Here is a 56,630-nt window from a genome sequence, read left to right on the forward strand (position 1 = left end):
CGAGTGGTGCGAGCAGGGCCCATTCCGCGCGGCGCAGGACCGTATCGGCGCGCTCGCGGGCGGCCAGCCGGGCATAAGCGGATAACAGCGCCGGGAGGGCCTCCGGGATCGGTGCGTCGTGTGGGTACAGGCGCAGGATCAGCTCGTTCAGGTACAGCCCGCAGACCAGGGCCCGCCCGGTCAGCGGGAAGACCCGCTGCTGCTCGGCCACATTCAGCGTCGGCAGCTCGCCGCGCCCACGCCAGGCGAGATCCAGCAGTACGAAGGGCTGCACCGATCCGGCCTTGCCGCGCACCACTGCCGACAGGCGCCCGGCCTCGGCGGTGAGCAGGTCGAGCACCCGGCTGTTCTCGCGTAGCGGGCGGGCGTGCAGGACCACCCCCTGGGTGAGCCCGGCGGTCGCGCTCACCGCGATTCTTCGATCCCGAGGTCACGCAGGGCGCGCGGGTTGCGGGTCCAGTCGGCCTCGACACGCACGGTCAGGCGCAGCATCACCTTGCGCTCCAGCAGCGCCTCCAACTGGACGCGCGCGGCCTGGCCGATACGCTTGAGTCGCTGCCCGCCCTTGCCGATCACGATGCCCTTCTGGCTGTCGCGCTCGACCAGGATCACGGCATCGATGTGAGTGGTGCGCGGCTCGTCCGACCATTCCTCCACGCGCACCGCCACCGAGTACGGGACTTCCTGCCCCAGATGCTCCAGCATGGACTCGCGGATCATCTCTTCGGCACGGAAGCGCTGCGGGCGATCCGAGAGCTGATCCGGGTCGTACAGGAACGGCCCCTCCGGGATATGCGCCCGAATCTCCGCAATCAGACCGTCCAGGTTGGATCCGGTCTTCGCCGAAAGCGGTACCACGCCGACATAGCCGAAGGCCGCGGCGCGGGCCTCGATGAACGGCAGCAGTTCTTCCTTCTCCCGACATTGATCCACCTTGTTGATCACCAGGAGTGCCGGACGCCCGGAATGACGGATGGTCTCCTCGATGCGCTCGTCGCCGGGGCCGAACTCTCCAGCCTCGACGATGAAGCAGACCAGATCGGCATCCGCCAGCGCCTGACTGGCCGTGCGATTGAGGACCCGGTTCACCAGCTGGGTACGCTCGGTATCGATCCCCGGGGTATCCATCAGTACGACCTGGTCCTGCCCCTCGGTCACGATGCCGAGGATGCGATTGCGCGTGGTATGCGGCCGGCGGGTCGTCGCCGCCAGCTTCTCCCCAACCAGGCGGTTCATCAGCGTGGTCTTGCCCACGTTGGGCCGGCCAATCAGTGCGACCAGCCCGCAGTGCGTGGTGGCGGGTTCGGGGACTACGGTTTCACTCATTGTTCCTGTACCTGTTGCAGGCGTTTCAGGGCCGCCTCGGCCGCGGCCTGTTCGGCGCGACGGCGCGAGGAGCCCTGGCCACGTTGGCCCCAGCCCTGGGTGGGCAGGTGGACCGCCACGGTGAACTGGCGCTTGTGATCGGGGCCGACCACCTCCAGCACCTCGTAGACCGGCAGATCCGCATTGCGGCCCTGCAGTTGTTCCTGCAGCCGGGTCTTGGGGTCCTTCAGCGATTCGGCCGACGGGAGATCGTTCAGGCGCTCGACATACAGCGCCAGGGTGAAGTCGCGCGCGGCCTCCATCCCGGCCTCGCGGTAGGTCACCCCGATCAGGGCCTCCACCGCATCGGCCAGGATGGAGTCGCGGCGCTGGCCGCCACTCTTGCGCTCGCCCTGCCCCAGGTTCAGCGTGCCCTCGAGGCCGGTCTCCCGAGCCAGATCCGCCAACGACTCGCGATTGACCAGCGCCGCACGCAGGCGGGTGAGATCCCCTTCCGGGGCATCCGGGAGCTTCTCGTACAGGGCGTCGGCGATCACCAGCCCAAGGACGGCGTCACCCAGGAACTCCAAGCGCTCATTATTGCGCCCGCCGGCGCTGCGGTGGGTCAACGCCTGGTCGATCCCGTCGCCGTCGCGCACGGCCGCGGGCAGCAGACTGCGAAAATCCCGGCTCACGAACCCACCCGACAAAGCATGCAAGGGACCGACGCCGACCCCATCAGGGGGCCAGCGTCTCGCTGTTCGAGAAGCGCGCCACCACGTCCACATTGCCGAGGAATTCGCGGCGCACCTCGTACTGCAGGTGCAGCTGGCGGCTGGCGCCATTCTCGGTCACGCTGAAGTCCTCCTCGCCGATCCCGTCGTATACGGAATTGATCTGGAAGCGGCGGTTGATCTCGCGCCACAGTTCGCGTTCGCTCTTCTCTGCCGCGCCGGCCTGGGTGGCGACGTCCTGCATGATCGAGCGCACGGTGAGGAACTGGGTGTACTGCGTGCCCATCTTGATCACGAAGGTACCGACCAGCAGCGCCAGGAAGATCAGCGCGAGAATGGTGATCGCGCCCGCGCCCTGCATCGAGTGTCTGGAATGTTGCATGAAAACCCCGTCCCTGTTTGCCCGCCCCCGCGGGGCTACTAGCGAATCGCCTGGCCGATCCGGGAAAAGTCCCGATGGCCCTCATTGTAATCCCAATGCAGCCAGATGAAGAGCGCACGTCCAACCAGATGCTCCTCGGCGACAAAACCCCAGGATCGGCTGTCGTTGGAATTATCGCGGTTGTCACCGACCATGAAATAGTGCCCGTCGGGCACGGTGACCGATCCATCCAGGCTGGCCTGCTGCTCGCGCATCAGGGTGTTATAGGTGCGCCCGTCCAGGGTCTCCTCGAAGATCGAGGCACCCGACATCACCTGCCCCGAGCCCTCGCCCTCGAAGGTACCGACGCGCTCGGCCGACTGCGGCTCCCCATTCACGTACAGGACGCGGTCGCGGAACGCGATGGTGTCGCCCGGCAGGCCGATCACACGCTTGATGTAGTCCTCGGCCGGGTTGCGCGGATACTTGAACACCACCACCTCGCCCCGCTCCGGTTCCCCGGTGTCGAGAATCTTGGTGCGCGTCACCGGCAGACGAATGCCGTAGGAAAACTTGCTGACCATGATGAAGTCGCCCACCAGCAGGGTGGGCATCATCGAACCCGAGGGAATGCGAAAGGGCTCGGCCACGAACGAACGCAGGATCAGCACGATCAGCAGGACCGGGAAGAACGAGCGCGAGTAGTCGACGAACCAGGGCATTTCGCGCTGGCGCTCGGGGCTCCGACGCCGCCGCAGGATCACCCAGCCCAGCCAGATCAGGCCGGTCACGGCGGTTGCCAGCACCAGGATCAGTTCGAGATTTGCCATGCCGTGTCCTCTGTTCCCGGTCCGCCGGGGATCGCCCTGCGACCCGTCCGGGCCGCAGGCCTGGTTGTTACTTCTTGTCGTCGTCTACCGACAGCACCGCGAGGAAGGCTTCCTGCGGGACATCCACCCGGCCGATCGACTTCATGCGTTTCTTGCCGGCCTTCTGCTTTTCCAGCAGCTTGCGCTTGCGCGAGACATCCCCGCCGTAGCACTTGGCCAGCACGTTCTTGCGCATCGCCTTGACCGTGGAGCGCGCGATGATCTTCGACCCGATCGCTGCCTGGATCGCCACCTCGTACATCTGACGCGGGATGATCTTCGCCATGCGTTCGATGATCTGGCGCCCGCGCGACTCGGCGTGGTCGCGATGCACGATTGCCGACAGCGCATCCACCCGGTCGCCGTTGATCAGGATATCCACGCGTACCAGCGGCGCCGCCTCGAACCGCAGCGGCTGATAGTCGAACGACGCATAGCCACGGGTCGCGGACTTCAACCGATCGAAGAAGTCCAGCATCACCTCGGACATCGGCAACTCGTAGGCCAGCTGCACCTGGCGCCCCAGGTACTGCATCTTGGTCTGCGACCCGCGCTTTTCCACGCACAGCGTGATCACCGCGCCGACATACTCCTGCGGGACCAAGATATTGGCCTCGATGATCGGCTCGCGGATCTCGCCGATCTCGTTGTTCGGGGGCAGCTCCGAGGGGTTGTGCACCATGACCACCTCGCCGTCGCTTCTTTCCACCTCGTAGACCACGGTGGGCGCGGTGGTGATCAGGTCGAGGTCGTATTCACGCTCCAGGCGCTCCTGCACGATCTCCATGTGCAGCATGCCGAGGAAGCCGCAGCGAAAGCCGAAGCCCAGCGCCTGCGAGGTCTCCGGCTCGAAGGACAGCGCGGCGTCGTTCAGGCGCAACTTGTCCAGGGCATCGCGCAGGTCGTTGAAGTCCTCTGCACTGACCGGGAACAGCCCGGCAAACACCCGCGGCTGAACCTCCTGGAAGCCCGGCACGGGTTCGGAGGCCGGGTTGTTGAAGTCCGTGAAGGTATCCCCGACCTTGGCCCCGGAGATGTCCTTGATGGTCGCGATCAGATAGCCGACATCGCCGACCTCCAGGGTCGCGCGATCCACCGGCTTGGGCGTGAACACCCCCACCCGGCTGACCTCGTGGGCACGCCCGACCGACATCGCCTTGATCTTCTGCCCGGCGCGGAAGCGCCCGGCCTTCACCCGCACCAGCGCGACCACGCCCAGGTAATTGTCGTACCAGGAGTCGATCACCAGCGCCTTGGGTGCAGCCTCGGAATCACCCTCCGGCGGCGGGATACGACGCACGATCTCTTCCAGCAGTTCGGCCATCCCCTCGCCGGTCTTCGCGGAGACTCGCAGGGCGTCGGTGGCCTCGATACCGATCACATCCTCGATCTCGGCCGCCACCCGATCCGGCTCGGCGGCCGGCAGGTCGATCTTGTTCAGGACCGGCACGACCTCCAGACCCTGGTCGAGCGCCGTGTAGCAGTTCGCGACGCTTTGCGCCTCCACCCCCTGCGACGCATCGACCACCAGCAGTGCGCCTTCGCAGGCGAACAGCGAGCGCGACACCTCGTAGGAGAAATCCACGTGCCCCGGGGTGTCGATGAGGTTCAGCTGGTAGCGCTGACCATCCTGGGCGTCATAGAACAGCGACACGCTCTGCGCCTTGATGGTGATTCCGCGCTCGCGCTCCAGATCCATCGAGTCCAGCACCTGCTCCGACATCTCGCGCTCGGTCAGGCCGTTGCAACCCTGGATCAGGCGGTCCGCCAGCGTGGACTTGCCATGGTCGATGTGCGCGATGATGGAGAAATTGCGGGTAAGGCGGGTTTCGGTCATGCAGGGGCCAGTAGGTCCAGCAGTGCCTTTCGGTCGAGGAAATGGCAGCAGAGAATGTCGTCGTCGACCGCGAGCACCGGGACCTTGACGTTGAAACGCGCCTGCAGGTCCGGGTCCTCGTCGATGTCGACGACCGTAAGCGCGAAAGTATAACGGCTTTTGAGGGCCATGATCTCGGCCAGCATGTCATGGCAGAGACCGCAGCTCTCGCGATGATAAAGGGTCAGTTCGGTCATCCAGAAACGATTGGGGAAACACTGATCAATGTACGCACTCGCGCTCGAGTCGCTTTTGCGTGCGAACAAGGCGCGGTGACTGCCGCGCAGCCACTCTGCGCAAGGGAGCCGCAACGCCGTGCGCGCGCAAAAGCGGCCGAGCCCCTGCATTCAATGGCTTGTGGGGTTGGCGCCCCCTGTTCCCCGATCCTGCGTTGCGCCGCTTGCGGGTAGAACCACTACCCGCTGCCCGACGCGCCTGGTCTCGGAAAACAGGGGGCACCAACGCGAGTGTGTACATTGATCAGTGTTTCCCCAAGAGGGCTGCCGAACCCGCCGGCAGCCCTCCCGTTCTCCATGGCTGCCCCGCAGCACCCGCGCCGCTGGACCCGCGCGAGCGCAGCACGAGGCGGTTTCAGTCCCGCGGAACGCGCAGGGCGATATAGGTCGGATTGCCGCCACGGTACACCAGTACCGGCACCGTGCGCCGCTCACCCACCTCTTCGATCCGCTTCTCCAGGGTCTCCACCGAGTCGACCGCATGGCCGCCGAACTGGACGATCACGTCGCCGGAGCGCACCCCGGCCGAACGCGCCGGATTGTCGGTGACGTCCCGGACCACCAGGCCGCCATCGACGTCCAGCTCAGCGGCACGCTCGGCATCCAGCGGCTCCAGGACCATCCCCAACAGGCTTTGCGGCTCGGTCCGCTCCGGGGCCTCACGCTGCGGCCCGCCGCGCTGGGCGGAGATATCCTCCGGCAGACGCTCGATCTCGACGATGATGGTGCGAGTCTCGTCACCACGGCGCACCTCGACCTCGGCCTCGGCGCCCACCGGCGTGCGCCCGACAATCGGCGGCAGCGCGGACGAGTTCGGCACCTCGATGCCGTTGAACGACAGGATCACGTCCCCGGTTTCAAAGCCGGCCTTCTGCGCCGGACTGTCCGGCTGCACGCGCGAGACCAGCGCCCCGGCCGGCTTGTCCATGCCGAAGGAGTCGGCCAGCTCGCGGGTCACTTCCTGGATCAGCACACCCAGCCAGCCACGCGTCACCTCGCCGTGCTCGCGCAACTGCTGTACCACGTCGCCCACCATCTCGATCGGCACGGCAAAGGACAGCCCCATGAAACCGCCGGTCCGGCTGTAGATCTGCGCGTTGACGCCAATCACCTCGCCATCCAGGTTCAGCAGCGGCCCCCCGGAGTTGCCCGGGTTGATAGCCACATCGGTCTGAATGAACGGCACGTAATTCTCGCTCGGGAGGCTGCGCCCCTTGGCACTGACGATGCCGGCGGTCACCGAGTGGTCGAAGCCGAACGGCGAACCGATCGCCAGCACCCATTCGCCAACCTTCAGATCGGACGAGGAGCCCAGTTTCAGAGTGGGCAGGTTCTCGGCGTCAATCTTGAGCAGGGCCACATCACTCTGCGGGTCCTTGCCAACGATCTCGGCGTCGAACACACGCCGGTCGGACAGGTGCACGACAACCTCCGAGGCGCCCTCCACCACATGGTTGGCGGTGATGATGTAGCCATCTTCGGTATAGATGAACCCGGAACCCAGCGAGTTGCGCTCGAAGCGCTCCGGTCCGCGCGGGCCTTCGCCCCCGGGGCCCCCAAAGAAACGTTCGAACAGGTCCTCGAAGGGCGAGCCCTCGAAGTCCGGCATCTGACTGCGATGCGGGTTCTCGCGCTCGCGGGTGGTCGCGATATTCACCACCGCCGGGCTGTGCTCCTCCGCCAGCGGCACGAAGTCCGGCAGCATGCGCGCCGAGGCCGGCAGCGACAGGGCGAGAAAGGTCAGGGCCACCAGTGCCCATTGCATCGGTTTCATCATCATCCAGCCCGCATTGGGAAGTCGTAGGTTCATGGCTCTAGAAAGCCGGCCCGGCCACAAGTTCCCGGCGACCGGCGCGAAGATTCAGGGCCGGGGCGCAGCCATGGGTGCCGCAGCGCGGTGGGTTCCCGTGGCCGGATGGCGCTCCAGCAGCACCGGCGCCAGATCCGGGGCGCGCCGGCGCAGCCAGGCGCGCACGCCGAGCAGCCCGCCCGCGAACCCCAGGGCCCCGGCCAGCAAATGAAAGCCCTCCCCGAGTCCGGGCACGACCAGCATCAGCAGTGCCGGCGCCGCCACCAGACCGGCGAGCGGCAACAGGTACATCGCCAGGGCCCCCGAAACCAGCGCCTGATCGCGAATACCCAGGGTCACGGTATCTCCCGGCTGCAGCGAGCCGGGATGGCCGATGGACACCTCCACTGCCTTGCGGCCCAGCACCTCGGACAGGACGCCGCTGCCGCAGCCCGTCCGGGCCGAACAACTGCCGCAGGTCGAACGGCGTTCGATACGCACACGCGCCGCGTAGCCCTCCACCGAGAGCACGGTTCCCTGTTCGCGGATCCATTCACTCATGCTTGCGGGCCCATGTGGCGATTCAATTGCCGGGGTGATGCACCACGGCGTCCAGCACGCCCCGCACCGTCGCCTGCGGGACATCGCCCACCGCAGTGACCTGGTGCCCCGCGATCGAACGCGCGGCCCCGTGCGTGGCCCCGGCACGTGTCGTGCCCTCGAACATCTGCTCACCGCTGGCCTTCTCGATATAGACCGAGACCGAGGCCAGGCCGTCGCTCAACACGAAATGACGCAGGCTGGCCTGGTCGTCTCCGACACGGCGTTCGGACGCGGCAATCGCGGAAAAGCCATCCGGCAGGTTGGCAAAGCTCCAGCCGTCCATGCCGGTCTGCTCGTCCCAGTCGGGCTTCTTGTGCCCATGGTCGGCTCGCACCTCGACATGCTCGGCGTCCTCGCGGGTCGCCTCGAGGGCGGTTTCCGCGACCTCGTCAAGATGCTCAAGATCGGTAAAGGCCAGGCGCTCGAGCAGCGCCCCGTGACCGTCGTACAGTTCGCTGAGCAAGGGGAGCGCGGTCGCGGTGTGCAGGCAGTAGCGATGGCTGTAACGCAGCATATCGCGGGCACGCGCAAGGATCATGCGGCACTCGAGACCGGCGACACGATCGACACCCATGTCTTCCAGGGCGTAGTGATCGTGGTGTTCGAGCAGGAAGACCGGCGCGCCGGCCGGCCAGTGCGGGGCCCCTCCACCACCCTCGCCGGCCGCCGCCCGGGCCCCCTTCAACGCGCTCAGACGGTCGACCGACCGCAGGATCTCGCGGTGGCTTCCGGTCAGGGTTTCCAGGCGCTCGCGGTAGCCACCGTTCTCGGCGGCGTGCACCACACGAATGGCGTCCAGTCGGTCATCCCGCTGGAGCACGAAAGTTCCCTGGTAACTCTCCGAATGCAGGCTGCTGGTCATCCGCTGCAGCCAGTCTGCCGGGGATTGATCCCCGGCCAGCACCGGCAACGGAACGCAGCAAAGTGCAGTGGCGGCAACCAGGACGAACGGCAGGCCGCGGCGCATCACGCGTTACTCGTCACTCACCGAGTAACGAACCCGGCCCAGGGCGGTAGAACCCGGCCCGGTCAGTTCCGCGTGATTTTCGAGATAGCGGGCAAAGCGTGGGTCCAGCGACTCACGTCCGGCGGCCGGGGCCTCGACGTCGGAGGTACTGGCCCGCTGCACGCCATCGGCGACCTGTGCCGGGGTACGGGTCTCGCTGGCGACCGGAGCGGCCTCCTGCGTGCCCGTGTCGGGCCCCAGCATCTGCATCCCGACGAGGGTCACCATCGCGACCGCGGCGGCCACGCCAGTGCCCGCAACCGGCTTCAGCCAGCGCGGCTGCGCCGGCTTGTGGGCAGCCGACAGCGGCGCCTCGTCGGCCAGGGCCGCATGGACACCGTCCATGAAGTTCGCGGGGGCCGTGCGGCGCATCCCGCCGCGCAGACTATCGCCGATCAGGTGATAGCGTTCCCACTGGCCGCGGTCCTCTTCGGACTTGACCAGTTCATCCATCAAGCGACGCGTCTCGAAGTCATCCGTTTCTCCGTCCACCAGGGCCGAAAGACGTTCATTCTTTGAGACTTGCTCTGTCATGGCGCTACTCGTTCAGTTGTTGTCTAACAAAGGACGCAAGGTCCGGTCGATGGCCTCGCGGGCCCGGAAGATACGTGACCGGACCGTGCCGATCGGGCATCCCATCGTCTGCGCGATTTCCTCGTAACTCAGTCCTTCGATCTCGCGCAGTGTGATGGCCATCCGAAGGTCGTCGGGCAATTCCTCGATGGTGCGACGCACCGCCCCTTCAATCTCTTCGGACAACAGCTCCCCCTCCGGGGTTGCACTGTCCTTCAGGGCGGAGTCACCGCCCATCTGTTCCGCGTCCTGCGCATCGATTTCGGCCTCGGGCCGCCGCCGTCCCTGGGAGACAAGGTGATTCTTGGCCGTGTTGATGGCGATGCGGTAGAGCCACGTATAGAACGCGCTTTCGCCACGAAAGTTCGCCAGTCCCCTGTAGGCCTTGATGAAGGCCTCCTGGGACACGTCCAGGGCCGCTGCATGGTCATGGACATAACGCCCAACCAGGTTGACGATCTTGTGCTGGTACTTCAGCACCAGGACGTCGAAGGCCGCCTTGTCGCCCTTCTGAACTCGCTTGACCAGGGCCTCGTCGGAAGCCTTCTCGCTCATGCGGGGACTCCCGCCAACACGCCAGTCTCCGGTATTCTATGTTGCATGGACCGCCTGACTCGCATTAAGTTCGCTTTGCGCACAACACTGTTGCGCAAGGGCCACAATTCGCTCTGGCAACAAGCGCAGCACGTTACCTGACCCATGGGGACAGTACAACAACCGCGCCTGGCGGACGTCCTCGTGATTGGAAGCGGCGCGGCGGGGCTCTCCGCAGCCCTGCATCTGGCCCCGCACCGTCGCGTCACCGTGATCAGCAAGGGTCCGGTGGACGAGGGTTCTACCCGCTATGCCCAGGGCGGGATCTCGGCAGTCCTCGACCGCACCGACTCCTTCGATGCCCACATTCAGGACACCCTGGACGCAGGCGCGGGCCTGTGTGACCCGGACGCCGTGCGCCGCACCGTGGCGGCGGGCCCCGAGGCGATCCACTGGCTACTCAACCTCGGCGTGCCGTTCACCCGCGAGCCGCTCGAGGGCCGCAGCCGGCTGCACCTGACCCGCGAGGGCGGGCACAGCGCCCGGCGCGTCGCGCACGCCGCCGATGCCACGGGCCGCGCGATCGAGGAGGCCCTGGTACGCAGCGCCTCGGGCCAGGGCAGCATCGAGGTGTTCGAACGCCACGTCGCCGTGGACCTGATCACTCACCCGGTGGATGGCAGCCGGCGCGTAATCGGCGCCTACGTGCAGGACGCCAAGACCCGTGAGGTGGAGACCATCCTCGCCCCGACCGTGATCCTCGCCACCGGCGGCGCCAGCAAGGTCTACCTCTATAGCTCCAATCCGGACGGCTCCACCGGCGACGGCATCGCGATGGCCTGGCGCGCCGGCTGCCGCATCGCCAACATGGAATTCATGCAATTCCACCCGACCTGCCTGTTCCATCCGCGGGCCAAGTCGTTCCTGATCTCCGAGGCGGTCCGCGGCGAGGGTGGTGTCCTGCTCCTGCCGAACGGCGAACGCTTCATGCCGCGCTTCGACGAGCGCGCCGAACTGGCCCCGCGCGACATCGTCGCCCGCGCCGTCGACCACGAGATGAAGCGCCTCGGCATCGACCACGTGAACCTCGACATCAGCCACAAGCCGGCCGAGTTCATCCGCGAACACTTCCCCACCATTCACGAGCGCTGCCTGGAATTCGGCTTCGACATGACCCGCGAGCCGCTGCCGGTGGTGCCGGCCGCGCACTACACCTGCGGCGGCGTCATGGTGAACCACTTCGGCCAGACCGACCTGCCGGGGCTGTACGCCGCCGGCGAGGCCTCCTACACAGGTCTTCACGGCGCGAACCGTATGGCCAGCAACTCGCTCCTGGAGTGCCTGGTGTATGCCCGTGCCGCGGCCGACCACATCCTGTCGCAGACCGATTTGCCCGCCCCCGAGAATCTCCCCGTGCCGCCGGCCTGGGACGAGTCCCGAGTGACCGAGTCACAGGAGGAGGTGGTGGTCGCCCACGACTGGGACGAGCTGCGCCGGCTGATGTGGGACTACGTCGGGATCGTGCGCGCACGCGAACGCCTGCACCGCGCCGAGCGGCGCATCCGCATCCTGCAGGAAGAGATTCACGAGTATTACAGCCACTTCCGCATCTCCCCGGACCTGCTGGAACTGCGCAACCTGGCCATGGTCGCCGAGATCATCGTGAAGAGTGCCCTGTCGCGCAAGGAAAGCCGCGGGCTGCACTTCATCCGCGACTACCCGGACACCGACCCGGCCCTGGACGGCCAGCCGACCATCCTCGCCCCCGAAAACGCCCTGCGCCCGGGCGACACCCGCCGGCCGTAATCCTTCTGGGTTCGAGCACCGCGCCTGCCTTTCCCCCGTCATTGCGAGGAGCTGCAGGCGACGAAGCAACCTCCGTGCGGAACCACTGGATCGCGACAGGCTGACCACCACTCTGCAAGCTTCAGGAGGTTGCTTCGTCGCCTGCGGCTCCTCGCAATGACGCGGGCTGCGAAAAGCACCGAGCGACCGCCATTACCACCACTTCTCGTATTTCAGCTGCGCCTCGGGGATGCCCCATTCCGCCAGCAGGGTGGCCATGTCCTCGATGAACTCGCGCGAGCCACAGAAGTAAAACAGCGCATCGCGCGGCAGATCGAGCGACTCCAGCAGCCGATGGCTGATACGTCCGGTGTGGCCCAGCCAGTCCTCGGCCTCGCGGGTCACGGTCAGGCTGACGTCGATATTCGGCGCCTTGGCCATCGCCTCCAGCTCCTGCGGGAACAGCACCTCGTCCTGGTGCGCCACGCTGTACACCAGATGCGCATAGACCTCGGGCATGTCGGCATGAATCGCGCGCAGGATGCCGAACAGCGGCGTCACGCCGATGCCGGCCCCCAGCAGCACGACATTCCTTGCCATGCCGGGCTCGAAGAAGAAACTGCCCTGTCCCGGCGTGATGTACACGGTGTCGCCTTCCTGCGCGACCGCGTGCAGGTGATGCGTCGCGTGGTGGTGGTCGGCGTACTTGATGGCCAGTTGCAAACGGCCATCCGCGCGCGGCGCGGACACGACCGAATAACCACCGACGAAGGGCTTGCCCTCGGGTTGCGGGATCACCAGATCCAGCCACTGGCCGGCCTTGCTGGTAAAGCGCTGCGGGTCCGCGGCCAGGGTGAACACCTTGATCAACGGGGTAACCTGCTCGATCGACTCGATCCGGGCCGGCAGGAAATGGTCGGGCAGTTCGACGGCGTCGCTCATCTCGGGTCCTTGGTCTCGGATTCGTCGTAAGGCTGGCGCTCGCGGCGCCGCGCCTCCTGATAAAGGGTCTCCTGGGCCGCGAAGTCCAGCGCCCCCAGGGTCTCACCGCGCGCGGCGGCCAGGGCCTCCATATGCCGGAAGCGGGCCTCGAACTTGCGCGTACTTCCGCGCAGCGCCCCCTCCGGATCCACACCCAGGTGGCGCGCCCAATTACTGACGGCAAACAGCACGTCGCCGACCTCCTCGGCGATGCGCGCCTCGGCCTCGCCCTGCTCCACGGCCTCCTTCACCTCGGCCAGCTCCTCGTGGATCTTGGCGACCACCGGCGCCGGATCGTCCCAGTCAAAGCCGAGCCGGGCGGCGCGGCGCTGGCTCTTTACCGCCCGCGACAGTGCCGGCAGGGCCAGCGGGATGTCGTCCATGGCGCTGGTCTGGGCGCGATCCGCGCGTTCCTTCGCCTTTTCTGCCTCCCAGGCCGCCTCGCGCTCCGCATCCGAGGCATGCTCGACATCGGCAAACACGTGCGGATGCCGGCGCACCAGCTTGTCGCCGATCGCGCGCGCTACATCATCCAGATCGAAACGCCCGGCCTCCTCGGCGATGCGCGCCTGGAATACCACCTGGAACAGCAGGTCCCCCAGCTCGTCGCGCAGCTCGCGGGCATCCGCCGCCTCGCCCTGGTCACGCGCGATCACGTCGGCCAGCTCATAGGCCTCTTCCAGGGTGAACGGCACAATGGTGCCGGCGGTCTGCGCCCGGTCCCAGGCACAGCCGGATTCGGGATCGCGCAGCCGCGCCATGATCGCCCGCAGGCGGTCCAGCGGACCCGGCACGTCAACGGGTGTGTGTTCGTTCATCGCGGGAGTGTACGGGGTCCGGCAGGCGGTAAAAACCGCCCACCGGATGAACATTCGGAACCGGTGGCTCCTGGCGGGGCCACCGGAAGGGATCGGACTAACCCTGCTGATCGGTCTCGCAGAGGCGCTTCTTCTCGTCCGGCAGGTTGTCGGGGCAGATCCCGCAACCCTCGTTGCCCGGCAGGGCCCAGTCGATCTTCTTCGGGTACGGCAGGTCCATCTCGTCCATGATCTTCACGAACTCCGCCTCTGGCTTGCCCTTGCCCAGGCGCGGGTTGCGCATCTTCTCCTGGCCGATGGTGGTGATCTGGCGCTCTTCGTAATCGTGCGCGGGATACACCAGGGTCTCGTCCGGCAGGGTGAAGAACTTGTCCTGAATCGAGTGATAGAGCGTCTTGGCATCCCCCGACTGGAAGTCGGTGCGGCCACAGGCCTCGATCAGCAGGGCGTCGCCGGAGAACAGCATTTTCAGGCCCACGTGATCCATCAGGTAGGCGTGGTGCGCATCCGTGTGTCCCGGGGTATAGAGCGGGTTGACCACCAGGTTGCCCACCTGGAAGGGCTCGCCCTCGCGCAGGCCGAAATCGCGACACGGCAGTTCGTCCATCGCCGGCCCGCCCAGCTTGCAGCCGGTCTTTTCGCGCAGCATCCGGGCGCCGGTGATGTGGTCGGCGTGGATATGGGTCTCGATGACGTAATCGAGGCTCAGGCCCATCTCCTGCAACACGCGCATGTCGCGGTCGACGGTTTCGATGACCGGGTCGATCAATGCGGTCTTACCGGTATCCGGGCAGCTCAGAAGATAGGTATAGGTGGACGACTCGTCCTCGAACAGTTGCTTGAAGATCATTGCGATTGCCTCCATGGCCCGGCGGGCCGAACGTTATTGACCTGATGCTAGCGCAGCCAACCCGGAACAACCCAAACCAGCCCGACAATCCATGCAGGTGTTTTCCTACGAACCCGTGCCGCGGGAACGAGTTCCCCGCGTGGGGGAACTTCTGTCGGGCCCATCGCCCGGCTATCATCCGCGGCTGACCAATACGCACCAATCAAGGGACTCATCATGGATGCCAATCAAGTGGCCGAACTCATTCGCGCCGGCCTGCCGTCGGCCGAGAAGGTCGAGGTTACCGGAGGCGAGGGCAAGTTCGAGGCCCTGGTCGTCAGCCCACAGTTTGCTGGCATGAACGCGGTCAAGAAACATCAGACCGTCTACGCCACCGTACGCGAGCAGATCGACTCCGGCGAACTCCACGCCCTGTCCATCCGCGCCTTCACCCCCGAGGATGCCCCGAACGCCTGAGGCGTTCAGCGCGCGTGCCGATGCTGTCGCCCAAGGGTCGCGAGGAGATCGAACGCCTGCTGGAGGGTGGCCTGGTACACGACTGGGGCGAGGCCGAGACCACCCTGCGCAACGTCACGCGCATGCTGCTGACCACCCGCCCCGACCTCCTGCGCCTGTATTTCACGCCCGAGGCCTGGGAGCAGATTACCGCCTGGCCGCAGAAGAAGGCCGCCAACGCGATCATCGCGGCGCTGCGCACCGGCGTGGTGGACACCCTGGGGCGGCCCGCCATCGCCAACCGCGAGCAGGCGCGGTTCTATTTGCTGTGCTTTCAGGACGACCTCACCGAGCGGGTCGACACCTGGTGCCGCGAGCACCCCGAGGAATGCCCGCGGCGCAGCCGCAAGCGCACCTCGGCCCTGCCTGACGACTCCGACACATGAACAACCCCGCGATCCAGACCTGTGGCGACCCGGCCCTGCAGGTCGCGCTCGTGTCCCTGTTCGCCCGCTACGGCCTGCGCCTGGTCGCGCACCCGGCCCAGGCGCCGCTGCCCGGCAGCTGGTGGGGCGAACCCGAGGCCGGGATCGTCGGCCATGACGTGCATGTGCGCCCCGACACCCCCATCCACTCGGCCCTGCATGAGGCCGGACACGTCATCTGCATGGACGCAGGACGGCGCGCCGCCCTGCATACCAATGCGGGCGGCGATGACCTGGAGGAGTGCGGCGTATGTTATCTGCAGATCCTGCTGGCCGACGAGATCCCCGGCGTCGGCCGCGAGCGGCTGATGCGGGACATGGACGCCTGGGGCTACAGCTTCCGTCTGGGAAATACCGCCGCCTGGTTCCGCGAGGACGCCGCCGACGCGCGGGGCTTTCTGCAAGCCCATGACCTGATCGACGCCGCCGACCGACCGCGCTTCGCCTGCCGTGGGGCGGCGTCAGCGCTTCCCGCCACCGGATCGGATGCTACACTGACGCCAGTCGAGTAACCCGCGTGGCGGGTACGCCCCGCGGCCCGCCACGCGGCGCTGCAGCGCGGGAACGGATTGGCACAGCACGGATCGGGAACCGCCCCATGGATAGCACCAGCATTGATGCCCTGCTTCAGGACCTGGACCTGACCTCCAGCCTGTCGGAGCAAGCCCGCAGCGAACTGGCCGCGGCCTGCCTGGCCCGGGAGCTGGACGCCGGGCGGCGCCTGCGCCCGCAGGAGGTCGAGGATCGCTACCTGTTCCTGGTACGCGGCCAGCTGGTCCGCGTCAGCGGCGGCAGTCCGGCCCGCATCACCCTGGATTCGACCGATCCGGACAGCCCCCTGCAGATGTTCGACCAGAACATCGGGCAGCAGGACTTCCTCATTACCGAGAAGACCTGCCAGTTGCTGGAGATCCCCACAGCGGCGCTGAAGAAGGCCCACAGTGCCTCGCTCGTAGTGCACGACACCGACCTGGACGACACCGAGGGCGCCTTCTTCGGCGAGCTCTACGACCTGATCACCAGCAATCGGCTGGAATTGCCGACCATGCCGGAGATCGCGCTGCGCATTCAGGAACTGACCAACGATCCTGATGCCGACCTGGACAAGCTCACCGAGGTCATCCAGCGCGACGGGACGATCGCCGGTGCGCTGCTGCACGCCACCAACAGCCCGCTGTTTCGCGCCGCCAAGCAGATCCAGTCCGTACGCGACGCGGTCAACCGCCTGGGCTTTCGCAACACCCGCATGCTGGCGATGAACATGGCCCTGCGTCAGGCCTTCAAGGCCAAGCACGCCTCGACCCGCGACGCGATGGAGTCCAGCTGGAAACACGGCGCCCTGCAATCGGCCTACAGCTACCTGATCGCGGACTCGCTGAAGCAGCTGGACCGCGAGCGGGCACTGCTGGCCGGGCTGGTCGCCGGGATCGGCGCGGTCCCGATCATCCAGTTCGTGGAACTGCGCGAGGACCACCCCGACCGCGACCGCGTGCAATCGCTGGTGCGGCGCCTGAGCAATCTCGCCGGCGTCCTGGTAATCAACTACTGGGATCTGGGCGGCGACCTGGTAACGGTCGCTGAACACGCCGGAGACTGGGGCTATCGCGCCAACGAACCGGACTACGCCAGCATCGCCCTGGTCGCGGAATGGGCCACCCGCCGCGCCGAAGGCGAGGCCGTCCCCGATGCCACCGATGTCGCGGCCTTCGAGGTCCTCGGGATCACCCCGCCCCCACCCGGCGAGCCGATCGCGTTCCTGGAAGAGCGCGCCGAGGATCTGGCAGAACTCCGCGCCATGTTCAACGTCTGAACCGCGGTGATCGAGCAACGCCTCCCCCAGCTGCACCCGTTTGCCGAGCTGAGCGACCGGGCCCGCGACAAGCTACTGCAGCACGCCCGGACCATGACGGTGGATCCGGGCTTCAAGCTGCATGCACGCGACGAATTCCGCAGCATGATCTTCCTGCTGGAAGGCCGCATGATCCTGGCCAGCGGGCGCAATTCGGTCATGTTGAAAGGCGACAGCAGCGAAGCGCTGAACCCCCTGTTCGATGCGCACGACTACCACAGCCATGCCATCGCCGCGACTCGCTCGACCCTCGCCATGCTTGATCGCAAGGTCTATGAAACCCTGATCGACGGCGGCGGCCAGGACAGCGTCGAGGTCAGCGAGATCGAGCTATCCGATCTCGAGGGCGAACTGTTCAGCAGCATCTACACCCATGCCTACTCCGGGGAACTGGCCCTGCCCCAGCTCCCCGAGGTTGCCCTGCACCTGCAGCGGGCCCTGAAGGATCCGGATGTCTCCATCGCCGAGGCCACCCGCATCATCGAGGAAGATCCGAGCGTGGCCGGCCGCCTGCTGAGTGTGGCCAACAGCCCGGCCATGGGCAGCCGCCGTGTCGTCTCGCGCCTTCAGGATGCCGTCGCCCGGCTTGGACTGGAACGCACCCGCCAGTTGGTGATGGCCCTGGCGATGCACCAGGTCTTCATCCATCGCGACAACCCCTACCATGAACTGCTGGAACGCCTGTGGCGGCGCTCCGCACGCATTGCCGCGGTCAGTTGCGTGCTGGCCGACCAGTGCGAGGCCGCCGATCCGCAGAGTGCGTTGCTCGCCGGCCTCCTGCACCGAGTCGGGGCCTTGCCGGTCATCGCCGAGGTCGCCCGCACCCATCCGGACCGAACACCCGGGGAAGTGGAACGCGTACTGTTCCGACTGGAAGGCCTGATCGGCGAACTGGTTGCCCAGCAATGGGACCTGGCATCCGATATCATAGAGGCCATTCGCGATTCCGGCGGCCCGGAGAATCCGGAGGCTCACGCCCTGACCGACATCGTGCGAATCGCCCGCGCCGCGTGCCCGCGGGATGCCGAAGACGACCTGCTCGCCGACCGCATCCCGCTCACCGACCTGCGGGCAGTGGAACGCCTCGGCTTTATCCTGGACGAGGACGGCAACCTGCCAGCCATCGAGACGGCTAGGCAGGAAGTCGAGGCGCTGATCCGCGAGGTTGCCTGAGCACGCCCGATCGCCCCACGCCGGCCGCACAACCCGGCCGCCACGAAATTCAGGGAAGGTCCATGGACACTCGAATCCGCCCCCAGCCCGGTGAAAAACAGCGCGCCGCCGACAAGGTCGCGCGCATCCCGGTCAAGATCCATCCCACCGAGAAGCCCCAGCGCAAGCCCAAGTGGATCCGCGCGCAAAGCCAGGCACGGCCCGAGGTACAGCGCATCAAGGGCATCCTGCGCGAGCAGAAACTGCACACCGTCTGCGAGGAGGCCAGCTGCCCGAACCTCGGCGAATGCTTCGCCCACGGCACCGCCACCTTCATGATCATGGGCGACATCTGCACCCGCCGCTGCCCGTTCTGTGACGTCGCCCACGGCCGCCCCGAGGCCCTGGACGCGGACGAGCCCCGTCACCTGGCCGAGACCATCCAGGCGCTTGGCCTCAACTATGTCGTGATCACCTCGGTGGACCGCGACGACCTGCGCGACGGGGGCGCCGGGCACTTTGTCGACTGCATCCGCGAGGTGCGCGCCCTGAACCCGGACATGAAGATCGAGATCCTCGTACCCGATTTTCGCGGCCGCATGGATCGCGCGCTCGAAATCATGCACCAGGCCCCGCCGGACGTCTTCAACCACAACCTGGAGACGGTCCCGCGCCTGTACCGCGAGGCCCGCCCGGGCGCCGACTATGCCTGGTCGCTGGAACTGCTCCGGCAGTTCCGGGAACAGCACCCGGGCGTGCCGACAAAGTCGGGCCTGATGCTGGGGCTCGGCGAGACCCGTGAAGAACTGCTGGAGGTCCTGCAGGACCTGCGCGACCACGGCTGCGACATGCTGACCCTGGGCCAGTACCTGCAGCCGTCGCGCCATCACCTGCCGGTGACGCGCTTCCTCTCCCCCGAGGAGTTCGACGAGCTCGGCGACCGCGCCCGCGAGATGGGCTTCAAGCAGGTGGCCAGCGGCCCGATGGTCCGCTCGTCCTACCACGCCGACCTCCAGGCCCAGGGCCTCGAAACCGCCTGACGCGTCACGGGCGGTGGCCCGTGCCACCGCTGCCCGTCCAGCCCAGCATCGCGGGCCTGGCCCGCTCGGCATCCAGTGTCCTACGGTGGCCTCGGTCCGCCGTCTGCCTTGTTGTGGCTAGACCCGGTTCGTCCGCTGTGTTTCCGTGCCTCCGTCCGGCCGCCTGCCATGCGCTCTCTCGCGAGCGCACCGCGAGGCACTTTCTTGCTTGCCCAAGAAAGTGCCCAAAGAAAGGCACCCGGATTTCGCCCGGGAACCTTGCTCCAGGGCCCTCGGGCCGGCGGCGCTGAACTCGCAGCGCCTTCGGCCCCGCTCAGACATCCAGCGCCTTCTCCCGGCCCGAGAACCCTTCCGCAAGGGGCTCCATACGGGAGAAGAAGGTCAAAACAGACGGTATCCCGTAGGGTGCCGTTGAGCGCAGCGAAACGCACCGTTCCCCACGCCGTGCGAAACCCTGATGCGATTCGCTGCGCTCATCACATCCTACGCCCCCCGGCGCCCGCTTCGCGGGCGCGGCACGCCATGGCCGCAGACCGAGCGTGCACAGGTGCCGGAACAGCCTGCCTCTATCCAATGGCACAGGCCTTCGGACCGCTGTTGTCTTGACCTGCCTTCCCGTTGTCGTCGCGCCGAGTGGAGAGGCTTTTCGCGGGACGATTCTAAATAGACACGGGGCGCTGGATGTCTGAGCGGAGCGCAGCGTAGCGAGTTCAGCGCCGCCCGCGAAAAGCCTCGGAGCGAGGGAAACCCCGGCCCGCGCAGCGGGCCGGGGTCGCGGCAGTCGGGCGTGTTTCTTGGGCACTTCTTTGCACGAGCAAAGAAGTGCCTCGCGGTGCGCTCGCGAGAGAGCGCGTGGCAGGCGGCCGGACGGAGGCACCGTAAACACCGGACGACGAACCGGGACCAGCCACAACCAGGCAGACGGCACGAAAAGCTCCAAAGGCTAGGGCCTGGCCAGCCTTCGGAAACGCGGGCGACGTGTTACGGCGCCGGGCAACGCCCCAGGGCCTGGACCCGCACCAGCTCAGCTGGCAGCGCCGGCTCATGCAGGAATGGAGAATCCCGGTCCGGGAATAGCTGTGCGGCGAGATTCGCCAGGAGCGCGTCGCGAACACGGTCGATTGTGACCGGACCACCAAGCTGGACCTGCATGGAGGTCGTCGGCAGGCCCGCATAGCCACAGGGGTTGATGCGCGCAAACGGCGCCAGCACCGGCGCCACGTTCAGGGCGAGGCCATGGATGCTGCGGGCGTGGCGCACGCGCAAGCCGAGGGCCGCAATCTTCGCCTGCCCGACATAAACCCCGGGCGCGTTGGCCCGACGTTCGGCCTCGATACCCCATTGGGCAAGCGTATCGATGATGGCCTGTTCCAGGCACGCGACCAGACGGCGCACGCCGATCCCGAGGCGCCTGAGATCCAGCAGGGTGTAAACGACGAGTTGGCCGGGCCCGTGATAGGTGATCTGCCCGCCGCGGTCGATCGCCACCACCGGCACGGCCCCAGGATCGAGCAGGTGCTCCGGACGGCCATTGCGTCCCTGGGTGAAGACCGGGGGATGCTGCACGCACCACAGGGCATCGGGGGCTTCGGCCGCGCGTTCGCGCCCATGCAACTGCATCGCCTGCCAGACCGGGACGTAGGGCTGCAGCCCCAGCTCGCGCACCTCGACCGGGGCCGGTGTCACAGGATCATGCGCACCCGGTCGCAACGGCCAAGGGAGCGGTAGAAGGCGTCCAGTTGTGCCTGGCTCGTCGCGGTAAAGGTGATGGTGATGCCGACGTAACGGCCGGCGCGCGAGGCCCGTTGCTCGATCACCGCGTCATCGGCATCCAGGTGTTCGGCCACGCAACCTTCTACGGCCTCCATCAACTCTGGATGGGCATCCCCCATCACCTTCACCGGGAACCGGCAGGGAAATTCGATCAGGGTCTCGCGGTCACTCATGCGGCACCTCCGGACTGCATTGGCTCACTCACGGGCGCACCCGGCTTGGCAGCCTGATAGGCCGCATGGAGGGTCTTCCAGACCGGACCAGGATGCCCCGCGCCCACGACCCGGTCATTAAGGCGCGTGACCGGGAGGATCTCGCGGGTCGAACTGGTCAACCAGATCTCCTCCGCCCGTGCCAGCTCGGACTCGCTTACCGCGCACTCCTCCACCGGGTAGCCCAACTCGCGCGCCAGATCGAGAACCCGTGACCGCGTCACCCCGGGCAGCACCGAAGGCGCGAGTGGCGGCGTCACCAGACGGCCGTCGAGGACCACGAGGACGTTGCTGGCAGCACCCTCAGTTAGCTGTCCATCACGCAGCAGGATCGCCTCGACCGCACCCTGCTCGACCGCGGCCTGGCGGTTCAGGACATTGGCCAGCAGCGTGGTCGCCTTGATGTCGCAGTGGCCCCAGCGGCGATCCTCGGCGGTCACGGCCGCCACACCCTCCGTGCGCACCGTCTCCGGCAGAGGCCGGATCGGGCTCACCATCGCGAGGACCGTCGGCCGGGCATCCGGCGGGAAGGCGTGATCGCGCGGGGCCACACCGCGGGTCACTTGCAGGTACACCCCCAGATCCGGGGTAGCGGGATCGGCATTGCGCGCCAGCAGATCTTCCAGAAGCGCAGTCCACTGCCCGGCATCAAAGGGGCTGAGAATGCGGATGGCCGCGAGAGACCGATCCAGGCGCTCGAGATGCGCGGGGAGCATGAAGAATTCGCCCGCGTAGCTGGGAATCACTTCGTAGACCGAATCCCCGAACAGGAAACCGCGGTCCAGCGGCGAGATCCGCACCTGGTCCAGCGGAAGGTAGTCCCCGTTGAAGTAGGCAATACTCACGCGCAACCTGCGTGTCAGAACGGCCAGGCCGCCTGGATACCCAGCGCCGCCCCATCCCACAGGCGGCGCACGAGGCCACCTTGCTCCACCGTGTGCAACGCAACCAGTGGCTGGGTACGGATCACTTCGCCATCCAGGCGCACGACCACCTCACCGACCGGGTCGCCCGCCGCCAGCGGTGCCTCCAACGGCTGGTGGACCTCCATCGAGGCGTCCAGGTCGTCCTCACGCCCCGGCGGAACCATCACCCAGAAGTCCTCGGCCAGCCCCACGGCGACCTCGGTATCCGCCCCGCGGTAGACCCGTGGCGTTCCCAGTTCGTGCGCCCCTTCGAACAGCTTGCGGGTCGCGGTGAAACGCATACCCCAGTTCACCAGCGCCTGGGATTCGTTCGCACGGCGGGTCCCGCCCTGCTGATGGTCGGGCGCTTCGATGCCCATCACCGCGGCCACCAGGCGACGATCATTGCGCTTGGCCGACGACACCAGGTTGTACCCGGCGCTCGAGGTCCAGCCGGTCTTCAGCCCATCAAAGCCGGAATCGCGCCACAGGAGCATATTGCGGTTGCTCTGGGAGATGTCGTTGTACTCGAAGGACCGCTCGCTGTAGTAGCCATAGAGATCCGGGAAATCGCGAATGAGCGCCCGCGCCAGCAGCACCATGTCCTGCGCAGTGGTGTACTGCGACTCCTCGGAAGGCAGGCCATGCGGGTTGGCAAAATAGGACTGGCGCATCCCCAGTTCACGAGCCTGGGAGTTCATCATGTCGACAAAGGCCCCTTCGGAGCCGGCCACATGCTCGGCCAGAGCGGTAGAGGCATCGTTCCCGGACTGGACGATCATGCCGCGCAACAGGTCCTCGACCGCGACCTCCTCGCCGACCTCGATGAACATCCGCGATGCCCCGGTCATCCCGGTGCGCCAGGCACGCTCGCTCACCGTGACCGTATCGTCCAGCGCCATGCGGCCCTCGGTGATCTCGCCGAACACCACGTAGGCAGTCATCACCTTGGTCAGGCTGGCCGGCTCGCGCTCCACTTGCGGCTCGCGACTGGCCAGCATCAGACCGGAGTCGAAGTCCATCAGCGCATAACTCGCCGCCGTCACATCCGATGGCGGGCGCGGGATCCCGCTGGGGGTGTTCGCCCCATCCCCGGCCACGGGCAGTTGCTGTTCCTGCGCGTGCACCGGAGCAAGCACCAGCATCGCGAGCAGGCAGGCCACCAGAAACGGCAAAAAGGGAATGCGAACGGACAGAGTCATGGCAGGGAAGGACCTCCTTAAGGACCGGTCTACGATAGCAGAGTGGGGCCTGGGACGGGCCGGAAAAACAACAGCGGCAGAGCCTTTACTGGGCGTTCTCGACCACGCGGTAATCAACGTGCGCCGCACCCTGCAGGCGATCCGTGATCGCGCGGACCGCATCGCCATCCGCCAACGGGCCAATCCGCACGCGATGGAGGTCCGCACCGTCGTCCCGCCCCAGGGTGGAGATACGAACCGGGTCGAAACCCAGGGCGCGCAGATCTTCGCGCACCTGTTCCGCGGACTGGCGCTCGGAAAACGCCCCGACCTGGACAAAACGCCCGCCCCCGGCGCCCTCGCCGTTGGACCCGGCGGCGGGCATCCCGGAGTCTGCTGTCTCCGGTAGCGGTTCGGGGGCTCGCTCGCCCACCCGTTCCGGCGAGGTCACGGCAGCCACGTCGACGACGGACCCCGCGGCCGGCGCGGCCGCAACTCGGTCGTCGGACTCGGTATCACCCGGCCCCACCGAGCGCACACGCACCCGAGCCACACCGGCATCGGTCATGTCGATGCGATGGGCCGCAGCGTAGGAAAGGTCGATGATGCGCCCATCCACAAATGGCCCGCGATCATTCACCCGCACCACCACCTGCTTGTTGTTCTCCAGGTTGGTGACCTCGACATAGCTTGGCAGCGGCAGAGACTTGTGTGCCGCCGTCATCGCATACATGTCATAGGGCTCGCCGCTGGAGGTACGCCGGCCGTGGAATTTCGTGCCGTACCAGGAGGCAATGCCCTCTTCCTCGAAGCCGTCACTGGTCCGCAGGGTGCGATAACGCTGCCCGAACACCTCGTATTCCGACGGGTTGCCATAGCGGCTGGGCGGCTCATTGCGCGGCTCCGGTTCCGGGATCAGGGCGAGATCCTGCGGCACGTCGGCCGCATCGGGGTAACTGTCATAGGCGGCGTCCCCCAGCGGGCGCGGGTCACGCTCCGGGGTACCGGAACAGCCAGCCAGCGCCAGCAACACAAACCCCAGCAGGAGCGCCCCGGGCGCAGGCCCGGAGGCCGGACTAGTCGGCCAGTGCCTCGGCAAGTTGGTGCACGGCCATCGCATACAGCGGGCTCCGGTTATAGCGGGTAATCACGTAGAAGTTCGGGTATCCCAGGTAGTACTCGTAACCGTCATCGCCCTCGAGACGAATGAAGGAATACTCGCCATCCTCGTCCACGGCCTCGTCGGGATAAATGCCGTGCTCGGCCAGTTCGTCGAGACCGAAGCGGGCCTGATAGTTGCGACTGATCAGGGCCTCGTGGGCATCCCCCTCGACCCGCGCCTTCGCCACCACCGGCTCGCCATGGTTCCAGTGGTGCTCGCGAAAGTAGTTGGCCACCGAGCCGATCGCGTCCGGCCAGGAGTTCAACAGGTCACGCTGACCGGAGCCGTCGAAGTCCACTGCGTAGTGACGATAGCTGGACGAGATGAACTGACCGCGCCCCATGGCCCCGGCGTAGGATCCGCGCGTCTCGCGCGGATCCAGGCCTTCCTCGTCCACCAGGGTCAGGAATTCACCCAGCTCGCGGCGGAAGAAATCCGATCGCGGCGGGTAGTCGAAGCCCAGGGTCACCAAGGCATCGAACACGCGGAAGCCGCCAGTGTTGCGGCCATAGTAGGTCTCGACCCCGATAATGGAGGCGATGATCTTCGGCTCCACACTAAAGCGATCCTCGGCGCGCTTGAGCCAGCGGCCGTGTTCTTCCATGAAGTCGCGACCGCGCTCGATGCGCTGGTCGGTGATGAAGATCGGACGATAGTCCTTCCACGGCCGCGCCTCGGCCGGGCTGGAGATCAGGTCGAGGATGCGCTGCTGGGGGTCGGCGGCGGCAAACATCGCCTCCAGCGCCTCGCGGTCGCGGCCGGCCTCCACCTGTTCGTCGATGAACGCCTGCACCTCGTCGCGCTCGAGATACGGCGGATCGCCGGCACGGAATTCGCTTTCGGCCGCGACCGGGAGGGACACGGCAGCCAGGGACAGGACCAGCCCCGTCCGTAACAGGGTCGGGCGGACAATGCGGGCCCACACGGGGCGCAAGTTCAGGCTCATCGATTCACCAGGCGTTTCTGGGAGGCTATGCTCATGAGAATACCGAAGGCGACCATAAGGGTCACCAGCGAAGTACCCCCGTAACTGACGAGGGGCAGCGGCACGCCGACCACCGGCAACAGGCCGGTCACCATGCCGATATTGACCACCATGTAGACCGCAAAGGTCAGGCTGATACTCCCGCCCAGCAACCGGGCGTAGCGATCCTGTGCCAGCGCGGCGATCCAGAGCCCGCGCGCAACAATCGCAAAATACAGCAGCAGCAACAGCGCGACACCTATAAAGCCGAATTCCTCGGCGTAGACCGCAAAAATGAAGTCGGTGGAACGCTCGGGCAGAAACTCCAGTTGCGACTGGGTCCCGTTCAGCCAGCCCTTGCCATACAGCCCGCCGGACCCGATGGCGATCTTCGACTGGATGATGTGATAGCCGGCGCCCAGCGGATCGGACTCCGGGTTGAACAGCGTCAGCACCCGCTGGCGCTGATAATCCAGCATCTGCGACCACAGGATCGGGATGGCGGCGGCCGCCGTAACCCCAAGCCCAACGAACCAGCGCCAGCCCAGCCCCGCAAGAAAGATCACCAGGAACCCGGCGGCCCCGACCAGCATCGAGGTGCCCAGGTCCGGTTGCTGCATGATCAGATAGACCGGCGCCAGGATCAGCGCCGCAGTCACCACCAGGTCTCGGAAGCGCGGACGTCCATCCCGCTGGGACAGGTACCAGGCCACCATCATCGGCACCGCAAGCTTCATGATCTCCGAAGGCTGGAAGCGCATGAAGCCGAGATCCAGCCAGCGCTGCGCGCCCTTGCCAACATCCCCGACCCACATCACCGCCAGCAACAGCAGGACCCCGGCTACAAAGAGCCATGGCGAGATCGCGCGCAGGGCATGCATGGACACCTGGGCGACCAGCAGCATGGCGGCCACCCCCAGGCCGATCCGCATGACCTGTCGCTCCAGGGCGACCACGCTCTCGCCGGTGGCGCTGAACAGTACCGCCAGCCCCAGCAACAGCAGGATGGACAGCAGCACCAGCAGCACGCTGTCCAGGCGCAGGCTGCGCAGCGCCCACTGACTAACGGACATCTCGCGGCCGGTCACGCTGATCATTCGTCCTCCGGGACATCGATCGTCATGCCCGCCCCCTCCAGCAGATAGGCATCCATCACCTCGCGGGCCACCGGCGCCGCCACCCGGCCACCGGAACCGCCGTGCTCCACCAGCACCGCCACCGCGATGCGCGGATCCTCGGCCGGGGCATATCCGACGAACAGGGCATGGTCCCACAGGCGCCGTGCCAGTTCCTCCTCGTCGTATTCCTCGTCCTCGCCCAGGCTGAACACCTGAGAGGTACCGGTCTTGCCGGCGATGGTGTACTCCGGCCGGGTACTGCCGACGCTACCCCAGGCGGTGCCATGACGCGCGTTCACGGCCTCCACCAGCGAGCCATGGATGGCGTCCCAGTGTTTCTCGTCGACCGTTACCGGATCCCGCAGCATGGGCAAGCGATATTCGGGTTCGCCCACTCCGTTGTCCATGGCGCGCAGCAGGTGCGGCTGATAACGCTCGCCACGGGCCGCAAGGGCCGCAGTGAAGTCGGCCATCTGCAGGGGGGTCGACAGCATGTAGCCCTGGCCGATTGCGGTGATCAGGGTCTCGCCGGGAAACCACACCTGGTCATGCGTGGCCCGTTTCCAGTTGCGGCTGGGCAGGATGCCCGGGCGCTCCCCGGTGGAATCGATCCCGGTCCGCTGCCCGATCCCGAAGGCCCCCAGAATCGGGACCATGCGGTCGATCCCCATGGTGTGGGCCAGGTCGTAGAAATAGACGTCCGACGACACCGCGATGGCGCGCGACATGTCCACGCGGCCATGCCCCTCGCGACGCCAGTCGCGATAGCGCCGCTCATGCCCCGGGAGCTGGAAATACCCGCGGGCGAACATCTCGCGCTCGGCGGTGGTCACCTCTTCGTCCAGGGCCGCCAGACCCACCAGCGGCTTGATCGTCGAACCCGGCGGGTACTGGCCACTCAGGGCGCGGTTGAACAGGGGCCGGCGATAGTCGTCACGCACCGCGGCAAAGTCGGCCTGCGAGATCCCGTGGACGAACGACTCGGGATCAAAACCGGGGGCGCTGACCAGCGCAAGCACCTCGCCATTATTCGGATCCACGGCCACGATGGCCCCGTCCCGCCCGGCCAACGCCCGATAGGCCGCCTGCTGCAGGTTGACGTCGAGGGTCAGGGTCAGGTCCGTGCCCGGTTGCGGCGGGGTCACCGAGAGTTCGCGGATCACGCGCCCCTGGGCGTTCACCTCCACCTGGCGATAGCCCGGCCGCCCGTGCAGCAGATCCTCGTAGTAGCGCTCGACGCCGCTCTTGCCGATATGCGAAGTGCCGGCATAGGCACGCCCGTCGACCCGCTGCAGGTCCTGCTGATTGATGCGCCCGACATAGCCGACCGCATGCGAGAACTTGGACCCCAGCGGATAGAACCGCAGCGGCCGCGCCTCGATCTCCACCCCGGGCAGCTCGTGGCGCGAAACCGCAATCCGCGCCACCGTCTCGTCGTCCAGGCCGGCCTTCAGCAACACCGGCTGGAACGGCCGCCGCTGACGCACCCCGCGCTGGAACCGCTCGACGTCCGCCTCGCTTAGCTCCACGTAACCGCGCAGGCGAGCGAGCAGGGAATCGAGATCGCCGGCCTGCTCGACCGTGACCTCCAGCTGATAGGACGCGCGATTGCCCGCCAGAAGCACGCCATTGCGGTCGCGGATTACCCCCCGAGTGGGGGCAATCGGTTCCACCCGCAGGCGGTTGTTCTCCGAGAGCGTGGTGAAGTGCGTATGCGCACCGACCTGCAGGCCCGAAAGCCGCCAGCCCAGTGCCAGCAGGATGACCGCCAGGATCACCAGCGCGAGCAGGATGCGCACGGCAAAGCGTTCGCGGTCCTGCTGTTCCTCGCCGTAGGCGTCGCGTTCGGCCATTTCAGGGGGTCACGGGGCCGTGACCCCCGCTGACCACCGCCCACGCAAAGACCGGACCGCCCCAGGGGGGCGGCCCGGCGCTGGCCACCCGCTGCATGCAGCGGGTGGCGACGTCAGATCTTGCTCTTCTGGAAACGCTTGTAGCTGGCAACAATCTCCGCCTTGGCCGCCTCGGCGTCCGCCCAGCCCTCGACCTTGACCCACTTGCCCTTCTCCAGCTCCTTGTAGTGCTCGAAGAAATGCTTGATCGAGTCCAGCAGTTCCTGACCCACGTCCTCCGGCCCCTGATACTTTTCGTACTGCGGATGCAGCTTGGTCACCGGCACGGCCAGGATCTTGGCGTCCACACCCGCCTCGTCGGTCATCTGCAACACGCCGATCGGACGCGAACGCACCACCGAACCCGGCATCAGCGGCACCGGGGTGACCACCAGCACATCCACCGGATCGCCGTCTTCCGACAGGGTGTGCGGAACAAACCCATAGTTGCACGGATAGAACATCGCGACCGTCATGAAGCGATCAACCATCAGGGCCCCGCTGTCCTTGTCGATCTCGTATTTGACGGGCTGCCCGTGGGCGGGGATCTCGATCACGACGTTGACGTCATTGGGGAGATCCTTGCCGGCTTCGATCTGGTTCATGTCCATGCTTGCTTCCCAAAAGTTGGTTTGGCTAGCCGGGCATTATACAGGGGACACGCACCTCAAGGGCACCCGGCCAGCGGCCCCAACGGTTGCGGGCAAGCACCTTCAGGCGGTATAAGACCGCGCTCGGGAAACGGTTTGCGTCTTCAGTGACCAGCCCCGTTTCGCCACCGCCATTCACCGTGCCGCCCCCGTTCCCGGCTAGTCCTGCGGTTCGGCGCGGCACCCGGCAGGAGTCAGCTATGCGTATCGTCCTGATGGGCGCCCCCGGTTCCGGCAAGGGCACCCAGGCCAAGAAGATGGTCGCCACCTTCGGCATCCCCCAGATCTCCACCGGCGACCTGCTGCGTGCCGCCGTCGCCGCCGAGACAGAACTCGGCAAGCAGGCCAAGAGCGCGATGGATGCCGGCCAGCTGGTCCCCGACGACCTGGTGCTGGGGCTGATCCGCGATCGCCTGCAGGAACCCGACGCGCAGAAGGGTTTCATCCTCGACGGCTTCCCGCGCAACGTCGCCCAGGCCGAGGCCCTGGATACCATGCTGGCCGACATCGAGTCGCCGCTCGACCGCGCGATCCAGATCGACGTCCCGTTCGAGGAACTCAAGCAGCGCCTGACCGGGCGTGTCTCCTGCGGCGACTGTGGCGCAGTGTTCAACACCCATACCTTCCCGCCACAGAAAGAGGGCGTGTGCGACCTGTGCGGCGGTGACCTGGTCCACCGCGCGGATGACAACGAAGAGACCGTGGTCAACCGCCTCAAGGTCTACGAGGAACAGACCCAGCCGCTGATCGAGTACTACGACGGTCATGGCCTGCTCAAGCACATCAACGGCACCCGCGACATCGAGCTGATCTTCGACGAGATCCGCCAGCTGCTGTCCTGAATTCGGGATGAGCCGCCGGCCCGCCAGCTCCGCGCCTCGCCGTCACCCGATCGCGCGGCAGGTCGCGGTGAGCCTGGGCTTGGCGGCCGCCGGCCTGATCCCCGTAACCGGGCCCGCCGACGAACGCCCGTCGGGATGTGCGTTTGCCCCGGGGGTCGAATGGCCCGAGCTGCGTACCCTCGAGGGCGGCCTGACCGAGATTGACGCCGATCACGTCCGCCGCGACGGCGATCGCATCTCGGCCACAGGCAACGTGCACCTGTTCGAGGCCGGGCGACGCCTGGATACCGACTTCCTCGAATACGACCGCGCCTCCGGCACTGCGCGCACCGAGGGCGACACCCGGCTGTTCGACGGCGACCTGCTGCTGCACACCGAGGGCGGCGAGTACCGCCTGGACGCGGAGACCGGCGAGTTCCGCCGAATCGATTTCCTGGTGCAGTCCATCCCGGCACGCGGTAGCGCCGAACGCGGCGTTCAGCATGCCCCGCACCGCCACGACTTCGAGGACGCCGAATACACCACCTGCCCGGTCGGCAACGACTCCTGGTGGCTGCGCACCGGCGACCTGGAGCTGGACCGCGAAAGCGGCGTCGGCGTGGCCCGCAACGCGACGATCCGTTTCAAGGGCGTGCCCATCGCCTACACCCCGTACATCAACTTCCCGCTGGATGATCGCCGCAAGAGCGGCTTCCTTCTGCCCAGTGTGGGTACCGGCGGGCGCACCGGGTTCGATCTCGCGACCCCCTGGTACTGGAACATCGCGCCCAACTACGACGCGACCTTTACCCCGCGCATCATGGCCGACCGCGGCGTAATGCTGGGCACCGAGTTCCGCTATCTGCAGCCCCGGCACAATGGTGTGCTCGACGTCCGCTACCTGCCGGATGACCGCGAGACCGGCGAAGACCGCCACTTCGCCCAGTGGCGCCATCAGACCCGGATTACTTCCAATCTGAACCTGCGCCTCGACGCCGCGGATGTCTCCGACCGCGAATACTTCTTCGATTTCGGCAACTCCGACCGCTACGCCGGTTCCACCCCTTATCTTCGGCGCTCCGCCGACCTGACCTGGAACCAGCCGGCCTATCGCCTGCGCACGCGTATCGAGGACTACCAGATCGTCGACCCCGATCTGAGCGACGCCGGCGAGCCCTACCAGCGCCTGCCACAGATCACCCTGGAGGCGGGGGAATACCTGGGCCATGGCCTGTCCTGGGACCTCGACACCGAGCTGGTGCGCTTCGCGCGCAGTGAAACACAGTCCGCGCGCCCGCTGGGCACCCGCCTCGACCTGAACCCCGAGGTCCGCTGGCGCCATGACACCGGTGGCTTCTTCTTCGAACCCGCCGTCGGGGTTCGTCACACCCGCTACGAGCTGGACCGCCGCGGCCAGGACGACCGTCCGGAATCCATCAGCCGCACCGTGCCGCGGGCCTCCATCGACACCGGGCTGATCTTCGAGCGCCCCATCGCGGGCGGCCAGCGCCTGCAGACCCTGGAACCGCGCATCTTCTACGGCTATGTGCCCTTTCGCGACCAGAATGACATCCCGATCTTCGATACCGGCGAGGCCGATTTCAGCTTCGACAACCTGTTCAGCCTGGACCGCTTCGTCGGCGCCGACCGGGTGGGCGACACCCATCAGGTCACCACCGCCCTGACCACCCGCATCCTCGACCAGCAGACCGGGCGCGAACGCCTGAGCCTGTCTGCCGGGCAGATCCACTACCTGGAAGACCGCGAAGTCCGGCGCAACCCCAACGCCCCGGTACTGGACGCCTCCACCTCCGACCTGGCCCTGGAAGGCCGGGTCCGCATCGGCGACGCCTGGGACGGTCGCGGGTCCATTCTCTACAACCAGGATGCCGGCGAGACCACCCTGGCGGCGGTCTCGGTCGGCTACAGCCCGCGCGAACGCGCCCGGATCAACGTGGGCTACCGCCAGCGCGAGGCCGGCGTGCGCTCCATCGACCAGACCGATGTCTCCGTGATGTGGCCGGTCACCGAGCGCATCGACGCCATCGGGCGCTGGAACTACAGCCTGCAGGAGGAACGCGATCTCGAACTTCTGGCCGGGCTTCAGTATCGTAGTTGCTGCTATGGTATCCGCGTGGTCGCACGCCGCGCGCTCTCCTTCGACGAGACCTACGACAACTCGATCTACTTCCAACTCACGCTGGACGGCCTGGCACGGTTCGATTCCGGCGTGGATTCGCTATTGCGCGAGGGTATTGCCGGATATGACGCACGTCCCTGAACAACGCCGCCGCGGCAAGGCCCGCGCCCTGCTGCCGCTGCTGGCCGCCCTGGTCTACGGCCTCGGCCTGCCGGCGATGGCCCAGACGACCGGGCCCGCGGCCGGCGACCTCTCGCAGGGCGCGGTCGAGGCCCCGGTCACCCCCGGGGCCGCCCGCGACAGCGGGGCCCCGGCCGCCCCGATTACCCCGGAGGGCGACCGCTTCACCGACCGCATCCTGGCCGTGGTGGGCGACGACGTGATCACCCAGCGCGAACTGGTGGAACGCATGAACCTGATCGCCCAGCAGATGGTCGAGCGCGGCACTCGCCCGCCGGATCAGGACACCCTGGCGCGTCAGGTCATGGAGCGCCTGATCGTCGAGCGCGTGCAGCTGCAGGAGGCCGAGCGCGTCGGCATCAACATCGACGAGATGACTCTGAACCGCGCGATGGAGAACATCGCCCGCGAGAACCGCATGACCCTGCCGCAACTGCGTCAGGCCCTGATGCAGGACGGGGTGGACTTCAACGCCTTTCGCGAACAGATCCGCCACGAACTGACCGTGAACCAGCTGCAGCGCCGCCAGGTCGATCAACGCATCCGCGTCTCCGACCCGGAGATCGCCGACCTGATCGCCTCCGAGAGCGGTGCGATCGACCGCGGCGTGCGCTATCGCATCGCGCAGATCATGGTCCCCCTGCCCCAGGGCGCGGATGCCAGCCAGATCGCCGAGGCACGCGAGAAGGCCGAAGCGCTGCGCCAACGCGTGCGCGAGGGCGAGGACTTCGCCACCGTCGCGATCCGCGAGTCCCAAGGCCCTCAGGCCCTGGAAGGCGGCGACCTCGGCTGGCGCTCGGCCGGCGAAATCCCCGGCATGTTCGCCCGCGAAGCGGTGCTGATGCGCACAGGCGAGATCAGCGAGGTCCTGCGCTCGCCCGGCGGCTTCCACATCATGAAACTGCTGGACCGCGAGGGCGGCGACCAGACGCGCGTGCAGCAGACCCGCGTGCGCCACATCCTGATCAGCCCGGACCAGGTGCGCAGTGACGAGGACGCCCGCCGCCAGGCGCAGTCGCTGTACAACCGCATTCGCGAGGGCGCGAGCTTCGAGGACCTGGCACGCGCCAACTCGGACGACCCCGGCTCGGCCGCCCAGGGCGGCACCCTCGGCTGGGTCAGCCCGGGCGAACTGGTGCCCGGCTTCGAGGAGGCCATGGACGCCCTGGAACCGGGCGTGGTCAGCGAACCGGTGGAGAGCCAGTTCGGCTGGCACATCATCGAGGTCCTGGAACGCCGCGAGGTCGACACCTCGCGCGAACAGATCCGGGCCCGTGCCCGCGAGATCCTGCAAAACCGCAAGCGCGAGGAAGAACTCGAGTTGTGGCTGCGCCGCCTGCGGGACGAGGCCTATGTCGAATACCGGGTCGACGGCTTCGGCTCCTGATCCGCGCGGGGCCCACGCGGTCCCGCGCCTGGCCCTGACCGCCGGCGACCCCGCCGGCATCGGGCCCGATCTCCTGATCGCCATGGCCCGGCAGCGCGGCCACGCGCAGCGCGTCGCCATCGCCGACCCGGACGTCCTCGAGGCCCGTGCCCGCCAGCTCGGCGAGTCCCTGCGCCTGATCCACTTCGACCCAGAACGCCCGCGCGCGGTCACCCCGGCCCACACCCTGGAGATCCTGCCCGTACCGGTGGCAACCCCGGTGGTCGCCGGCACCCTGGACCCGGCCAACGCCGAGCACGTGCTGGCCTTGCTGGCCACGGCCGCCGCCGGCTGCCTCGACGGCACCTTCGAGGCGATGGTCACCGGTCCGGTGCACAAGGGCGTAATCAACCGCGCCGGGATCGCCTTCAGTGGTCACACCGAGTGGCTGGCCGAGCGCGCAGGCGCGCCGATGCCGGTGATGCTGCTGGCCACCGAGGGCCTGCGGGTCGCGCTGGTCACCACCCACCTGCCACTGCGCGCGGTCCCCGACGCCATCACCGCAGACCGCCTGGAGGCCGTGACCCGCGTCCTGCATCACGACCTGCAGCGCGACTTCGGTATCGCCGACCCGGTGATCGCCGTCTGCGGGCTGAACCCGCATGCCGGCGAGGATGGGGTCCTCGGACGCGAGGAGATCGAGATCATCACCCCCACCCTGGACCGCCTGCGGGAAGCCGGCATGCGTCTGCGCGGGCCACTCCCGGCCGACACCGCATTCACCCCGCGCGCCCTGCACGGCGTCGACGCCGTGCTCGCCATGTACCACGATCAAGGACTGCCGGTGCTCAAGCATGCCGGCTTCGGCAGCGCCATCAATGTCACCCTGGGCCTGCCCTTCATCCGCACCTCGGTGGACCACGGCACGGCACTGGATCTGGCCGGCACCGGGCGCGCCGAGGTCGGCAGCTTCCAGGCCGCCGAACGCCTGGCCGAAACCCTCGCGGCGCGAGCCGCCGCACGCCGGAGCACCCCCAGGGCATGACCCGAATCAAGACCTCGTCGCCGATCCGCAAGCGTTTCGGCCAGAACTTCCTCCACGATGCCGGCATCCTCGCGCGCATCGTCGCGGCGATCGCCCCGCAACCCGGCGATGCCGTGCTGGAGATCGGTCCTGGCCGTGGCGCCCTGACGGCCGCCCTGCTGGAGCGCCTTGAGCATCTGGTCGCGGTGGAGATCGACCGCGACCTGGCGGCCGGCCTGCGCGCCGGCTTCCCCCCAGAACGCCTGGATCTGCACGTGGGCGACGCCCTGCATATGCAGCTATCCGACCTCGGCGCGTTGCCCGAGCGGGGCTGGCGTGTGGTCGGCAATCTGCCCTACAACATCTCCACCCCGTTGATGTTCCACCTGCTGGATCAGGTCGGCGCCATCCGCGACATGCACTTCCTGCTGCAACGCGAGGTCGTGGAGCGCATGACCGCCGCCCCCGGCAGCAAGCGCTACGGGCGCCTGACCGTGATGCTGGCCGCCCGCGCCGAGGCGACCGCCCTGTTCACCGTGCCCCCCGGGGCCTTCCACCCCCCACCCAAGGTCTACTCCAGCGTCGTGCGCATCACGCCCCTGGCCGAACCGCGCGTCGCGGCGACGCTGTACCCAACCTTCGCACGGGTGGTCAATCAGGCATTCTCCAGCCGCCGCAAGACCCTGCGCCGCGGTCTCTCCGGCCTGGCCGAGATCGCCGATCTCGAGGCCGCCGGCCTGGATCCGGGCGAGCGCCCGGAGAACATCGACATCACCGGCTTCGAGGCCCTGGCTCGACGCCTCCACCCCGCCACCCCCTGAACAGCCGGCGGCCGCGATCCGCTACCATGGGCCCATGGACCTGATCGTTGCCGATGTTGGCGGAACCAATACCCGCGTTGCCCGCGCCCACCGCGATGCGGACGGGTGGTCTTTGCACGAGGGCGAGCGCTACCGCAGCCGCGAACACCCCGACCTGGCCAGCATCCTCGAACGCTGGCGCACCGAGGTTGCGACAGTGGATACCTTTGCTGCGGCGGGTCTGGCGGTGGCCGGCCCCGTGCATCACGGCCGGGCGCGCGTCACGAACCTGCCCTGGACGGCGCTGGACACCACCACGCTCGCGGATCACCTGGGTCTGCCCGTCACCCTGTTGAATGACTTTGCCGCCATCGGCGCGAGCCTCGACGCCCTGCAGCCACAGGACTGCGAAACCCTGCAGGAAGGAGCGCACGATCCCGCCGGCCTGCGCCTAGTCGCGGGCGCCGGTACCGGACTCGGCACCTGTCTGGTGGGCCCGCCCGGCGCCGCCACCATCTTTCCCGGCGAGGGCGGCCACGCGCGCTTCTCGCCCAGCGGGGCGGAGGAGGCCGCACTGGGCGATTTCGTGGCCCGCGAACTGGGATACTGCACACGCGAGCATCTGCTCAGCGGTCGCGGGATCGCCCGCATCGGGCATTTCGAGCTCGACCGCCAGCCTGACCCGGAATTGGCGCAGGCCCTGGAGACCGCCGAACCCGCCGCGGCGATTGGCGAACTGGCGCTCGCCGGGCACCCCGCGGCTCAAGCCGTCATCGATCGCTTCGTCGGTGTCTACGCCGGGCAACTGGCTGACATGGCCCTGACCGCACTCCCCAGCGGGGGGGTCTTCCTGGCCGGTGGCATCGCCCCGCGCTGGCTCGAGGCGTTCCGCGGACCACGCTTTCGTAGCACCTTCCGTAATCGCCCACCGATGACCCACTTGCTTGAGCAATTGCCCGTGGCCCTTATCATGCACCCCGAACCGGGCCTGCTCGGCGCTGCCGTGTACGCCAGCCGGTCCGTGAAACCCTGATGCCGGGCCTGCCCCGCGCACGGGCGTTTCCCGCTCACGAATCTGGAGCCGCAACCGCATGAACCAGCCCCAAGAGCACGACACCGAAGCCCACACCATCGAGATCGAGGTCTCCACTGCCTATGTGGAAGACCAGTCGGAACCCGATGACGACCGCTATGTCTTCGCCTATCACGTGGTGATCCGCAACGCGGGGGCGCTGACCGTGCAACTGCTCAACCGCCACTGGATCATCCGCGATGGCCGCGACCAGACGCAGGAGGTACGCGGCGAGGGCGTGATCGGGGAACAGCCCAGCATCGAGCCCGGTGACAGTTTCGAGTACACCAGTGGCACGGTGATCGAGACCCCGGTGGGCACCATGGAAGGCAGCTACGGCATGCGCGACGAACGCGGCAACACCTTCGACGCGCCGATCCCGCCGTTCACGCTATCCGTCCCGCGCACGCTGCACTAGGCGGCTCGATGGCACTGTACGTCGTCGGCGACCTCCAGGGCTGCCTGGACCCGCTGGAACGCCTGCTGGAGAAGGTGCGCTTCGACCCGGCGGCCGACCATCTATGGCTGGTCGGCGACCTGGTCAACCGTGGCCCGGACTCGCTCGGCTGCCTGCGCCGGGTCCGGGCGCTGGGGGATGCCGCCACCACGGTACTGGGCAACCACGACCTGCACCTGCTGGCCACCGCCGAAGGCGTGCGCCCCCCCGGCGGCAAGGACACCCTGCGCCCGGTGCTGGACGCCCCGGACGCCGCCGACCTCCTGGACTGGCTGGCGCGGCGCCCGCTACTGCAATCCGACACGGCCAGCGGCTGGATGCTGGTGCATGCGGGCCTCCCGCCGGCCTGGGACCCGGACACAGCGCAGACCGAGGCACGGCGCGTGGAGGCCGATCTACGCGACCCCGCCCGCCGTCAGGCGCTGTTCGAGGTCATGTACGGCGATGAACCGACGCTGTGGAGCCCCGATCTGGACGGCTACGACCGCTCCCGCTACACCATCAACGCCTTCACCCGCATGCGCTACATCACCGCCGACGGGGCGCTGGAATTCGCCGGCAACGGCCCGCCGGAAGAGGCCCCATCCGGCCTCACCCCCTGGTTCCAGGTACCCGGCCGCGCGGCCGCCGGCCACCCGATCGCGTTCGGCCACTGGGCCGCACTCGGACATCGCGTCGGACCGGACTGGCTGGCCCTGGACAGCGGCTGCGTCTGGGGCAACCGCATGACCCTCGCCCGCCTCGACAACACCGATGGCGATCCCGCCCGCGTGACGACCTGGCAGACACCCTGCCCCACCTGACCCGGCCGCTACCGCGCGCCACCTTCCGGGCACCCGCCTTCCATCCGGCCGCATATGCCATGTTGTGGCTGGCCATGATCCATCGCTCGGTGTTTACGGTGGCTTCGGTCCGCATACTGCCGTGCGCTGTCTCGCCAGCGCGCCGCGAGGTACTTTCTTGCTTGCCCAAGAAAGTACCCAAAGAAGGGCACCCGGATTCCGCCCGGGAACCTTGCTCCAGGGTCCTCGGGCCGGCGGCGCTGAACTCGCTGCGCCTTCGGCTCCGCTCAGACATCCAGCGCCTTCTCCCGGCCGAGGACCCCTCCGCAAGGGGCTCCATACGGGAGGGGAAGGTCAAAACCGACGGTATCCGGTAGGGTGCGGTTGAGCGCAGCGAAACGCACCGTTTCCCACGTCGTGCGAAACCCTGATGCGATTCGCTGCGCTCATCACATCCTACGCCCCCCGGCGCCCGCTTCGCGGGCGCGGCACGCAACGGCCAAAGGCCGAGCGTGCCGAAGATGCGGGAACAGCCTACCTCCAACCAATGGCGCAGGCCTTCGGATCGCAATTGTCTTGACCTACCTCCCCGTTGTCGTCGCGCCGAGTGGAGAGGCTTTTCGCGGGATTCAAGGCGCTGGATGTCTGAGCGAAGCCGAAGGCGTAGCGAGTTCAGCGCCGCCCGCGAAAAGCCTCGGAGCGAGGGAAACCCCGGCCCGCGCAGCGGGCCGGGGTCGCGGCAGTCGGGCGTGTTTCTTGGTTACTTCTTTGCACGAGCAAAGAAGTAACTCGGGGCGCGCTGGCGAGTCAGCGCGTGGCAGTATGCGGACCGGCGCCACCGTAAACACCGGACGACGAACCCGGACCAGCCACAATCAGGCGGGCGGGCGAGACGCGGTCAGCGCAGGAAGAGGGAGTAGGCCGGATTCCCGGTCTCCTCGTGCCATGGATACCCGACCTCCTTCAGGAAAGCACGAAAGCGCGCCCGATCCTCGGCGGGGATCTGCATGCCGACCAGCACGCGGCCATAGGCGGCGCCATGGTTGCGATAGTGGAACAGGCTGATGTTCCAAGTCTGCCCCATGTGCGTCAGGAAATTCAGGAGCGCGCCGGGTCGCTCCGGAAACTCGAAGCGGTAAATCCGTTCGTTGCGGACCTCGCCACCGTGGCCGCCGACCATGTGCCGGAGATGGAGCTTGGCCACCTCGTTCTCGGTCATGTCCAGAACGTCGTAACCCGCCTGCTCCAGGGCCGACAGGATTTCCTGGCGCTCGGCATCGCCCCCTTCCAGCTTGATGCCGGCAAAGACCTGGGCTTGCTCGTCATCCGCGTAGCGGTAGTTGAATTCGGTGACCCCGCGCTTGCCGATGGCCTGACAAAACTGGCGAAAGCTACCCGGACGCTCGGGGATGGTGACCGCAAACAGGGCCTCGCGATGCTCGCCGATCTCGGCACGCTCGGCCACGTGACGCAGACGATCGAAATTAATGTTCGCGCCACTGAGCACCGCCGCCAGGCTCGCGCCCTGCAGGCCCTCGCGCTGGATGTATTGCTTCATCCCGGCCACCGCCAGGGCCCCGGCCGGCTCGGCCACCACGCGGGTGTCATCGAAGATGTCCTTGATGGCCGCGCAAATGGAGTCGGTGTCCACGAGGAGGACCTCGTCGATCAGATCGCGGCACAGACGGAAGGTCTCCTTGCCGACCTGACGCACAGCCGCGCCGTCGGCAAAGATCCCGACCTGCTTGAGGGTGACCCGGCGGTTCTGTTGCAGCGCCTTGTACATCGAGGGCGCATCGTCCGGCTCCACGCCGATCACCTTGATCTCCGGACGCAGGCGCTTGATGTAGGCGGCCATGCCGGCCGCCAGTCCGCCCCCACCGATGCAGACAAACACCGCGTCCAGGTGACCCGGGTGCTGGCGCAATAGCTCCATCGCCACCGTGCCCTGCCCGGCGATCACGTCGGGATCGTCGAACGGATGGATGAAGGTGTAGCCGTGTTTCTGTTCCAGTTCGCGGGCGTGGGCGGCCGCCTCGTCGAAGGAGTCGCCGTGCAGCACGGCCTTGCCACCGAACCGGCGCACCGCGTCGATCTTGATCGATGGCGTGGTCACTGGCATCACGATCACGGCCTTGATGCCGAGGTGACTGGCCCCCAGCGCAACCCCCTGCGCATGATTGCCGGCGGAGGCGGCGACCACGCCCTTTGCGCGCTGCTCCGGGGTCAGCTGGGCGATCTTGTTGTAGGCGCCGCGCAGCTTGAACGAGAACACCGGCTGCAGATCTTCGCGCTTGAGCCACAACGTGGAGCCAAGGCGCTCCGACAGATTCGGCATCGGGTCCAGTGGCGTCTCGCGCGCGACATCGTAGACGCGCGCCGTCAGGATCTTCTCGAGATAGGGGAATTTCATGGCCCAAACGATAGCATGCGAGGCCTTAACGCTTCCGCTTGTCCCGGGGACGGAGCAGTCGGTATCCTCAATGGGTTACGGACAGAATATTCGGGAGACGGTGATGAATCAGGACGAAATGAAAAAGGCGGTCGCCGAGGCGGCGCTGGAACGGATCGAGAGCGGCTGGATCGTGGGTGTGGGCACCGGTTCCACCGCGAACTACTTTATTGACGCCCTGGCCGGCATCAAGGGCAAGATCGATGGCGCCGTGGCCTCCAGCGAGGCCAGCGCCGAGCGCCTGCGCGGCCACGGTATCGAGGTACTGGACCTGAACTCCGCCGGTCCGCTGCCGATCTACGTCGACGGGGCCGACGAGGCGACCCGGCATCTGCACCTGACCAAGGGCGGCGGCGGGGCGCTGACCCGCGAAAAGATCGTCGCGGCGGCGTCGAAGACCTTCGTCTGCGTGGTCGACGAAACCAAGGTCGTCGACTATCTGGGAGCCTTCCCGCTACCGATCGAGGTCATCCCGATGGCGCGCAGCCACGTGGCCCGCGCCCTGTCGAAGCTGGGCGGCAACCCGGAACTGCGCGAGGGCTTCAAGACCGACAACGGCAACGTGATCCTCGACGTGCACAACCTGCGCATCATGAACCCGGTGGAGCTCGAATCCGAGCTGGACCATATCGCCGGCGTCGTGACCAACGGACTGTTCGCCCGCCGTTCGGCGGATGTCATGCTGGTGGGCTCCGCCTCGGGCGTCGAGGAGATGACCTCCGGTTAAGCGGGTCGAGTCCGCCACGGTGAACGCGACGGGCAAATGGCTGATCATCATCGGCGGGCTGATCGTCCTGATCGGTCTGCTGTGGCCATGGCTCGGAAAAATCCCCTGGGGCCGGCTCCCGGGTGACATCGTGATCGAACGCGAGAACGCCCGCTTCTACTTCCCGCTCACCACGATGATCATCGTCAGCGTGGTGATCACGATCCTCCTGGCGCTGTTTCGTCGCTGATACCGCTCCAAAAAAGGGCCGGGATCGTATGATCCCGGCCCTTTTTAACGTAGGCAAGCAGTGAGACGGACAATCAGCGCGTCATCACCTCGTCGTAGAACTGCTGCAGGCCGCCTTCCAGGAAGTGGTAGTTCTCGATGCCGCGTTCCTCCAGGTGATACTGCAACCAGCGCACCTGCTGACCGTTCTGGTCAAAGATCAACAGCGCATCACCATCCCGGTTGGCCTGGCCGAGGATGCGGTTAAGCGTATCGATGTTCTCCAACGGGGCCGACATCTCGCGCCCGGCAAACAGCGAGATCTCGTCACGCTCCTCGTTGCCGCGCACGTCCAGAACCACCGCATTGTCGTCGTTGCGAACACGACGGGCGAAGGTGTCGGCATCCAGCAACCGCGCCTCGAAGGCCGCGTCCGTGATGAGTTGGGTCTCGGGGTCCTCGATCGGCTCGCCGCGGAGCATGGCCAGCCCCGGGTAGCGGTCTGCCCAGTCCGCGACGCCGGCGTCATAGGCCTGGGTCGGACCGAGCCCGGCCGCGTTGGCCCGCGCGGCAGCGCGATAGGACATGTAGCTCTCGCGCCCGTTGCAGTAGAACACCAGGGGCCCGCCATGCTGCTCTTCCAGGGCCCGTACCTGATCCTCGAAATCCGGAGCGCCCAGCGGTACATGATGGGCCCCCTCGATGTGCAGGATGTCGTATTCCAGACGCGGGCGGACATCGATCACCGTGGAGCGCGACAACTGGCCCCGCAGATCGAACAGGTCCACGGCATCCACGCCGAATCGCTCGTAAAGACTGCGGCCGGGAAATTCGACAAAGGCCTGGGCACTGGCCACGACGGGGGCCGCCGCCAGCCCGAAACAAAGGGCCATCACGGCGAGACGGGGACTCAAAGAGCGAAAGGTCATGCGAACTCCCTTGCATGGACGGGTGGACATGCCGCATACACTGCCGCGGCCTTGACGGGCATTGCGTACGCCCGATGGGGCGACGCGACGTGACGATCCTTTATTCCGTCGCGAACGCCCGGTGCCCCCGATTGTAGCCAACCCGGGCGGGCCATGTGCAGCACCCACTTGTGCCGGCTCCAAGCCCTACAGCAGGACCTTCTCGATCCCGCCCTCGCGCGCCCGTTCGATGAAGGCCTTCTGCCAGCCATCGCCCATCAGACGGTTGGCCATCTCCACCACGATGTAGTCGGTATCCATCCCGGTATCCTCGCGATAGCGCGACAGACCCTGCTGGCAGGCCGGGCAGGAGGTCAGCATCTTCACGTTGCCGTCCTTCGCCTTCTCCTCTCCGGTCAGCTCCTTGATGCCCTTGTGCAGCTCTTCCTGCTTGCGGAAGCGCACCTGGGTGGCGATATCCGGACGGCTGATCGCAAAGGTCCCGGCCTCGCCACAGCAACGGTCGGACTGCAGGACGTCCTGCCCCATCAGTTTGGAGGCGACATCGGTCGGCTTGTGCGACTTCATCGGCGAATGGCAGGGATCGTGGTACATGTACTGCACACCCTCGAGCCCCTCGAGATGGACGCCCTTCTCCATCAGGTACTCGTGGATGTCCAGCAACCGGCAACCCGGGAAGATCCGCTCGAACTCGTATTTCAGGAGCTGATCCATGCAGGTGCCGCAGGACACCACCACGGTCTTGATGTCGAGGTAGTTGAGCGTGGTCGCCAGACGGTGGAACAGTACCCGGTTCTCGGTGCTGATCTGCTGGCCCTTCTCGAAATCGCCACCGGCATTCTGCGGATACCCGCAGCACAGGTAGCCCGGCGGCAGCACGGTCTGCGCGCCCACGTCGTAGAGCATGGCCAGGGTGGCCAGGCCCACCTGACTGAACAGGCGCTCGGAACCGCAACCGGGGAAGTAGAACACCGCATCCGAATCCAGATCGGTCTTCACCGGGTCGCGCAGGATCGGCACGTAGCGCGAATCCTCCAGCCCCAGCATCTGGCGGGTGGTCTGGCTCGGCAGCCCGGCGGGCATCGGTTTTTTCACGAAGTGCACGACCTGCTCGTGCATCGGTGCCTTGCCGGTGGTCGAGCGCGGGGTCTTGCCCTCCCCGGTCAGGCCGAACTTCTTGAACGACCAGTGGCCCAGACGCTGGGCGGCGTAGCCCATCTGGATCGCACCCTTGCGGATGCCCTTGATGGTGGCCGGGTCCTTGGCGTTGAGGAACGCCATGGACATCATCGTCGCCGGCGTCGCCTTGCGCTTGCCCTTCTTGTTCAGAATCGAACGCATGTGCATGGTCACGTCGCCAAAGTCGATGTCGACCGGACACGGATTCAGGCACTTGTGGCAGATCGTGCAGTGATCCGCGACGTCGTTCATCTCCTCGAAGTGATTCAGCGACAGCCCGCGCCGGGTCTGCTCCTCGTAGAGGAACGCCTCGACGATCAACCCGGTCGCCAGGATCTTGTTGCGCGGCGAGTACAGTAGATTGGCGCGCGGGACGTGCGTGTTGCACACCGGCTTGCACTTGCCGCAACGCAGGCAGTCCTTGATCTCGTCGTTGAGATCGCCCAGCTCGCTTTGTTCAAGGATCAACGCCTCCTGCTTGACCAGGCGCAGCGACGGCGTATAGGCATTGGACAACCCGGAGCCCACCAGCAGCTTGCCGGCGTTGAAAACGCCATTCGGGTCGACGTCCTTCTTGTACTTCGCGAACGACTCGATGCGTTCGGGCTCCAGATACTGCATCTTGGTCAGCCCGATCCCGTGCTCGCCGGAGATCACCCCATTGAGCTCGCGTGCCAGGCGCATCACTTCATCCACCAGGCGCTCGGCCTGGTGCATCATCTGGTAGTCATTGGAATTGACCGGGATGTTGGTGTGCACGTTGCCATCGCCCGCGTGCATGTGCAGGGCGATGAACAGGCGGCTGGTCAGTACCCGGTCGTGGATCGCGGTCAGCCGCTTGCGCACCGGCTCCAGCTGGTGCCCGCCAAAGATCTCGAACAGCGGGCGCTCGACCTCGGCGCGGTAGGAGATGCGCAGGCTGCGCCGCAGCAGCACATTGATCAGCTTGTCATGGTCGCGCCGATCCGCACGAGCGGGCTCGTCCAGCAGCTCGTCACATTCCGAGGCCTGGGTGAAGAAGTTGTCCGAGATTGCCTCCCAGCGCTTCTTCACCGTCTCCAGGACCTCCACCGCACGCTCGCGCTTGGCCTCGAACCACTGCTGGCCCTCGCCACCGGTGTCGTCCAGCAACTCGCGAAGCTCCGGATGGTCACCGCGCATGCACTCCTGCATCTCGTCGACCATCCGGAGCTTGTTCTTCAGCGACTCGCGCACGTTCAGGGTCTCGATCCCCTCGGTGTACTCCGCCAGGCGCTCCAGCGGGATCACCACGTCCTCGTTGATCTTGAACGCGTTGGTGTGGTGAGCAATCGCCGCGGTGCGGGCGCGATCCGCCCAGAAGCGCTTGCGCGCCTCGGGACTGACCGCAACGAAACCCTCGCCATTGCGGGCGTTCGCCGCACGCACCATCCTGGCCGCCAGCTTGCCCAGGGCATCCTCGTTGTCGGAGACAATGTCGGCGACCAGGACCATCTTCGGCAGGTCACCACGGGCGCCCTTCGGGGTGTACTTCACCGCGCGCACGTAGCGCTCGTCGAGATGCTCCAGACCCGCCAGCAGGACTTCGTCCTCGGCGTCCACCGCATCCTTGATCTCGACGATCGCCGGCACGGCCTGGTGCAGATCGGTCCCGTAGAACTCCAGACACACGGTGCGGATGTTGTCCGGCATCCGGTGCAGGATGAACTCGGCCGACGTAATCAGACCGTCACAGCCTTCCTTCTGGATGCCCGGCACGCCCATCAGGGTCTTGTCGGTCACATCCTTGCCCAGCCCCAGCTTGCGGAAGCTCTGCCCCGGCATCTCCAGGATCTCGGGCTCGCCCTTCGGGGTCTTGCCGTCCGGCTGATAGCGGCTCACACGGAAGCGCACGACCTCGGCGTCGTGGATCTTGCCGAGGTTGTGGTCGAGGCGCTCGACATACATCCACTCCGCCTCGGGGGTCACCATGGTCCAGGCGGCCAGGTTGTCCAGCGCGGTACCCCACAGCACGGCCTTCTTGCCGCCGGCGTTCATCGCGACGTTGCCGCCGATGGTGGAGGCGTCCTGCGAGGTCGGATCCACCGCGAACACCAGACCGTTGCGATCGGCCAGCTCGGAGACGCGTTTGGTGACCACACCGGCCTCCACGCGCACCACCGGGACGTCACGCTCCACGCCCGGCAGGGGTCGGCGCTCGACCTCGCCCAGACCTTCCAGCTTCTCGGTGTTGATGACCGCCGAGCGCTTGGACAGCGGGACGGCACTACCGGTGTAGCCGGTGCCACCGCCACGCGGGATCACCGTCAGGCCGAGCTCGATGCAGGCCGCGACCAGCGGGCCCATCTCTTCCTCGGAATCCGGGGTGAGCACCACGAACGGGAGCTCCACACGCCAGTCGGTCGCATCGGTCACGTGGGAGACCCGCGCCAAGCCGCCGAACTGGATGTTGTCCTTGTGCGTCAGGGACTTCATGCGCTTGCGCACCTGATCGCGCAGCGCGGCGGTATCGGCGAACTCCTGCGCAAAGGCGGACACTGCCGCCTGCGCGCGCTGGCCCAGCTTGAGCGCCTTCTCGTTGCCGTCGGCCCGGGCCGTGATCTGGCCCAGCCGATGCTGCATGGCATCAATCAGCGCCTTGCGGCGCTTCTTGTCCTCCAGCAGATCATCCTGGATGTACGGGTTTCGGGTGACCACCCACATGTCGCCCAGAACCTCGAACAGCATGCGCGCAGACACCCCCGTCCGACGCTCCCCACGCAACTCATTGAGGAGGTCCCAGGTATCGGAACCCAGGAAACGGATAACGATTTCGCGGTCGGAGAATGAGGTGTAGTTATAGGGTATTTCTCGGACGCGTTCGGCGGTCATTGAGGCGTAGCCCCCCGATCAGAATGTGGCCAAAGAGTAACGGGTCCGCACGCCCTGCGCACGAAGTCGCACTGTTGGTCCATGCTTTTGGGCACCAAACTATCGGTGACGGGGACCTTTACGTCGCCAGGGCGGCGCTGATCGATTCACGCATCCGCGCTGGTGCCCCACGAGCATCTCCCTAGAAATACGCCAGCAGACCCAGCACCCCGATAACAATCAGATAGATCGCGACGATGTAGTTCAGCAGGCGGGGCCGGATCAGGATCAGGATGCCCGCCACCAGGGACAGGATGGCCATGAGCAGGCCCGGTTCAATATTCAGCGTCATTGGCGATCATTCCTTTCGCTTGTGGGATTCAGGGATACATCAAGGACCCGCAACGGACGCACCGACCGGGCTTCCCCTGGGGCCGATCTCAGAAGAGCTTCTCTTCCATCTCCAGATAGACCGCGTTGGCGTTGCTGCGGTTGGTCTGTTCGAAGGCCGGCAGGTCTTCGTAGTCACTCCAGTCCATCGCGGAGTAGGCCTCGTCGAAGGAATCCATGTTCTCGACCGCCACGGCCATGTGCTCGCGCAGCTTCACCAGGTAGTCGCGGGTGAACCTGACCGCCCGGGCCGCCTGATCGGTCGCCTCGCCATGCCCCGGAATCAGGAACTTCAGGTCCATCTCCATCAACTCTTCCAGGCGCTTGACCCAGTTCTCCGAATCCAGCGCATCGTCGCCCAGAAACGGGATCCGGCCATCGAACACGATGTCGCCGGCGAACACCACGCCGGTCTCCTCCACCACCATGATGATGTCGTCCGGCGAGTGTGCGGGCCCCGCGTGCACGCACCGGAAGGTCTTCCCGCCGAGACGGATGGTGTACTCGTCCTCGAAGAATTCGTCCGGCGGGATGATCTGGGTGTCCTCGTCCACCCATGGGGCCAGCACGCCCCGGCGCTGCTCGAGCCGCGCCACCGCACCGGCGCCTCCCAGATAGTCCCGCGCGCGCGCCTGCCCGATGATTTTGGCATCGGTGTGGTCCGCGAACGCCTGCAGGCCATAGATGTGATCCGCGTGATAATGACCTGCGATCACGTACTTGATCGGCTGGTCGGTCACCTCGCGGATCCGGCGAATCATCTCGAAACCAAGTGGCGGCGTCCCCAGGGCGTCATATACCACCACGCCCTCGTCGGTCACGACGAACCCCGCATTCGAGGTATGCCCCTCGTTGTCGGGATCCGGAATACCGGAGATCCCGATCATGTACCAAGTGTCCAGCCCTTCGACCTCGTGGGCTGTCACATCCACGCTGACCGGCTCGTAGGGATTCTCGGGTACCGACATGGTCAATCCTCTCTTCTCTGGCATTTTGATCGATCCGACCCAGTGCGGCCGGGTTCTGCGGAATTGGACGGAAAAAGGGCGGGAGAATTCCCTGCATTTCCCGATCACTGTCGAGGGATTGTAGCGGAGTCGGGAGCGGGGTTGATGGGATGCCGGGGTCCCGGCGTTTGTGGCTACCGGGGGCCGGTCGCCAAGGTCGGCGTCCACAAATCAGCGGGGCGGTGTCGAAACGTTCTGGCCCGAATCGTTGCCTGGCTCCGGGGATGGCAGTGCGCCCCTTCGAGGGGCGCACTGCCATGGCTGGGGGACCAGGATGATTCGGCGGCTACGCCGCCTCACCCCTTAGGGGCTGCACACGCTGCGCGCGTGCAGTGCTTCGCTGCGCTTCGCCGAACCTTCCAGGTTCGAACCCTGGTCCGCTCAAATATCCATAGAGAAGGGCCCCACGAGGGGGCCCTTCTCTATGTTTGGCTGGGGGACCAGGATTCGAACCTGGGTTGGCGGAGTCAGAGTCCGCAGTCCTACCGCTAGACGATCCCCCAGTAAACCGGGTCGGGTGCAGCCCGAAACTCGACGCGAATTTTAGCGCTTCGAGTACTGGGTTGCACGACGGGCCTTGCGCAGGCCGATCTTCTTGCGCTCCACCTCGCGGGCATCGCGGGTCAGGTGACCACCACGACGCAGCGACGGGCGCATGTCTTCGTTGTACTGCACCAAGGCGCGGGCAATGCCCAGACGGATCGCGCCGGCCTGGCCGTTGCCGCCACCGCCTTCAACGGTCGCGATCACGTCGAAGTTGCCGGTCGACTCGGTCGCCTCCAACGGCTGGCGTACCACCATGCGCGAGGTCTTGCGGCCGAAGAAGTCGTCCAGCGGCTTCTCGTTAACCGTGATGTTGCCCGTGCCGGGACGCAGGAAGACGCGCGCCGAGGCGGTCTTGCGGCGGCCGGTGCCGTAATACTGATTGATAGCCATTCGGATCGATTCCCTTGCTGATTCTGGCGGCTCAGACTTCGAGCGGCTGCGGCTGCTGGGCCGTGTGCCGGTGTTCGGTACCGGCGTAGACCTTGAGCTTCTTGAACATGGCCCGGCCAAGCGGGTTGCGCGGCAGCATGCCCTTGACGGCAAGCTCCAGCACCTTCTCCGGATGACGCTCGATCATCTGGGTGAAGTTGGCTTCCTTGATGCCACCCGGGTAACCGGAATGGTGGAAGTACTTCTTGTCCATGGCCTTGTTGCCGGAGACGCGGATCTTCTCCGCGTTGATCACGACGATGTAGTCGCCGGTATCGACATGCGGCGTGTACACGGGCTTGTGCTTCCCGCGCAGGCGATGTGCGATTTCCGTGGCGAGTCGACCGAGGGTCTTGCCGTCGGCGTCGACGAGAAACCAGTCGCGTTCGACTTCGGCCGGCTTGGCGCTAATGGTACTCATGATGTTCGATGCTCCGAGGTCGGGGCGATTCAGAAAGCGCGCAAGAATAACGCTTCCCTCCGCCCAATTCAAGCTACAGGGACAATTCCCGAGACCCGAAGGCGTCCGCCCTCGGGGGAATCACGGATCAATGTGCAGAACATTCGCGTGCATGCCCCGGACACAAACAAGGGGCCGCCCCGAAGGCCGGCCCCTGCAACCCCCCGGGCGCAATGCCCGGGAGGTTTTGCGCTGCCCGTTACAGCTGGGCTTCAGCGCGTTCCTGGACTTCCTGCATCAACTCGGGGTCGTTCTGCAGGGCCATGGCCACTTCGTTGTATTCCTCGACGCTCATGCCCGAGTCTTCAACCGCGTTGACCATTTCGTCCTGTGCTTCCTGCTGCATGGACTGGGCTTCGGTTTCGTCCTCGGCACTCTGCAGCCGGTCGGCGAAGTCTTCGCGCACTTCCTGCACCGCAACGAAGGCGGTTACGAAAGTGTCGATGTCTTCTTCGCTCAGATCCACCTCGGGGGCTTCCTGCATCGGGGCGCCACCCTGGGCACCACCCTGAGGCGGCTGGCCGCCCTGAGCACCGCCACCGGCACCGCCTTCCTGGGCCGGCGGCTGGCCGCCCTGGGCACCGCCCATGTCGCCCCCACCGGCACCACCTTCGGCACCGCCGTACTGGGCGGAGGCGGCTCCACCCACGGCAAACAGGGAGGTCAGGGCCATCGCGAGCATCGTCTTGCGCATATTCATCATGTTGCTCCTTTTCCTTTGGATCGTTCGGATCTCGGGGCGAAGCCGGCTACGACTCAAGGTCGATCGTCCGCACGCCCGATTTCGTTGCAACCGTGTGAGGAGGAATGGTCCGTCACTGCGGTTCCGATTCCTCGATTGCTGTCCCAGTAGGAGCAGGCATCGTGCCAAGATTGGAAAAAGACAAACAAAACACTTTGAAACAGCGACTTATGACCTCATCATCCCGAAAGGGCCGGGGAACGCCCCAACGGTAAACCGGGTCATAATGACACATGGGTCAGGTCGACCCGGGTCAGGATGTCACGATGGGTCGGATTCCCCGAGTTTGCGGTACAGCGTCTTGCGGCCGATGCCGAGGATCCGCGCAGCGCGTTGCTTGTTGCCGTCCACATGCTCCAGCACCCGACGAATGTAGTCGCGCTCGCGCTCCTCCAGGGTCGGCCACTGGCCGTCGTCGCCCATCCCCGGGACCGGCGTCGCCCCCTCCGCCCGGTCGCCCGTCGTTCCGCCGGGATCCTCGGCGAACGCCTCGAATAAGCGCTCCGGCAGATCACGGGTCTCGATGACCTCGCCGGCCGCCAGGGTGGCGGCACGCTCCATCAGACTCGCGAGTTCGCGGACGTTCCCCGGGAACGGATACCGCACCAGCGCACGCAGGGCCTCCGGGCTCAGGCGACGCTCGGGCAGATCGCGGGCCAGGGCCTGCTGACGCAGGAACTGCAGGGCCAGGCGTTCGATATCATCGCCACGCTCGCGCAGCGGCGGGATCTCGATACGAAAGGTCTCCAGGCGATAGTAGAGATCCTCACGGAAACGACCGTTGGCAATATGCGCCTGCAGATCCTGATGCGTGGCCGCCACGATACGCACATCGGTCGCGATCTCCTCGTTGGCGCCCACTGGACGCACGCGACCATCCTGCAGAAGACGCAACAGCTTGCTCTGCATGGCCACCGGCATCTCGGCAATCTCGTCCAGGAACAGGGTGCCGCCGTCGGCCTCGGTAAACAGGCCGCGCCGAGCCCCCTTGGCCCCGCTGAACGCACCCGCCACGTGCCCCAGCAACTCCGACTCCAGCAGGGCCTCGGGGATGCCCGCGCAGTTAATCGCCACGAACGGACCACCGGCCCGCTCGCTTTCCGCATGGAGCGCGCGCGCCACCAGTTCCTTGCCGGTCCCGGACTCGCCGGTGATCAGGACACTGCCGTCGGCGGCCGCGATCCGCCGAATCAGGTCGAACAACTGCAGCATGGCCGGACTGCGGCCCTGCATGCCGTGAAAGCCATCGGCCTGCGCAAGGACCTCACGATAGCGACGCACCTCGTCCTTCAAACGCCGCGCCTCGGTCACCCGGTCGGCGGCCAGGCGCAGGTGATCCAGATCCACCGGCTTGGTCAGGAAGTCATCGGCCCCCGCCTTCAGCGCGGCCACTGCCTGGTCGATGGTCCCGAAGCCCGTGAGCATGATGAACCCGGGTGCCGGCACCCGGGCGCGGGCCTCCTGGAGCACCTGGAAGCCATCCGCGCCGGGCAGGCGCAGGTCGCTCACCACCAGACTGAAGGCCTGCTGCGCAAGCACCCGCGCGGCATCCTCGGCACTGGCGACCGCCGTAACCGCGTAGCCGGCCTCGGTCAGCTCCTCGGTCAGCAGCTCGCGATGCCCGCGATCGTCCTCCACGACCAGGACCGACTCCGGGGGCGTTGCGGGGACTTGTGCCTTGCTGCTCATCGAAGCGAATCCTCCTGGGCGCCAGCGGCCACCGGCAGATGCACGACGAAACGGGTCTCCCCCGCGACACTGCGATCCAGCATCACCGTACCCCCGTGGTCCTCCAGCGCCACCTGCGCCACCGCCAGCCCGAGCCCGGTCCCCTCGCCGGTGGGCTTGGTGGTAAAAAAGGGCTCGAACAGGCGTTCGGCCTGCTCATCGTCTATCCCTCGCCCGGCCGTAGGGCCGTCGTCCGCCACCACCAGCTCGACCCGGTCGGACGAGGCATGCCAGCGGACCCGGACCTCGCGGGCGGCGACCTGCGCGGCATTCTCCAGCAGATTCTCCAGGGCCTGGCCCAAGCGCAGGCGGTCCGCGGCGATGGTCAACTCGGGGCCTTCGAGCCGGAATTCCACCCCGCCGGAGGCATGCCGCTCGCGCACACGCTCGACCAGATCTCCAACCAGCTGCGCGAGATCCAGCGAGCGTTCCTGCAACGGATTGCGCCGGGCAAAGTCCAGCAGCTGGCGCACGATGGTCTCCACCCGCTCCAGCTCGGCCTTCAGCGCCTCCATCTCGGTGCGCGCCGGATCTGCCTCCGGCAGGTGCCGGATGGCGCGCTGCACGCGACCGGCGATAATCCCGAGCGGCGTCCCCAGTTCGTGTGCCACGCCGGCCGCCAGCTGCCCGATCGCCGCCAGCTTCTCCGAGTGCCGCAGCTTCTCCTCCAGCCGTCCCTGCTCAAGGCGTTGCGCCTCCAGTTCGGCCTCCGAGGCCTCGCGACGCTCCATCATGCGGTTCATCGAGACGGCCAGGCCGCGCAGCTCCGCCGGCCCCTGTTCCGGCGCCCGCAATCCACGCTGACCCTCGCCAATCGCGCGCATCGCGGCCATCAACCGAGACACATGCCGCCCCACCGCCCGGTGGTACCCGAACAGCACCACCAGCAGAAACAGCCCGCTAATCCCCAGCATCAGCAACCCACCCTGCCACTGGAGCTGCGCGACGAAGGCCCGGAACGGTGTGACGTCGCGCGTCACCTGCAACAGCCCCACGATGCGACCGGCCGGATCGGACAACGGAAGAAAGAACGAAAAGGTCTCGCGCCCCTGATGTTCGCCGAAAGCCCCGAGACTCCCGGTTTCGCTGATGACCTGCGCCTCGCCACGGCGCTGCAGGGTCGGACTGGGCGGGCCACTGGCCGCCACCATCCGGCCGTCGGCATCGTAGACATAGACCCCGAACACCTCCTCGATCTGGAACAGGGAGTCCAGCGACTGCTGCACACCGGCCGCGTCGTCCTGCAACATCGCACCGGCCACAGGCAGGCGGATCGAGCGCGCCACCAGCTCGATGTCCTCCTGCATCCGGTTTTCCATCTGGGTCTGAAATTCGTGCAGACCCAGCGCCACCACCGCGGCCATCAGCAGCAACAGGGGCATCAGCACGAACGACAACACCGCGGTGCGCAGACTGTTCAGGCGTCGGGTCATAAAGGGCGATTCGCAGCGTCGTCGAAGGCCACCATGGTAGACACGGCGGCCGGCATGACGCGAATTGCAGGCAAAAAAAAGCGCGGGTCGAGGCCCGCGCCAAGAAAACCACCAAAGGAGGATGGAGGAGTCCACCAACCGCTGACAGGGGGGACAGCGATTAGCGTATGCAAATCTTCTAATATGGCGATATTCTTGTCAAGTGGTGAATGCGCAGGGGGTCGCAGATTCACCGCATCGTCATATCACGTACCCTTGAAGACCTGCATACCCCGTAAGACGTCCGCTCGACGGTTCTATTCCCGGGTGCGCGCAATCCAGCGCCTCCAGCCTTCAAAATTCGAATTCATTCACGGATCCGCCGCTATGCTTCGCCATCTGAGCCACCCTGTCACCCCGCTTGCCCAGAACGCCACCCTGATCTGGTGCGACGTCACCGGGGCGGCGGCCTGGGTCGATCCCGGCGCGGATGCCGCGGCCCTGGAACGGATCGCGCGGGATCAGGGCGTCCACCTGGAAAAGATCCTGCTGACCCATGGCCACCTGGACCACGTGGGCGCGGCCGCCGAACTGGCCAAACGTACCGGCGCGCCGATCATCGGCCCGCACCGCGACGATGCCTTCTGGCTGGACCAGCTCCCGGCGCAGGCGCAGATCTTCGGCTTCTCCGAGGTCCAGCCACTGGTGCCCGATCAGTGGCTGGACGATGGCGACACCGTCGAGCTCGGGCAAGCCACGCTCCACGTCCTGCACTGTCCCGGCCACACCCCGGGCCACGTGGTCTTCCACGATCCGGAGGGCCGGCTCGCCCTGGTCGGTGACGTCCTGTTCCATGGCGCGATCGGCCGCAGCGACTTTCCGCGCGGCAACGGGCGTGAGCTGCTGGACTCCATCACCGGCAAGCTCTGGCCACTGGGCGACGACACCCGCTTTGTCCCCGGCCATGGCCCCGAGTCGACCTTCGGTGAAGAACGCCGCAGCAACCCCTTCGTCGGCGACGACGTCATCTCCACCTCCGACGACGAACCCGGACGCGGTCGCTACTACTGATCCGACCGGCCGCCGCCCCGGCACTGCAAACGAAAAAGGCCGCCCCGAAGGGCGGCCCTCTCCCGGTACACATAAAGGGTTGCGGTCAGCCGTTGGCGCGCAGCGCCGCGATGCGCTGTTCGATCGGCGGGTGGCTCATGAACAGCTTCTTCAGCCCCTGAGCCATGCCACCGCGAATGCCAAAGGCGGCCATCTGGTCCGGCATGTCCACCGGGCGACCGGAGGCGCGCGCCAGCGACTCCAGCGCCCCGATCATCTTCTCGCGGCCGGCGAGCTGCGCCCCGGCCTCGTCGGCACGGAACTCGCGCTGGCGCGAGAACCAGAACACGATAATGGACGCCAGGATCGCGAGGATGATCTCGGTCACGATGGCGGTGATCCAGAACGCCGGCCCGTGACCGGACTCGTTCTTGAAGATCACGCGATCGACAAAGTGACCGATCACGCGCGACAGGAAGATGACGAAGGTATTGATCACCCCCTGGATCAGCGCCAGGGTCACCATGTCACCATTGGCCACGTGGCCCACCTCGTGCCCCAGCACGGCCTCGACCTCGCCTTGCCCCATGTTCTGCATCAACCCGGTGCTGACCGCGACCAGGGCATTATTCCTGCTCATGCCGGTGGCGAAGGCGTTCGGGTCCGGCGACTCGTAGATACCAACCTCCGGCATCCCGATTCCCGCCTCGCGGGCCTGACGGGTGACCGTCTCCAGCAGCCACTGCTCGGTGGCGTTGCGCGGCTTGTCGATCACGTGGACCTTCATCGTCTTCTTCGCCATCCACTTGGAGATGGCCAGCGAGATGAACGACCCACCAAAACCGAACACGGCAGCGAAGATCAGCAGCGCGGTCAGATCGAGATTGACCCCTTGGTCATCCAGGATGCTTTCCACCCCGAGGATGCGCAGAGTGATGCTGAGAACGATCAGAATGGCGAAGTTGGTCGCCAGAAACAGCACGATACGTTTCATGAAGCTTTCCTGTACTCCAATTAATAAACTCGACGGGATGAGCCGATAGTCGGGGCGCAGCGGCCAAATTCAAGCACCGCCGCGTTCACAGACCACACAGGTACGCGCGGGTTCAGGCCGGGCGCACCTCCAGGCTGTCCGCGTTCTGATAGCCGCGCGGGAGCTGACGCCCGCGACGCGCGCGCTCGCCAACGTACTCGGCCCATTCCACCGGGGCCAGTGCCTTGAAGCGCTTGCCCGCATGCACGACCAGGGTGTCCTGCGGCGCCAGCACAGCCACCCCGAGCACCCGCTCGGAGCCATCCTTGAGCGCCGCGGACGGGATGCCGATCAGCTTGTTGCCCTTGCCGCGCGCCAGTTCCGGCAATCCCGCGGCCGGAAACACCAGCAGATAGCCGCGGGTCGTAACCACCGCGATGTGATCCTCGTGCGGGTTGCGCACCGGCGCCGGCTGCAGCACGGCCGCGCCAGCCGGTACGCTCAGCACGTTCTTGCCTGCCTTCTGCCGGCCGAGCAGGTCACCCAGCTTGGCAATGAAGCCGTAGCCGTGATCCGAGCCCAGCAGCCAGCGGTCTTCCTCCGCCCCGGTGGCCAGGCCGATAAAACGCGCCCCCTCCGGCGGGTTCACCCGGCCGGAAAGCGGCTCGCCCTGGCCGCGCGCCGACGGCAGCGTGTGGGCCGCAATGGTGTAGGTGCGACCGGTGGAGTCGATGAACGCCACCGGCTGGTTGCTGCGCCCGATGACTGCCGCCTGGAAGGCATCCCCGGCCTTGTAGTTGAGCCCGCGGGGATCGACATCGTGGCCCTTGGCCGCCCGCGCCCAGCCCTTCTCCGAGAGCACGATGGTCAGCGGCTCGGTGGGCACCAGTGCCGATTCGTCCAGCGCCTGCGCGGCCGCGCGTTCGACCAGCGGCGAGCGCCGCTCGTCGCCATACTCCTTCGCGTCCTGCTCGATCTCGCGGCGGACCAGGGTGCGCAGGCGGCGCTCGGAGCCCAGCGTCTTCTCCAGCTGGTCGCGCTCCTGGCTAAGCTCGTCCTGCTCGCCGCGGATCTTCATCTCCTCGAGCTTCGCCAGGTGGCGCAGTTTCAGCTCCAGGATCGCCTCGGCCTGGATATCGCTCAGGCCAAACCGGCTCATCAATTCCGGCTTTGGCCGGTCGTGTTCGCGGATGATCGCGATCACCTCGTCGATATTGAGATAGGCGATCAGCAGGCCTTCCAGCACGTGCAGCCGCGCCTGCACCTTCTCCAGCCGCCATTGCAGGCGCCGGCGCACCGTCTCGATCCGGAACTGTAGCCACTCGCCGAGCAGCCCTGCCAGGTCGCGCACCCGCGGCCGGCCGTCAAGGCCGATCACGTTCATGTTCACGCGGTAGGTCTTCTCGAGATCCGTGGTCGCGAACAGATGCGCCATCAGGCCCTCGACGTCCACCCGGTTCGAGCGCGGGGTGATCACCAGGCGCGTCGGATGCTCGTGGTCGGACTCGTCGCGCAGGTCCTCGACCATCGGCAGCTTCTTCGCGCGGATCTGGGCGGCGATCTGCTCCAGCAGCTTGGCGCCGGAGACCTGGTGCGGCAGCGCGGTCACCACGATGTCGTCGCCCTCGCGCTCGTAGCGCGCCCGCGCCCGGATCGAGCCCTGGCCGGTCTCGTAGACCTTTCGCAGCTCGGCCGGCGGGGAGATGATCTCGGCCTCGGTGGGGAAATCCGGCGCCGGGAGGATCGCGCACAACTCCTCGACCGTTGCCTTCGGGTGCTCCAGCAGGTGC

55 protein-coding genes, 1 tRNA gene and 1 pseudogene (2 of these 57 cut by a window edge) are annotated in these 56,630 nt (G+C 66.7%); 18 read left to right on the plus strand and 39 right to left on the minus strand.

The genetic code is table 11. From position 1 onward, the window contains the following. The 12 genes from D575_RS0101080 to rpoE form a co-directional block, all read right to left on the minus strand. Positions 1-409, minus strand: partial view of a recombination protein O N-terminal domain-containing protein gene (locus tag D575_RS0101080; RefSeq protein ID WP_018144059.1) — the 5' portion only. 248 nt of this gene lie to the left of the window's left edge; 409 of the gene's 657 nt are visible here — the first part of the coding sequence; it begins with the start codon at positions 407-409; its stop codon lies off the left edge, out of view. Beyond that, entirely contained in the window at positions 406-1,326 is a 921-nt protein-coding gene (gene era / locus D575_RS0101085) for a GTPase Era (RefSeq protein WP_018144060.1), read from the minus strand. Before era ends, D575_RS0101080 begins: the two co-directional genes overlap by 4 nt. Next, entirely contained in the window at positions 1,323-2,000 is a 678-nt protein-coding gene (gene rnc / locus D575_RS0101090) for a ribonuclease III (RefSeq protein ID WP_026289529.1), read from the minus strand. Before rnc ends, era begins: the two co-directional genes overlap by 4 nt. Positions 2,001-2,043: 43 nt before the next feature. Beyond that, positions 2,044-2,400, minus strand: coding sequence for a DUF4845 domain-containing protein (locus tag D575_RS0101095; protein ID WP_018144062.1), 357 nt, complete (start codon positions 2,398-2,400; stop codon positions 2,044-2,046). 59 nt (positions 2,401-2,459) lie between these two features. Further along, positions 2,460-3,230: a signal peptidase I gene (lepB, locus tag D575_RS0101100; RefSeq protein WP_018144063.1), complete on the minus strand. Its 771-nt coding sequence runs from the start codon at positions 3,228-3,230 to the stop codon at positions 2,460-2,462. 67 nt (positions 3,231-3,297) lie between these two features. Then, positions 3,298-5,106 (minus strand): translation elongation factor 4, encoded by a 1,809-nt coding sequence (lepA, locus tag D575_RS0101105; RefSeq protein WP_018144064.1) that lies wholly within the window; start codon positions 5,104-5,106, stop codon positions 3,298-3,300. Then, positions 5,103-5,342 carry a glutaredoxin family protein gene (locus tag D575_RS0101110; protein ID WP_018144065.1) on the minus strand — a complete coding sequence of 80 codons (240 nt, stop codon included), beginning with the start codon at positions 5,340-5,342 and terminating at the stop codon, positions 5,103-5,105. The genes lepA and D575_RS0101110 overlap by 4 nt, the downstream gene beginning before the upstream one ends. Before the next feature lie 394 nt (positions 5,343-5,736). After that, positions 5,737-7,161, minus strand: a complete 1,425-nt coding sequence (locus tag D575_RS0101115) for a DegQ family serine endoprotease (RefSeq protein WP_018144066.1) — start codon at positions 7,159-7,161, stop codon at positions 5,737-5,739. A gap of 81 nt (positions 7,162-7,242) precedes the next feature. Next, a complete protein-coding gene (locus D575_RS0101120) occupies positions 7,243-7,731 on the minus strand; it encodes a SoxR reducing system RseC family protein (protein WP_018144067.1) in 489 nt (162 codons plus the stop codon). 22 nt (positions 7,732-7,753) lie between these two features. Further along, positions 7,754-8,740, minus strand: a complete 987-nt coding sequence (locus D575_RS0101125; protein WP_018144068.1) for a MucB/RseB C-terminal domain-containing protein — start codon at positions 8,738-8,740, stop codon at positions 7,754-7,756. Between the two features lie 6 nt (positions 8,741-8,746). Next, positions 8,747-9,313, minus strand: coding sequence for a sigma-E factor negative regulatory protein (locus D575_RS0101130; RefSeq protein WP_018144069.1), 567 nt, complete (start codon positions 9,311-9,313; stop codon positions 8,747-8,749). Between the two features lie 12 nt (positions 9,314-9,325). Beyond that, positions 9,326-9,907 carry an RNA polymerase sigma factor RpoE gene (rpoE, locus tag D575_RS0101135; RefSeq protein ID WP_018144070.1) on the minus strand — a complete coding sequence of 194 codons (582 nt, stop codon included), beginning with the start codon at positions 9,905-9,907 and terminating at the stop codon, positions 9,326-9,328. Positions 9,908-10,051: 144 nt separating this feature from the next. Between rpoE and nadB the strand changes: the two genes are divergently transcribed. Then, on the plus strand, positions 10,052-11,692 hold the full coding sequence (nadB, locus tag D575_RS0101140) for an L-aspartate oxidase (RefSeq protein WP_018144071.1): 1,641 nt from the start codon (positions 10,052-10,054) through the stop codon (positions 11,690-11,692). A 192-nt stretch (positions 11,693-11,884) separates the two neighbouring features. Here nadB and D575_RS0101145 read toward each other — a convergent pair whose 3' ends face one another. The 3 genes from D575_RS0101145 to D575_RS0101155 are packed head-to-tail and all read right to left on the minus strand — an operon-like array spanning position 11,885 to position 14,320. Further along, positions 11,885-12,613 carry a ferredoxin--NADP reductase gene (locus tag D575_RS0101145; RefSeq protein ID WP_018144072.1) on the minus strand — a complete coding sequence of 243 codons (729 nt, stop codon included), beginning with the start codon at positions 12,611-12,613 and terminating at the stop codon, positions 11,885-11,887. Further along, positions 12,610-13,524, minus strand: a complete 915-nt coding sequence (gene mazG / locus D575_RS0101150) for a nucleoside triphosphate pyrophosphohydrolase (RefSeq protein ID WP_018144073.1) — start codon at positions 13,522-13,524, stop codon at positions 12,610-12,612. Before mazG ends, D575_RS0101145 begins: the two co-directional genes overlap by 4 nt. Positions 13,525-13,567: 43 nt before the next feature. After that, the gene (locus D575_RS0101155; protein ID WP_018144074.1) at positions 13,568-14,320 is read right to left on the minus strand and encodes an MBL fold metallo-hydrolase; all 753 of its coding nucleotides are present in this window, start codon (positions 14,318-14,320) and stop codon (positions 13,568-13,570) included. A gap of 216 nt (positions 14,321-14,536) precedes the next feature. Here D575_RS0101155 and D575_RS0101160 point away from each other — a divergent pair, with 216 nt between their 5' ends. The 6 genes from D575_RS0101160 (at position 14,537) to lipA (ending at position 19,281) form a co-directional block, all read left to right on the plus strand. Beyond that, entirely contained in the window at positions 14,537-14,776 is a 240-nt protein-coding gene (locus D575_RS0101160) for a BolA family protein (RefSeq protein ID WP_018144075.1), read from the plus strand. 20 nt (positions 14,777-14,796) lie between these two features. Beyond that, positions 14,797-15,201 carry a hypothetical protein gene (locus tag D575_RS0101165; RefSeq protein WP_018144076.1) on the plus strand — a complete coding sequence of 135 codons (405 nt, stop codon included), beginning with the start codon at positions 14,797-14,799 and terminating at the stop codon, positions 15,199-15,201. Further along, a complete protein-coding gene (locus tag D575_RS0101170) occupies positions 15,198-15,752 on the plus strand; it encodes a hypothetical protein (protein ID WP_018144077.1) in 555 nt (184 codons plus the stop codon). Before D575_RS0101165 ends, D575_RS0101170 begins: the two co-directional genes overlap by 4 nt. An 86-nt stretch (positions 15,753-15,838) precedes the next feature. Then, positions 15,839-17,050, plus strand: a complete 1,212-nt coding sequence (locus D575_RS0101175) for an HDOD domain-containing protein (protein WP_018144078.1) — start codon at positions 15,839-15,841, stop codon at positions 17,048-17,050. Positions 17,051-17,056: 6 nt separating this feature from the next. Further along, the gene (locus tag D575_RS0101180) at positions 17,057-18,262 is read left to right on the plus strand and encodes an HDOD domain-containing protein (RefSeq protein WP_018144079.1); all 1,206 of its coding nucleotides are present in this window, start codon (positions 17,057-17,059) and stop codon (positions 18,260-18,262) included. A 62-nt stretch (positions 18,263-18,324) separates the two neighbouring features. After that, positions 18,325-19,281 carry a lipoyl synthase gene (gene lipA, locus D575_RS0101185; protein ID WP_018144080.1) on the plus strand — a complete coding sequence of 319 codons (957 nt, stop codon included), beginning with the start codon at positions 18,325-18,327 and terminating at the stop codon, positions 19,279-19,281. Positions 19,282-19,594: 313 nt separating this feature from the next. Here the strand turns inward: lipA and D575_RS14505 are convergent, their stop codons facing one another. The 10 genes from D575_RS14505 to ppa form a co-directional block, all read right to left on the minus strand. Then, a complete protein-coding gene (locus D575_RS14505) occupies positions 19,595-19,840 on the minus strand; it encodes a hypothetical protein (protein ID WP_369699428.1) in 246 nt (81 codons plus the stop codon). Between the two features lie 422 nt (positions 19,841-20,262). Continuing rightward, positions 20,263-20,967: a lipoyl(octanoyl) transferase LipB gene (gene lipB / locus D575_RS0101190; RefSeq protein WP_018144081.1), complete on the minus strand. Its 705-nt coding sequence runs from the start codon at positions 20,965-20,967 to the stop codon at positions 20,263-20,265. Beyond that, entirely contained in the window at positions 20,964-21,227 is a 264-nt protein-coding gene (locus tag D575_RS0101195) for a YbeD family protein (protein WP_018144082.1), read from the minus strand. Before D575_RS0101195 ends, lipB begins: the two co-directional genes overlap by 4 nt. Continuing rightward, complete coding sequence (locus D575_RS0101200; protein WP_019612493.1) at positions 21,224-22,111, minus strand: D-amino acid aminotransferase; 888 nt, start codon at positions 22,109-22,111, stop codon at positions 21,224-21,226. Before D575_RS0101200 ends, D575_RS0101195 begins: the two co-directional genes overlap by 4 nt. A gap of 14 nt (positions 22,112-22,125) precedes the next feature. Then, positions 22,126-23,373, minus strand: coding sequence for a D-alanyl-D-alanine carboxypeptidase family protein (locus tag D575_RS0101205; protein WP_018144084.1), 1,248 nt, complete (start codon positions 23,371-23,373; stop codon positions 22,126-22,128). A gap of 85 nt (positions 23,374-23,458) precedes the next feature. After that, on the minus strand, positions 23,459-24,472 hold the full coding sequence (locus D575_RS0101210) for a septal ring lytic transglycosylase RlpA family protein (protein ID WP_081612080.1): 1,014 nt from the start codon (positions 24,470-24,472) through the stop codon (positions 23,459-23,461). After that, the gene (gene mltB / locus D575_RS0101215; protein ID WP_018144086.1) at positions 24,429-25,460 is read right to left on the minus strand and encodes a lytic murein transglycosylase B; all 1,032 of its coding nucleotides are present in this window, start codon (positions 25,458-25,460) and stop codon (positions 24,429-24,431) included. The genes D575_RS0101210 and mltB overlap by 44 nt, the downstream gene beginning before the upstream one ends. Beyond that, positions 25,457-26,575: a rod shape-determining protein RodA gene (rodA, locus tag D575_RS0101220; protein ID WP_018144087.1), complete on the minus strand. Its 1,119-nt coding sequence runs from the start codon at positions 26,573-26,575 to the stop codon at positions 25,457-25,459. Before rodA ends, mltB begins: the two co-directional genes overlap by 4 nt. Further along, positions 26,572-28,449, minus strand: a complete 1,878-nt coding sequence (mrdA, locus tag D575_RS0101225) for a penicillin-binding protein 2 (RefSeq protein WP_018144088.1) — start codon at positions 28,447-28,449, stop codon at positions 26,572-26,574. Before mrdA ends, rodA begins: the two co-directional genes overlap by 4 nt. 113 nt (positions 28,450-28,562) lie before the next feature. Continuing rightward, entirely contained in the window at positions 28,563-29,099 is a 537-nt protein-coding gene (gene ppa, locus D575_RS0101230) for an inorganic diphosphatase (RefSeq protein ID WP_018144089.1), read from the minus strand. A 239-nt stretch (positions 29,100-29,338) separates the two neighbouring features. Between ppa and D575_RS0101235 the strand changes: the two genes are divergently transcribed. From D575_RS0101235 to D575_RS0101270, 8 genes are read left to right on the plus strand one after another with little or no spacing between them, the layout of a single operon-like run. Then, positions 29,339-29,980 carry an adenylate kinase gene (locus D575_RS0101235; RefSeq protein WP_018144090.1) on the plus strand — a complete coding sequence of 214 codons (642 nt, stop codon included), beginning with the start codon at positions 29,339-29,341 and terminating at the stop codon, positions 29,978-29,980. Positions 29,981-29,987: 7 nt separating this feature from the next. Next, positions 29,988-32,240 (plus strand): LPS-assembly protein LptD, encoded by a 2,253-nt coding sequence (locus D575_RS0101240; protein WP_018144091.1) that lies wholly within the window; start codon positions 29,988-29,990, stop codon positions 32,238-32,240. After that, on the plus strand, positions 32,224-33,666 hold the full coding sequence (locus D575_RS0101245; RefSeq protein WP_018144092.1) for a peptidylprolyl isomerase: 1,443 nt from the start codon (positions 32,224-32,226) through the stop codon (positions 33,664-33,666). Before D575_RS0101240 ends, D575_RS0101245 begins: the two co-directional genes overlap by 17 nt. Next, positions 33,632-34,690, plus strand: coding sequence for a 4-hydroxythreonine-4-phosphate dehydrogenase PdxA (gene pdxA, locus D575_RS0101250; RefSeq protein ID WP_018144093.1), 1,059 nt, complete (start codon positions 33,632-33,634; stop codon positions 34,688-34,690). Before D575_RS0101245 ends, pdxA begins: the two co-directional genes overlap by 35 nt. Further along, the gene (gene rsmA / locus D575_RS0101255; protein ID WP_018144094.1) at positions 34,687-35,490 is read left to right on the plus strand and encodes a 16S rRNA (adenine(1518)-N(6)/adenine(1519)-N(6))-dimethyltransferase RsmA; all 804 of its coding nucleotides are present in this window, start codon (positions 34,687-34,689) and stop codon (positions 35,488-35,490) included. Before pdxA ends, rsmA begins: the two co-directional genes overlap by 4 nt. Positions 35,491-35,524: 34 nt before the next feature. Continuing rightward, positions 35,525-36,502 carry a glucokinase gene (locus D575_RS0101260; RefSeq protein WP_018144095.1) on the plus strand — a complete coding sequence of 326 codons (978 nt, stop codon included), beginning with the start codon at positions 35,525-35,527 and terminating at the stop codon, positions 36,500-36,502. A 58-nt stretch (positions 36,503-36,560) separates the two neighbouring features. After that, a complete protein-coding gene (apaG, locus tag D575_RS0101265) occupies positions 36,561-36,959 on the plus strand; it encodes a Co2+/Mg2+ efflux protein ApaG (protein ID WP_018144096.1) in 399 nt (132 codons plus the stop codon). A gap of 8 nt (positions 36,960-36,967) precedes the next feature. After that, on the plus strand, positions 36,968-37,801 hold the full coding sequence (locus tag D575_RS0101270) for a symmetrical bis(5'-nucleosyl)-tetraphosphatase (RefSeq protein ID WP_018144097.1): 834 nt from the start codon (positions 36,968-36,970) through the stop codon (positions 37,799-37,801). Positions 37,802-38,067: 266 nt separating this feature from the next. On the opposite strand, the pseudogene D575_RS14640 reads toward D575_RS0101270, so the two are convergent. Together D575_RS14640 and ilvA are read right to left on the minus strand one after the other, a co-directional pair. Continuing rightward, a pseudogene (locus tag D575_RS14640) lies at positions 38,068-38,324 on the minus strand (hypothetical protein). Between the two features lie 354 nt (positions 38,325-38,678). Beyond that, on the minus strand, positions 38,679-40,193 hold the full coding sequence (gene ilvA / locus D575_RS0101275) for a threonine ammonia-lyase, biosynthetic (RefSeq protein ID WP_018144098.1): 1,515 nt from the start codon (positions 40,191-40,193) through the stop codon (positions 38,679-38,681). Between the two features lie 103 nt (positions 40,194-40,296). On the opposite strand from ilvA, the gene rpiA reads away from it, so the two are divergent. Both rpiA and D575_RS0101285 read left to right on the plus strand, forming a co-directional pair. Further along, on the plus strand, positions 40,297-40,959 hold the full coding sequence (rpiA, locus tag D575_RS0101280) for a ribose-5-phosphate isomerase RpiA (protein WP_018144099.1): 663 nt from the start codon (positions 40,297-40,299) through the stop codon (positions 40,957-40,959). A gap of 19 nt (positions 40,960-40,978) precedes the next feature. Then, the gene (locus tag D575_RS0101285; protein WP_018144100.1) at positions 40,979-41,188 is read left to right on the plus strand and encodes a DUF2905 domain-containing protein; all 210 of its coding nucleotides are present in this window, start codon (positions 40,979-40,981) and stop codon (positions 41,186-41,188) included. Between the two features lie 73 nt (positions 41,189-41,261). On the opposite strand, the gene D575_RS0101290 is transcribed toward D575_RS0101285, so the two are convergent. The 10 genes from D575_RS0101290 to D575_RS0101335 all read right to left on the minus strand — a co-directional run bounded on the left by D575_RS0101290 (position 41,262) and on the right by D575_RS0101335 (position 52,838). Next, positions 41,262-42,095 carry a rhodanese-like domain-containing protein gene (locus tag D575_RS0101290; protein ID WP_018144101.1) on the minus strand — a complete coding sequence of 278 codons (834 nt, stop codon included), beginning with the start codon at positions 42,093-42,095 and terminating at the stop codon, positions 41,262-41,264. Between the two features lie 186 nt (positions 42,096-42,281). Further along, positions 42,282-46,124 (minus strand): DUF3683 domain-containing protein, encoded by a 3,843-nt coding sequence (locus tag D575_RS0101295; RefSeq protein ID WP_018144102.1) that lies wholly within the window; start codon positions 46,122-46,124, stop codon positions 42,282-42,284. Between the two features lie 181 nt (positions 46,125-46,305). Beyond that, positions 46,306-46,455, minus strand: coding sequence for a DUF3096 domain-containing protein (locus D575_RS13790; RefSeq protein WP_018144103.1), 150 nt, complete (start codon positions 46,453-46,455; stop codon positions 46,306-46,308). 88 nt (positions 46,456-46,543) lie between these two features. Then, positions 46,544-47,461, minus strand: coding sequence for an MBL fold metallo-hydrolase (locus D575_RS0101305; RefSeq protein WP_018144104.1), 918 nt, complete (start codon positions 47,459-47,461; stop codon positions 46,544-46,546). A 468-nt stretch (positions 47,462-47,929) separates the two neighbouring features. After that, positions 47,930-48,003: transfer RNA gene (locus D575_RS0101310), tRNA-Gln, on the minus strand. A gap of 40 nt (positions 48,004-48,043) precedes the next feature. Further along, on the minus strand, positions 48,044-48,436 hold the full coding sequence (gene rpsI, locus D575_RS0101315) for a 30S ribosomal protein S9 (protein WP_018144105.1): 393 nt from the start codon (positions 48,434-48,436) through the stop codon (positions 48,044-48,046). Between the two features lie 31 nt (positions 48,437-48,467). Next, positions 48,468-48,896, minus strand: a complete 429-nt coding sequence (gene rplM, locus D575_RS0101320) for a 50S ribosomal protein L13 (RefSeq protein ID WP_018144106.1) — start codon at positions 48,894-48,896, stop codon at positions 48,468-48,470. A 238-nt stretch (positions 48,897-49,134) separates the two neighbouring features. Then, entirely contained in the window at positions 49,135-49,635 is a 501-nt protein-coding gene (locus tag D575_RS0101325; protein WP_018144107.1) for a DUF4168 domain-containing protein, read from the minus strand. Between the two features lie 303 nt (positions 49,636-49,938). Then, the gene (locus D575_RS0101330) at positions 49,939-51,366 is read right to left on the minus strand and encodes a sigma-54 dependent transcriptional regulator (RefSeq protein ID WP_018144108.1); all 1,428 of its coding nucleotides are present in this window, start codon (positions 51,364-51,366) and stop codon (positions 49,939-49,941) included. Next, positions 51,363-52,838, minus strand: coding sequence for an ATP-binding protein (locus tag D575_RS0101335; protein ID WP_018144109.1), 1,476 nt, complete (start codon positions 52,836-52,838; stop codon positions 51,363-51,365). Before D575_RS0101335 ends, D575_RS0101330 begins: the two co-directional genes overlap by 4 nt. 366 nt (positions 52,839-53,204) lie before the next feature. Here D575_RS0101335 and D575_RS0101340 point away from each other — a divergent pair, with 366 nt between their 5' ends. Then, positions 53,205-53,888, plus strand: coding sequence for an MBL fold metallo-hydrolase (locus D575_RS0101340; protein ID WP_018144110.1), 684 nt, complete (start codon positions 53,205-53,207; stop codon positions 53,886-53,888). Between the two features lie 85 nt (positions 53,889-53,973). Here the strand turns inward: D575_RS0101340 and htpX are convergent, their stop codons facing one another. Next, on the minus strand, positions 53,974-54,861 hold the full coding sequence (htpX, locus tag D575_RS0101345; RefSeq protein ID WP_018144111.1) for a protease HtpX: 888 nt from the start codon (positions 54,859-54,861) through the stop codon (positions 53,974-53,976). A 112-nt stretch (positions 54,862-54,973) separates the two neighbouring features. Next, positions 54,974-56,630, minus strand: the 3' portion of a protein-coding gene (parC, locus tag D575_RS0101350) for a DNA topoisomerase IV subunit A (RefSeq protein ID WP_018144112.1). 605 nt of this gene lie beyond the right edge of the window; only the last 1,657 of its 2,262 coding nucleotides appear in the window; its start codon lies beyond the right edge, outside the window — the gene reads right to left on this strand; its stop codon occupies positions 54,974-54,976.

Origin of the sequence: Thioalkalivibrio sp. AKL6, from assembly GCF_000376905.1 — a bacterium.
Lineage (GTDB): Bacteria > Pseudomonadota > Gammaproteobacteria > Ectothiorhodospirales > Ectothiorhodospiraceae > Thioalkalivibrio > Thioalkalivibrio versutus.

What these genes read in the sequence shown, in the direction of transcription:
- era (WP_018144060.1), bottom strand. Translation starts at nt 1,326, where the DNA reads ATGAGTGAAACCGTAGTCCCCGAACCCGCCACCACGCACTGCGGGCTG.
- D575_RS0101095 (WP_018144062.1), bottom strand. Translation starts at nt 2,400, where the DNA reads ATGCAGGGCGCGGGCGCGATCACCATTCTCGCGCTGATCTTCCTGGCG.
- lepB (WP_018144063.1), bottom strand. Translation starts at nt 3,230, where the DNA reads ATGGCAAATCTCGAACTGATCCTGGTGCTGGCAACCGCCGTGACCGGC.
- lepA (WP_018144064.1), bottom strand. Translation starts at nt 5,106, where the DNA reads ATGACCGAAACCCGCCTTACCCGCAATTTCTCCATCATCGCGCACATC.
- D575_RS0101110 (WP_018144065.1), bottom strand. Translation starts at nt 5,342, where the DNA reads ATGACCGAACTGACCCTTTATCATCGCGAGAGCTGCGGTCTCTGCCAT.
- D575_RS0101115 (WP_018144066.1), bottom strand. Translation starts at nt 7,161, where the DNA reads ATGATGATGAAACCGATGCAATGGGCACTGGTGGCCCTGACCTTTCTC.
- D575_RS0101120 (WP_018144067.1), bottom strand. Translation starts at nt 7,731, where the DNA reads ATGAGTGAATGGATCCGCGAACAGGGAACCGTGCTCTCGGTGGAGGGC.
- D575_RS0101125 (WP_018144068.1), bottom strand. Translation starts at nt 8,740, where the DNA reads ATGCGCCGCGGCCTGCCGTTCGTCCTGGTTGCCGCCACTGCACTTTGC.
- D575_RS0101130 (WP_018144069.1), bottom strand. Translation starts at nt 9,313, where the DNA reads ATGACAGAGCAAGTCTCAAAGAATGAACGTCTTTCGGCCCTGGTGGAC.
- rpoE (WP_018144070.1), bottom strand. Translation starts at nt 9,907, where the DNA reads ATGAGCGAGAAGGCTTCCGACGAGGCCCTGGTCAAGCGAGTTCAGAAG.
- nadB (WP_018144071.1), top strand. Translation starts at nt 10,052, where the DNA reads ATGGGGACAGTACAACAACCGCGCCTGGCGGACGTCCTCGTGATTGGA.
- D575_RS0101145 (WP_018144072.1), bottom strand. Translation starts at nt 12,613, where the DNA reads ATGAGCGACGCCGTCGAACTGCCCGACCATTTCCTGCCGGCCCGGATC.
- mazG (WP_018144073.1), bottom strand. Translation starts at nt 13,524, where the DNA reads ATGTTCATCCGGTGGGCGGTTTTTACCGCCTGCCGGACCCCGTACACT.
- D575_RS0101155 (WP_018144074.1), bottom strand. Translation starts at nt 14,320, where the DNA reads ATGATCTTCAAGCAACTGTTCGAGGACGAGTCGTCCACCTATACCTAT.
- D575_RS0101160 (WP_018144075.1), top strand. Translation starts at nt 14,537, where the DNA reads ATGGATGCCAATCAAGTGGCCGAACTCATTCGCGCCGGCCTGCCGTCG.
- D575_RS0101165 (WP_018144076.1), top strand. Translation starts at nt 14,797, where the DNA reads ATGCTGTCGCCCAAGGGTCGCGAGGAGATCGAACGCCTGCTGGAGGGT.
- D575_RS0101170 (WP_018144077.1), top strand. Translation starts at nt 15,198, where the DNA reads ATGAACAACCCCGCGATCCAGACCTGTGGCGACCCGGCCCTGCAGGTC.
- D575_RS0101175 (WP_018144078.1), top strand. Translation starts at nt 15,839, where the DNA reads ATGGATAGCACCAGCATTGATGCCCTGCTTCAGGACCTGGACCTGACC.
- lipA (WP_018144080.1), top strand. Translation starts at nt 18,325, where the DNA reads ATGGACACTCGAATCCGCCCCCAGCCCGGTGAAAAACAGCGCGCCGCC.
- D575_RS0101195 (WP_018144082.1), bottom strand. Translation starts at nt 21,227, where the DNA reads ATGAGTGACCGCGAGACCCTGATCGAATTTCCCTGCCGGTTCCCGGTG.
- D575_RS0101205 (WP_018144084.1), bottom strand. Translation starts at nt 23,373, where the DNA reads ATGACTCTGTCCGTTCGCATTCCCTTTTTGCCGTTTCTGGTGGCCTGC.
- D575_RS0101210 (WP_081612080.1), bottom strand. Translation starts at nt 24,472, where the DNA reads ATGCGATGGCCGTGCACCAACTTGCCGAGGCACTGGCCGACTAGTCCG.
- mltB (WP_018144086.1), bottom strand. Translation starts at nt 25,460, where the DNA reads ATGAGCCTGAACTTGCGCCCCGTGTGGGCCCGCATTGTCCGCCCGACC.
- rodA (WP_018144087.1), bottom strand. Translation starts at nt 26,575, where the DNA reads ATGATCAGCGTGACCGGCCGCGAGATGTCCGTTAGTCAGTGGGCGCTG.
- mrdA (WP_018144088.1), bottom strand. Translation starts at nt 28,449, where the DNA reads ATGGCCGAACGCGACGCCTACGGCGAGGAACAGCAGGACCGCGAACGC.
- ppa (WP_018144089.1), bottom strand. Translation starts at nt 29,099, where the DNA reads ATGGACATGAACCAGATCGAAGCCGGCAAGGATCTCCCCAATGACGTC.
- D575_RS0101235 (WP_018144090.1), top strand. Translation starts at nt 29,339, where the DNA reads ATGCGTATCGTCCTGATGGGCGCCCCCGGTTCCGGCAAGGGCACCCAG.
- D575_RS0101240 (WP_018144091.1), top strand. Translation starts at nt 29,988, where the DNA reads ATGAGCCGCCGGCCCGCCAGCTCCGCGCCTCGCCGTCACCCGATCGCG.
- D575_RS0101245 (WP_018144092.1), top strand. Translation starts at nt 32,224, where the DNA reads ATGACGCACGTCCCTGAACAACGCCGCCGCGGCAAGGCCCGCGCCCTG.
- pdxA (WP_018144093.1), top strand. Translation starts at nt 33,632, where the DNA reads ATGTCGAATACCGGGTCGACGGCTTCGGCTCCTGATCCGCGCGGGGCC.
- rsmA (WP_018144094.1), top strand. Translation starts at nt 34,687, where the DNA reads ATGACCCGAATCAAGACCTCGTCGCCGATCCGCAAGCGTTTCGGCCAG.
- D575_RS0101260 (WP_018144095.1), top strand. Translation starts at nt 35,525, where the DNA reads ATGGACCTGATCGTTGCCGATGTTGGCGGAACCAATACCCGCGTTGCC.
- apaG (WP_018144096.1), top strand. Translation starts at nt 36,561, where the DNA reads ATGAACCAGCCCCAAGAGCACGACACCGAAGCCCACACCATCGAGATC.
- D575_RS0101270 (WP_018144097.1), top strand. Translation starts at nt 36,968, where the DNA reads ATGGCACTGTACGTCGTCGGCGACCTCCAGGGCTGCCTGGACCCGCTG.
- ilvA (WP_018144098.1), bottom strand. Translation starts at nt 40,193, where the DNA reads ATGAAATTCCCCTATCTCGAGAAGATCCTGACGGCGCGCGTCTACGAT.
- rpiA (WP_018144099.1), top strand. Translation starts at nt 40,297, where the DNA reads ATGAATCAGGACGAAATGAAAAAGGCGGTCGCCGAGGCGGCGCTGGAA.
- D575_RS0101290 (WP_018144101.1), bottom strand. Translation starts at nt 42,095, where the DNA reads ATGACCTTTCGCTCTTTGAGTCCCCGTCTCGCCGTGATGGCCCTTTGT.
- D575_RS0101295 (WP_018144102.1), bottom strand. Translation starts at nt 46,124, where the DNA reads ATGACCGCCGAACGCGTCCGAGAAATACCCTATAACTACACCTCATTC.
- D575_RS13790 (WP_018144103.1), bottom strand. Translation starts at nt 46,455, where the DNA reads ATGACGCTGAATATTGAACCGGGCCTGCTCATGGCCATCCTGTCCCTG.
- D575_RS0101305 (WP_018144104.1), bottom strand. Translation starts at nt 47,461, where the DNA reads ATGTCGGTACCCGAGAATCCCTACGAGCCGGTCAGCGTGGATGTGACA.
- rpsI (WP_018144105.1), bottom strand. Translation starts at nt 48,436, where the DNA reads ATGGCTATCAATCAGTATTACGGCACCGGCCGCCGCAAGACCGCCTCG.
- rplM (WP_018144106.1), bottom strand. Translation starts at nt 48,896, where the DNA reads ATGAGTACCATTAGCGCCAAGCCGGCCGAAGTCGAACGCGACTGGTTT.
- D575_RS0101325 (WP_018144107.1), bottom strand. Translation starts at nt 49,635, where the DNA reads ATGAATATGCGCAAGACGATGCTCGCGATGGCCCTGACCTCCCTGTTT.
- D575_RS0101330 (WP_018144108.1), bottom strand. Translation starts at nt 51,366, where the DNA reads ATGAGCAGCAAGGCACAAGTCCCCGCAACGCCCCCGGAGTCGGTCCTG.
- D575_RS0101335 (WP_018144109.1), bottom strand. Translation starts at nt 52,838, where the DNA reads ATGACCCGACGCCTGAACAGTCTGCGCACCGCGGTGTTGTCGTTCGTG.
- D575_RS0101340 (WP_018144110.1), top strand. Translation starts at nt 53,205, where the DNA reads ATGCTTCGCCATCTGAGCCACCCTGTCACCCCGCTTGCCCAGAACGCC.
- htpX (WP_018144111.1), bottom strand. Translation starts at nt 54,861, where the DNA reads ATGAAACGTATCGTGCTGTTTCTGGCGACCAACTTCGCCATTCTGATC.